51 protein-coding genes and 1 rRNA gene (1 of these 52 cut by a window edge) are annotated in these 57,280 nt (G+C 70.3%); 10 read left to right on the top strand and 42 right to left on the bottom strand.

Annotation, left to right across the window (positions count from 1 at the left end):
• The 12 genes from KZX17_RS07360 to KZX17_RS07305 all read right to left on the bottom strand — a co-directional run.
• Window positions 1-493: the beginning of an FtsK/SpoIIIE domain-containing protein gene (locus KZX17_RS07360; protein ID WP_248171738.1), read on the bottom strand. 4,103 nt of this gene lie to the left of the window's left edge; only the first 493 of its 4,596 coding nucleotides appear in the window; the start codon lies at window positions 491-493; the stop codon falls past the left edge of the window.
• A gap of 61 nt (window positions 494-554) precedes the next feature.
• Window positions 555-1,898 carry an RDD family protein gene (locus tag KZX17_RS07355; RefSeq protein ID WP_248171737.1) on the bottom strand — a complete coding sequence of 448 codons (1,344 nt, stop codon included), beginning with the start codon at window positions 1,896-1,898 and terminating at the stop codon, window positions 555-557.
• Window positions 1,895-2,767, bottom strand: coding sequence for a hypothetical protein (locus tag KZX17_RS07350; protein WP_248171736.1), 873 nt, complete (start codon window positions 2,765-2,767; stop codon window positions 1,895-1,897). Before KZX17_RS07350 ends, KZX17_RS07355 begins: the two co-directional genes overlap by 4 nt.
• Before the next feature lie 25 nt (window positions 2,768-2,792).
• Window positions 2,793-3,350, bottom strand: a complete 558-nt coding sequence (locus KZX17_RS07345; RefSeq protein WP_248171735.1) for a hypothetical protein — start codon at window positions 3,348-3,350, stop codon at window positions 2,793-2,795.
• Window positions 3,347-4,078, bottom strand: a complete 732-nt coding sequence (locus KZX17_RS07340; protein ID WP_248171734.1) for a hypothetical protein — start codon at window positions 4,076-4,078, stop codon at window positions 3,347-3,349. The genes KZX17_RS07345 and KZX17_RS07340 overlap by 4 nt, the downstream gene beginning before the upstream one ends.
• A 184-nt stretch (window positions 4,079-4,262) precedes the next feature.
• Window positions 4,263-5,354 (bottom strand): hypothetical protein, encoded by a 1,092-nt coding sequence (locus KZX17_RS07335; RefSeq protein ID WP_248171733.1) that lies wholly within the window; start codon window positions 5,352-5,354, stop codon window positions 4,263-4,265.
• On the bottom strand, window positions 5,351-6,019 hold the full coding sequence (locus tag KZX17_RS07330; RefSeq protein WP_248171732.1) for a hypothetical protein: 669 nt from the start codon (window positions 6,017-6,019) through the stop codon (window positions 5,351-5,353). The genes KZX17_RS07335 and KZX17_RS07330 overlap by 4 nt, the downstream gene beginning before the upstream one ends.
• A 2-nt stretch (window positions 6,020-6,021) precedes the next feature.
• The gene (locus KZX17_RS07325; RefSeq protein ID WP_248175611.1) at window positions 6,022-6,720 is read right to left on the bottom strand and encodes a hypothetical protein; all 699 of its coding nucleotides are present in this window, start codon (window positions 6,718-6,720) and stop codon (window positions 6,022-6,024) included.
• Between the two features lie 123 nt (window positions 6,721-6,843).
• Window positions 6,844-8,451 (bottom strand): bifunctional phosphoribosylaminoimidazolecarboxamide formyltransferase/IMP cyclohydrolase, encoded by a 1,608-nt coding sequence (purH, locus tag KZX17_RS07320; protein WP_248171730.1) that lies wholly within the window; start codon window positions 8,449-8,451, stop codon window positions 6,844-6,846.
• 33 nt (window positions 8,452-8,484) lie between these two features.
• Complete coding sequence (purN, locus tag KZX17_RS07315) at window positions 8,485-9,072, bottom strand: phosphoribosylglycinamide formyltransferase (protein WP_248171729.1); 588 nt, start codon at window positions 9,070-9,072, stop codon at window positions 8,485-8,487.
• 4 nt (window positions 9,073-9,076) lie between these two features.
• Window positions 9,077-10,417: a DUF6350 family protein gene (locus tag KZX17_RS07310; RefSeq protein WP_248171728.1), complete on the bottom strand. Its 1,341-nt coding sequence runs from the start codon at window positions 10,415-10,417 to the stop codon at window positions 9,077-9,079.
• A gap of 66 nt (window positions 10,418-10,483) precedes the next feature.
• Window positions 10,484-10,825, bottom strand: coding sequence for a DUF2200 domain-containing protein (locus tag KZX17_RS07305; RefSeq protein WP_248171727.1), 342 nt, complete (start codon window positions 10,823-10,825; stop codon window positions 10,484-10,486).
• A gap of 60 nt (window positions 10,826-10,885) precedes the next feature.
• Here KZX17_RS07305 and KZX17_RS07300 point away from each other — a divergent pair, with 60 nt between their 5' ends.
• A complete protein-coding gene (locus tag KZX17_RS07300; protein ID WP_248171726.1) occupies window positions 10,886-12,313 on the top strand; it encodes an NCS2 family permease in 1,428 nt (475 codons plus the stop codon).
• Between the two features lie 219 nt (window positions 12,314-12,532).
• Here the strand turns inward: KZX17_RS07300 and sucD are convergent, their stop codons facing one another.
• The 5 genes from sucD to KZX17_RS07275 form a co-directional block, all read right to left on the bottom strand.
• A complete protein-coding gene (sucD, locus tag KZX17_RS07295; protein ID WP_248171725.1) occupies window positions 12,533-13,435 on the bottom strand; it encodes a succinate--CoA ligase subunit alpha in 903 nt (300 codons plus the stop codon).
• Between the two features lie 37 nt (window positions 13,436-13,472).
• Complete coding sequence (gene sucC / locus KZX17_RS07290) at window positions 13,473-14,639, bottom strand: ADP-forming succinate--CoA ligase subunit beta (RefSeq protein WP_248171724.1); 1,167 nt, start codon at window positions 14,637-14,639, stop codon at window positions 13,473-13,475.
• A 135-nt stretch (window positions 14,640-14,774) separates the two neighbouring features.
• Window positions 14,775-15,524, bottom strand: coding sequence for a phosphotransferase (locus KZX17_RS07285; RefSeq protein WP_248171723.1), 750 nt, complete (start codon window positions 15,522-15,524; stop codon window positions 14,775-14,777).
• A gap of 3 nt (window positions 15,525-15,527) precedes the next feature.
• Entirely contained in the window at window positions 15,528-16,130 is a 603-nt protein-coding gene (locus KZX17_RS07280) for a DNA-binding response regulator (RefSeq protein ID WP_248171722.1), read from the bottom strand.
• On the bottom strand, window positions 16,127-17,323 hold the full coding sequence (locus KZX17_RS07275) for a histidine kinase (protein ID WP_248171721.1): 1,197 nt from the start codon (window positions 17,321-17,323) through the stop codon (window positions 16,127-16,129). Before KZX17_RS07275 ends, KZX17_RS07280 begins: the two co-directional genes overlap by 4 nt.
• Before the next feature lie 151 nt (window positions 17,324-17,474).
• Here KZX17_RS07275 and KZX17_RS07270 point away from each other — a divergent pair, with 151 nt between their 5' ends.
• Entirely contained in the window at window positions 17,475-17,975 is a 501-nt protein-coding gene (locus tag KZX17_RS07270; protein WP_248171720.1) for a small multidrug efflux protein, read from the top strand.
• A gap of 3 nt (window positions 17,976-17,978) precedes the next feature.
• Here the strand turns inward: KZX17_RS07270 and KZX17_RS07265 are convergent, their stop codons facing one another.
• Window positions 17,979-19,493 carry an FAD-dependent oxidoreductase gene (locus tag KZX17_RS07265; RefSeq protein ID WP_248171719.1) on the bottom strand — a complete coding sequence of 505 codons (1,515 nt, stop codon included), beginning with the start codon at window positions 19,491-19,493 and terminating at the stop codon, window positions 17,979-17,981.
• Window positions 19,494-19,567: 74 nt separating this feature from the next.
• Between KZX17_RS07265 and KZX17_RS07260 the strand changes: the two genes are divergently transcribed.
• The gene (locus tag KZX17_RS07260) at window positions 19,568-20,230 is read left to right on the top strand and encodes a TetR/AcrR family transcriptional regulator (protein ID WP_248171718.1); all 663 of its coding nucleotides are present in this window, start codon (window positions 19,568-19,570) and stop codon (window positions 20,228-20,230) included.
• 71 nt (window positions 20,231-20,301) lie between these two features.
• Window positions 20,302-21,528, top strand: coding sequence for an acyl-CoA dehydrogenase family protein (locus KZX17_RS07255; RefSeq protein ID WP_248171717.1), 1,227 nt, complete (start codon window positions 20,302-20,304; stop codon window positions 21,526-21,528).
• Between the two features lie 5 nt (window positions 21,529-21,533).
• Here the strand turns inward: KZX17_RS07255 and KZX17_RS07250 are convergent, their stop codons facing one another.
• Window positions 21,534-22,115 carry a polymer-forming cytoskeletal protein gene (locus KZX17_RS07250; RefSeq protein ID WP_248171716.1) on the bottom strand — a complete coding sequence of 194 codons (582 nt, stop codon included), beginning with the start codon at window positions 22,113-22,115 and terminating at the stop codon, window positions 21,534-21,536.
• Between the two features lie 136 nt (window positions 22,116-22,251).
• Between KZX17_RS07250 and KZX17_RS07245 the strand changes: the two genes are divergently transcribed.
• Together KZX17_RS07245 and KZX17_RS07240 are read left to right on the top strand one after the other, a co-directional pair.
• Window positions 22,252-23,292: an ATP-dependent DNA ligase gene (locus tag KZX17_RS07245; protein WP_248171715.1), complete on the top strand. Its 1,041-nt coding sequence runs from the start codon at window positions 22,252-22,254 to the stop codon at window positions 23,290-23,292.
• Window positions 23,293-23,338: 46 nt separating this feature from the next.
• Complete coding sequence (locus tag KZX17_RS07240) at window positions 23,339-24,535, top strand: AI-2E family transporter (protein ID WP_248171714.1); 1,197 nt, start codon at window positions 23,339-23,341, stop codon at window positions 24,533-24,535.
• Window positions 24,536-24,537: 2 nt separating this feature from the next.
• Here the strand turns inward: KZX17_RS07240 and ligD are convergent, their stop codons facing one another.
• The 9 genes from ligD to KZX17_RS07195 form a co-directional block, all read right to left on the bottom strand.
• Window positions 24,538-25,551 carry a non-homologous end-joining DNA ligase gene (gene ligD, locus KZX17_RS07235; protein ID WP_248171713.1) on the bottom strand — a complete coding sequence of 338 codons (1,014 nt, stop codon included), beginning with the start codon at window positions 25,549-25,551 and terminating at the stop codon, window positions 24,538-24,540.
• A gap of 43 nt (window positions 25,552-25,594) precedes the next feature.
• On the bottom strand, window positions 25,595-26,692 hold the full coding sequence (locus tag KZX17_RS07230; protein WP_248171712.1) for an SseB family protein: 1,098 nt from the start codon (window positions 26,690-26,692) through the stop codon (window positions 25,595-25,597).
• A gap of 72 nt (window positions 26,693-26,764) precedes the next feature.
• Window positions 26,765-28,453, bottom strand: a complete 1,689-nt coding sequence (locus KZX17_RS07225; protein WP_248171711.1) for a hypothetical protein — start codon at window positions 28,451-28,453, stop codon at window positions 26,765-26,767.
• Between the two features lie 101 nt (window positions 28,454-28,554).
• Window positions 28,555-31,005, bottom strand: coding sequence for an ATP-dependent helicase (locus KZX17_RS07220; RefSeq protein ID WP_248171710.1), 2,451 nt, complete (start codon window positions 31,003-31,005; stop codon window positions 28,555-28,557).
• A 51-nt stretch (window positions 31,006-31,056) separates the two neighbouring features.
• A complete protein-coding gene (locus KZX17_RS07215; RefSeq protein WP_248171709.1) occupies window positions 31,057-31,476 on the bottom strand; it encodes an ATP-binding protein in 420 nt (139 codons plus the stop codon).
• Entirely contained in the window at window positions 31,466-31,798 is a 333-nt protein-coding gene (locus tag KZX17_RS07210; RefSeq protein WP_248171708.1) for an STAS domain-containing protein, read from the bottom strand. The genes KZX17_RS07215 and KZX17_RS07210 overlap by 11 nt, the downstream gene beginning before the upstream one ends.
• On the bottom strand, window positions 31,783-33,795 hold the full coding sequence (locus KZX17_RS07205; protein ID WP_248171707.1) for a glycosyltransferase family 2 protein: 2,013 nt from the start codon (window positions 33,793-33,795) through the stop codon (window positions 31,783-31,785). The genes KZX17_RS07210 and KZX17_RS07205 overlap by 16 nt, the downstream gene beginning before the upstream one ends.
• Window positions 33,792-34,967 (bottom strand): GAF domain-containing SpoIIE family protein phosphatase, encoded by a 1,176-nt coding sequence (locus tag KZX17_RS07200; protein ID WP_248171706.1) that lies wholly within the window; start codon window positions 34,965-34,967, stop codon window positions 33,792-33,794. Before KZX17_RS07200 ends, KZX17_RS07205 begins: the two co-directional genes overlap by 4 nt.
• Window positions 34,968-35,010: 43 nt before the next feature.
• Window positions 35,011-36,114: an aromatic acid exporter family protein gene (locus tag KZX17_RS07195; RefSeq protein ID WP_248171705.1), complete on the bottom strand. Its 1,104-nt coding sequence runs from the start codon at window positions 36,112-36,114 to the stop codon at window positions 35,011-35,013.
• 225 nt (window positions 36,115-36,339) lie between these two features.
• Between KZX17_RS07195 and KZX17_RS07190 the strand changes: the two genes are divergently transcribed.
• On the top strand, window positions 36,340-37,833 hold the full coding sequence (locus tag KZX17_RS07190) for a serine/threonine-protein kinase (protein ID WP_248171704.1): 1,494 nt from the start codon (window positions 36,340-36,342) through the stop codon (window positions 37,831-37,833).
• A gap of 175 nt (window positions 37,834-38,008) precedes the next feature.
• Here the strand turns inward: KZX17_RS07190 and KZX17_RS07185 are convergent, their stop codons facing one another.
• Window positions 38,009-38,638, bottom strand: a complete 630-nt coding sequence (locus KZX17_RS07185; RefSeq protein ID WP_248171703.1) for a DUF1684 domain-containing protein — start codon at window positions 38,636-38,638, stop codon at window positions 38,009-38,011.
• Window positions 38,639-38,647: 9 nt separating this feature from the next.
• The gene (locus KZX17_RS07180) at window positions 38,648-38,950 is read right to left on the bottom strand and encodes a biopolymer transporter Tol (protein WP_248171702.1); all 303 of its coding nucleotides are present in this window, start codon (window positions 38,948-38,950) and stop codon (window positions 38,648-38,650) included.
• 84 nt (window positions 38,951-39,034) lie between these two features.
• On the opposite strand from KZX17_RS07180, the gene KZX17_RS07175 reads away from it, so the two are divergent.
• The gene (locus KZX17_RS07175; RefSeq protein ID WP_248171701.1) at window positions 39,035-39,460 is read left to right on the top strand and encodes a hypothetical protein; all 426 of its coding nucleotides are present in this window, start codon (window positions 39,035-39,037) and stop codon (window positions 39,458-39,460) included.
• Window positions 39,461-39,533: 73 nt separating this feature from the next.
• On the opposite strand, the gene KZX17_RS07170 is transcribed toward KZX17_RS07175, so the two are convergent.
• The 5 genes from KZX17_RS07170 to KZX17_RS07150 form a co-directional block, all read right to left on the bottom strand.
• Complete coding sequence (locus tag KZX17_RS07170) at window positions 39,534-42,644, bottom strand: S8 family serine peptidase (RefSeq protein ID WP_248171700.1); 3,111 nt, start codon at window positions 42,642-42,644, stop codon at window positions 39,534-39,536.
• A 165-nt stretch (window positions 42,645-42,809) separates the two neighbouring features.
• Entirely contained in the window at window positions 42,810-43,889 is a 1,080-nt protein-coding gene (locus KZX17_RS07165) for an ABC transporter permease (protein ID WP_248171699.1), read from the bottom strand.
• Entirely contained in the window at window positions 43,886-44,818 is a 933-nt protein-coding gene (locus tag KZX17_RS07160; RefSeq protein ID WP_248171698.1) for an ABC transporter ATP-binding protein, read from the bottom strand. Before KZX17_RS07160 ends, KZX17_RS07165 begins: the two co-directional genes overlap by 4 nt.
• A 39-nt stretch (window positions 44,819-44,857) precedes the next feature.
• Window positions 44,858-46,099 carry an MFS transporter gene (locus KZX17_RS07155; protein ID WP_248171697.1) on the bottom strand — a complete coding sequence of 414 codons (1,242 nt, stop codon included), beginning with the start codon at window positions 46,097-46,099 and terminating at the stop codon, window positions 44,858-44,860.
• A gap of 89 nt (window positions 46,100-46,188) precedes the next feature.
• On the bottom strand, window positions 46,189-47,196 hold the full coding sequence (locus KZX17_RS07150) for a glycerophosphodiester phosphodiesterase family protein (protein WP_248171696.1): 1,008 nt from the start codon (window positions 47,194-47,196) through the stop codon (window positions 46,189-46,191).
• Window positions 47,197-47,359: 163 nt separating this feature from the next.
• Here KZX17_RS07150 and KZX17_RS07145 point away from each other — a divergent pair, with 163 nt between their 5' ends.
• The gene (locus KZX17_RS07145) at window positions 47,360-48,268 is read left to right on the top strand and encodes a Bax inhibitor-1/YccA family protein (RefSeq protein ID WP_248174720.1); all 909 of its coding nucleotides are present in this window, start codon (window positions 47,360-47,362) and stop codon (window positions 48,266-48,268) included.
• A gap of 139 nt (window positions 48,269-48,407) precedes the next feature.
• Here KZX17_RS07145 and KZX17_RS07140 read toward each other — a convergent pair whose 3' ends face one another.
• The 6 genes from KZX17_RS07140 to KZX17_RS07115 all read right to left on the bottom strand — a co-directional run bounded on the left by KZX17_RS07140 (window position 48,408) and on the right by KZX17_RS07115 (window position 55,958).
• The gene (locus KZX17_RS07140; protein ID WP_248175604.1) at window positions 48,408-50,000 is read right to left on the bottom strand and encodes a PAS domain-containing sensor histidine kinase; all 1,593 of its coding nucleotides are present in this window, start codon (window positions 49,998-50,000) and stop codon (window positions 48,408-48,410) included.
• Between the two features lie 122 nt (window positions 50,001-50,122).
• Window positions 50,123-51,703 (bottom strand): glutamine-hydrolyzing GMP synthase, encoded by a 1,581-nt coding sequence (guaA, locus tag KZX17_RS07135; protein ID WP_248171694.1) that lies wholly within the window; start codon window positions 51,701-51,703, stop codon window positions 50,123-50,125.
• Window positions 51,700-52,218 (bottom strand): DUF3817 domain-containing protein, encoded by a 519-nt coding sequence (locus KZX17_RS07130; protein ID WP_248171693.1) that lies wholly within the window; start codon window positions 52,216-52,218, stop codon window positions 51,700-51,702. Before KZX17_RS07130 ends, guaA begins: the two co-directional genes overlap by 4 nt.
• Before the next feature lie 10 nt (window positions 52,219-52,228).
• Complete coding sequence (locus KZX17_RS07125) at window positions 52,229-53,101, bottom strand: SURF1 family protein (RefSeq protein WP_248171692.1); 873 nt, start codon at window positions 53,099-53,101, stop codon at window positions 52,229-52,231.
• Window positions 53,101-54,222 (bottom strand): GuaB3 family IMP dehydrogenase-related protein, encoded by a 1,122-nt coding sequence (locus KZX17_RS07120; RefSeq protein WP_248174718.1) that lies wholly within the window; start codon window positions 54,220-54,222, stop codon window positions 53,101-53,103. Before KZX17_RS07120 ends, KZX17_RS07125 begins: the two co-directional genes overlap by 1 nt.
• Window positions 54,223-54,269: 47 nt before the next feature.
• Window positions 54,270-55,958 carry an ABC-F family ATP-binding cassette domain-containing protein gene (locus KZX17_RS07115; protein WP_248171691.1) on the bottom strand — a complete coding sequence of 563 codons (1,689 nt, stop codon included), beginning with the start codon at window positions 55,956-55,958 and terminating at the stop codon, window positions 54,270-54,272.
• A 70-nt stretch (window positions 55,959-56,028) separates the two neighbouring features.
• On the opposite strand from KZX17_RS07115, the gene KZX17_RS07110 reads away from it, so the two are divergent.
• Entirely contained in the window at window positions 56,029-57,117 is a 1,089-nt protein-coding gene (locus KZX17_RS07110; protein ID WP_248171690.1) for an FAD-dependent oxidoreductase, read from the top strand.
• A gap of 76 nt (window positions 57,118-57,193) precedes the next feature.
• On the opposite strand, the gene rrf is transcribed toward KZX17_RS07110, so the two are convergent.
• Window positions 57,194-57,280 (bottom strand): 5S ribosomal RNA (gene rrf, locus KZX17_RS07105); the annotation flags it as partial.

Genomic DNA, 57,280 nt, shown 5'->3' with positions numbered 1-57,280 from the left:
GCACCCCGTTGGCGGAGTTGAGGTCGACGATCTCGGCGTGCGCGCCGACTTCGAGACGCGCATGGCGCTTGGAGACCATCGGGTCGGCGAGGACGACGTCGTTGCCCGCGTCCCGCCCGATCGACACGTGCCCAGCCGCGAGGGCGAACTCCTGCCCGGCGAGCGGCCCCGCGGTCGCGCGGAGGATGCCGACCGCCTCCCCCCTGCCCGCGGCGACGAAGGCGGCGCCGTGGTTGACGATCGAGGCGGTGAACCCCGATCCGATCGGGGCTTCGCCGATCGGCAGGTCGTGCGGAAGCTCGACCCCGCGCGCTGCCGTCGGGGGCGCCACCGACAGGGTCAGGACGTCGTCGTCGCCGAAGACCAGGGACCGGGTCGGGTCGGATGCCGCGATGTACCGCGCGACGTCACCGACCGTCGCCGTCGAATCGGCCGTGACGACGATGTCCACGGGGTCGTGATCGTGACGGTGCAGGGTCAGTTTCAGGCGCATGGCGCGTCTCCGATGGTGCCGGTGGTGCCGGGATTCGAGGGGGCGTGCGAGAGAGGGGTGTTCACAGCAGGACGACCTCCGCGAGCCGGTCGCCGAGACGGACGGTGTCGCCGACGGCGGCCGAGATGGGCGATCCGGCAGACGCGGCCTGCTCGACGCCGGCGCGGACGACGGCGGTGCCGTTGGTCGAGTGCCGGTCGACGACCTCGACGCCGCCTCCCGCCGGCAGCACCAGCGCATGCGTCTTCGACAGCGACCTGCTCTCGTCCCGGAGCCGGATCGGGTGCGCACCCGGAACCCCGGCGGAGTCTGGATCGCGACCGACCACGATGGGGCGGTCGACCTCGATCACGTCGCCGGTGTCGAAGCGGAGCGCCAGGCGCGGCGTGGTCGGCGCCGCCGGCGCAGCAGCCGGCGCGGGCTCGCGGGGAGCCGCCGTGGGCGCGGGCGTCGGCGCAGGACGCGAGTCGTCGGCCAGGCCAGGGCCGGGGCGTGAGCGATCGACCGGGCTCTGCGGGGAACCGGGGACCGCGCCTGTCGCCAGCGTCCCGCGCTGGGGAGGCGGTGTCCGCCGGGACTCCTCCATGCCTGGCGCCGCGTCGATGACCCCATCGGGCACGGGCGCCGGTGCCGGTTCCCCTGACGCGATGGGCGCCTCGGGCGAACGGCCGACTCCGAGCACACCCGCGCTGATCCGGTTGCCGGGACGGTAGTCGGGCACCTCGCCCGGACGCGTCGCCGTGGCGAGGGACGGCCGTTCGGGGCGCTCGGGCACAGGGTCCGCCTTCACGGTCTTGCGTGCGACCCGCATCCGCTTCTCGTCGTATGGGTTCAAGCCACGCCGCGCGTCGACCAGCCACATCCGCGCCGCTCGGTCGTGCAGCCCGCGTCCGCGCTCCTGCGGATCGAACGTGGGCGAGGCGAGCATGACGGCCGTCCCGAGCGCCGGGACGATGCCCGCCGCGCCGACCAGCACCAGCCGCAGCAGGACGGGCCATGCTCCCGGACGCTCGAGGGTGCGGACGTTCACGCTCCGCAGTCCCGTCACCGCCTTGCCGACGGTGAACCCCCGCCGCGCGTGCAGCACCCACTGCACGATTGCGAACACGAGGCTCAGCGCAACCGAGACGGCGGCCATGACGACCGCGAAGACGAAGTCGGGGTGGTTGAGGAAGCCGTAGGGCGAGATCGAGCCCGTCGCGAGTTTGAGGAGGAGCGGTACCGCGCCCAGCCAGAGCGGCAGCTGCAGCAGCACCCAGATCACGGAGTCGATGACGAACGACAGCGAACGACGCCCGAAGGGGGCGCGGATGAGTCCGAGCGCCGCTGCGTAGGCCGGATCCGGCCGCCCCGCGGCATCCACCCCGTCGGGCCGGTTCTCCGGCTGGTCGACCTCCCAGATCATCGTGACGACGCGCGAGGCTGGTCGCCGGGCACGAAGTACCGCGCGGGCGACAGCCCGGTGCGGACGATCGCGTCGCCGGCGGCGTCAAGGAACTCCGCCATCGTCGCGACGCTGAGCGACCCCGACGGGTCGGCGATGATGACGTTGTCCACGACCGGCAACAGCGTCGCCGTGCCCTTCGGCCATGCCGCGAACGTCGTGGTCACACCGCTCTCGAGCACCTGGATCTTCGCCTCGGCCACGTGCACGTCCGGGCGCTGGAGGGCGGCGGTCTGCACCTCGTACGCACGCACTGAGAACAGCCGCAGCACCCGCTCGAAGCGCATCTGGAGATCGGGGAGCCGCTCCCGCCACGGGAACGGCGCCCAGCCCTCGTCCGTCAGGACGACCGGGTGAGCGCTGACGAGCGGCCCCGCGGCGTCGAACAGCTCCTCGGCGAGATCCAGCGCCCGCGCAGCGGCGGCGCCGTCCTCGGCTCCGATGACGACGACGCGATCGCGCGCATACGGGAACAGGACCGGGGCACCCGACAGCTGCGCGCCCGCGAGCCGCGACGGGTCGAGCAGCGCTGCCGCGGCATGCGCCTCGTCGGTGATCACGATCGCACCGGCCTCAGCGTTCGGGAGCTCGCCCACCGCGCCGATCGCTGAGCGCACGGCATCCCGGAATGCAGCATCCGCACCCTCGACCTCACCCTGGGTCACGGGGGCGTCACGCTCCCGGTGGAGCAACCCCACGAACAGCTCGCCGCCGACGTACTCCACGCGAGGGTGGGCGGCGCCGGGAGCGGTCTGCGACAGCACACCGAGCTCGCTCGCACCGTAGATCCGGAGGATCGCATCGGTGGCGACTCCATCGACAGCACTCATTGGTCCAGCCCTCTCATCAGCGTCCTCACAGACTAAATCCTCGGTCGTGGTCGCTCAGGGCGACCACATCCCGCAACGACCACCCCAGGTCGGGCGCGTCGTTCCGCTCGCCGGGCGCGCGGTGGAACAGCCACCCCTCGGGCACGACATGCAGTGCGAGCGTCGCCGGCGCATCCGGCGTCCGCCCGCCGGCGCGGACGAGCGCGACGCCGGCCTGCCCGACGTAGATCCAGTACCGCACCCGCGACGCCCCGACCCGCCGGAGCGCCGATGTGTACGAGCCGATCGCGTCGTCGCGCTCGGCGTCGAGATCGAGCAGCGACCAGGTGCCGGCGCGGTGCAGGCACGCGGCACTGACGGCATGCCAGAGGTCGTCGACGTCGGCCGGCACGTCTCCACTCGACCACTGCGCGAGCGGGACGATGCGAGCCTCTCCCCGGACCAGGACGGGCACGCCCCCCGCCAGGGAGCTGTCGTGCGTCGCGTCGAGCAGCCCGTCGGGCACCCCCTGAGCACGCACCAGGGTGCGGCGCGCGAGCTCCGGCACGATCCATTCGGGACTGGTCGTCTCCGCGGCGGTCACGAGGTCCCGCCACCCAGGTCGAACGGCCTCGATGACCCGGGCCACCGGCTCTGATCCAGCATGCCGTCGCCATTGTTCCAGCCGGTGGCGTCGTGCGGGATGTCGATGACCGCTTCGGGGATGCCGCTGGGCAGGTACCCGCCCGGGATCCACCGCTCGACGTCGGTCCCGCCTTCATTGCCCGATGGGAGACGGAGCCCGGCCAGGTCGTCCGGCGCGAAGTCCCTCAGCTGCACGTCGGCACCCTCGAAGAAGTCGCCGGGGAGACCGAGTGCATCAGCCAGATCCTTCGGACCGTCGACGTTCGCCATGAGCGTGTTGAGCTGGTCGGTCGGGAACACGTACGCCGTGTTCGTCGTGTTCCCGGGCACCTGGTTGTTCCCCGGTCCCCAGTCCTCGAGGCTGCGGGTCACGTAGATCCTCGTCGCGCCGTTCTCGAACTGGGCGAGGTGGGTTCGCATGTAGTCGTCGGTCAGGTAGTCCCCGGGGTCCGGGCGGTTGCCCTTCCCCGCATCGACCACCGCGTCGGGCTGCCACCGGCTGTTCGTGCGCCAGCCGTTCTGCAGCGACGACGGGACCCCGGTCGCGTCGAGGTCGCTGACGCGCGACGTGTTGTCGCTCTGCTTCCGTCCGTGCTTGCGGAACATCTCAGCGAGCTGCCGGACGTGAACGGGCACACCGTCCAGCGAATTCTTCAACGGCCGAATGACCTCGCCACCGATACCCATGTACTCCCCCTCCGGAAAAAATGCTAACGACGGCCCCGAACGGGGCAAACCTCTTGCGCGCGGACCTCGCGCCCGCCTAGGGGAAGGCCCCTCGGCGCTCGTGTCGTTCGGCTCCCAGGGGAGCGGGTCAGGATCGTCACGAAGGCCATGCGTTCTGCGGTGCGCAGGGACACTCGGCATCCGGTCAGTCGTCGATGTCCGCCCGGGTCCAGTCGAGCGCCGGCACCTCTGTCCCGTCGAGTGCGCGCCGCTCGGATACCCACGCCCCGGGCACGATGTGCACCGCGACCGCGAGGTTCCCGACGTCGGCGTCACCGCTGCGCACGAGCGCGACGCCGGCGCCCTCGACGACCCACCACGACACCGAGGTCGCCCCCGACGCCTGCAACGCCGCCGCGTAGGCGGCGACGCTGTCGTGGCCGGCACGACCGAGTTCGAAGGCGATCTCCTGCCCGTGGCGGTGCTCGAGCGCACCCTTGACCTCATCCGCCGTCGCCGCCGCCCGCTTGCGCTCCTCGCCGGCGTCGACGCCCGTTCGCGCGCCACCCTGGATCGAAATGGGCAGGATGGTGACCTCGCCGCGCTCGATGCGAGGAATGGTCGACCCCGCACCTGCAGCGAGCGCGTCGACCGCGTCCGCGATGTCGCGGGCACCGGCCGTGCTGCGCCAGCGGGAGTCGGCGAGCACCGGGTCGCCCTGCGAGCCGAGCTCGAACGCGTAGGCGTCGGCGGCGTTGATGGCGTCGAGTCCGAATCGCTGCACATCTGCCGGAGCGGATGCCTCGACGAGCGCTGCCCACGCGCCGAACGCCGGGGCGTCGATCCGGTCGCCGCCCTGGGGGACCGCCACCTCGGCGAACCGGTCCTCGTCGATCGGGGACGAGCGACGCACCTGCAGGATGCCGTCGGTGAAGTGCCGCTGCCGCACCGTGATGATCCCGGCGTACGGCACCCGCCGTCCCGGGTCGCCTTCCGGATAGAACATGTCGAGCGTGCTCCGGCGAACCAGCGTGCCGCCGTCCGACTCCCACTGCACCTCGCTGAGTGGGGTTTTCGCCGCAGTGAAATGCGTCAACGTGAACCGACGCTCACCGTCGAAAGGGAACCGGCTCGACGCGATCGAGAGGCGCCACAGCACAGCACCGTCCGGCACCACCGTGACAAGCGTGCCCGCTTCGAAGCGGGACGCCGCTTCTTCGCGCGGAAAGTACGGGTCGTCGCCGAGCGCCTCGAGCCTGTTGACCTCGAAGCGTTTCGGATACCGCACATCCGTCATGGGGCGAACTCGGTGAACGATCCCCATGTGCCGCCGACCGACGGATCGGTCTTCGTCGCGTCCGGGTGGACATCGAAGACGACCTCGGGGATGCCTTCCGGAAGGTACCCGCTCGGGATCCATTTGTCGTTGGCGCCGCCCTCGTTCCCCGATGGGAGGCGGAACCCTCCACTCGAGAGTTCGTCCGGTGTGAAATCAGCACGAACGATCGGGCCACCTGTGAAGAAGTTCTCGCCGAGCCCGAGCAACTCGCCGAGTCGGCCAGGATCGCCGTTCGCTTCGGCGATGATGTCGTCAACCTCGGATGTCGGGAACACGAACGTGGTGCCGCGGTTGCCCGGCCCGTACTCGTCGAGGTTGGCCTGCGTGTAGAACCGAGTCGCGCCGCCTTCGAACCGCTGAAGGTGCTGGGCGATGTAATCGTCGGTGAGGTATGCCGATGGATCCGGACGGTTCCCGTTCCCCGCATCGACGAGCGAGTTCGGCGTCCAGTCGGCGTCGGTCCGCCACCCGCCGTCGATGCGGTCGAGCGCATCGATGTGGTTTCCCGTCAGCTCCTGCCGTCTGCTGTGCTTCAAGAACATGTCAGCGATCTGTCGAACGTGGATCGGCATGTCCTCGACGGAACGCATGAGAGGGCGGACGACGTCGCTCCCGATCTTCATCGTCAATCGCCTCCGATGTTGAGGGTCGAGAGATCCGCGATGAGCCGCTCCGTCAGCGTTTCGACATCGGCTGCATGCTGCTCCATCTCACCCTGCGCGGCTTCCAGCGCCTGCAGATCGGCGTAGAACTCGTCGGGGTCGCCGGCGACGGCCTCGACGATCGGCGAGTCGAGGGCGGCCATGACCACGCCCGGCAGCTCGTTCGCAAGGGGCTCGATGACCATCGGGAGCACCTGGTTCAGGACCTGCTCGACGGCGATGTCCACCGCCGCGTTCAGGAGCTTCTTCTTGATGATCAGCATCGGCCCGGCACCGGCGGCGGTGATCGGATTCGTGAGCATCGCGACGAGGGCGATCATCGTGGTCGTCACGTCCGCGATGACCTTGATCTTCAACGCGGTGACGCCGCCCGCAGCGATGTCGACGCCGGCCGGGACCGGACCGAGGATGTCGAGCAGCTTCTGCAGGTTCTGCGCACGGTTGGTGTTCCACGCCCCGACGTAGGCGGGGCCGGCTTGGCCGCGCATGGCGGCCGCGAGATCGCCGTTGACCTTGCGGTCCATCGCTTGCAGCTTGCCCTCGAGCTCGTCACTGAACGTCGCGATCATCTGACCACCTCGACGCAGTTCGTCCTCGTCGATGTCGGGCCATTCGAAGCCCAACTTCTCCATCACCCAGATCAGCTCATTCGGCAGCATCATTCCCACGGTGAGCACCTCCCCGCAATGAAGATAGACGAACCCGCAGGGCCGCTCGATGGGGAGAACTCTCCATGCCCCGGCACGCTATGATCCGCCGCCGCATCCTCTCGGAGCGACCGCGGCTCAGTGGAAGAAGTGACGCTCGCCGGTGAAGTACATCGTCACCCCGGCTGCCTGCGCGGCGTCGATGACCTCCTGGTCCCGCACCGAACCACCCGGCTGGATGATCGTGGTGATCCCGGCATCCAGCAGCACCTGCGGTCCGTCCGCGAATGGGAAGAACGCGTCCGATGCCGCGACCGAACCGGCAGCGCGGTCACCCGCCCGCTCGACGGCGAGACGGCACGAGTCGACACGGTTGACCTGCCCCATCCCGATGCCGACCGTCGCGGAGTTCTTCGCGAGCACGATGGCGTTGGACTTCACCGCGCGGCAGCTCTTCCAGGCGAACGAGAGGTTCTCGAGCTGGTCATCCGCGGGGCGCTCCCCCGACACCAGCTGCCACGAGTCGACGAGCGACTCGATCTCGGCGGGGAACCGGTCGGCGTCCTGCAGCAGGAGGCCGCCCGACACGAGCCGGACGTCCATCGGCTCCTGGCGCCAGTCGGCGGGCAGCTGCAGCACACGGAGGTTCTTCTTCAGCTTGAAGACCTCGAGGGCGGCGGGCTCGAAGTCGGGCGCGACGATCACCTCGGTGAAGATGTCGCGGAGGTTCTCCGCCATCTTCAAGGTGACGGTGCGGTTCGCCGCGATGACGCCGCCGAAGGCCGACACCGGGTCGCACTCGTGCGCGCGCAGGTGCGCGGAGGCGATCGGGTCGAGCGCCTGCGGAGCGCCGATCGCGATGCCGCACGGGTTCGCGTGCTTGATGATCGCGACCGCGGGCTTGACGAGGTCGAAGGCGGCGCGAAGGGCGGCATCCGCGTCGACGTAGTTGTTGTACGACATCTCCTTGCCCTGGAGCTGCGTCGCCTGCGCGATGCCGTGTCCACCCACGCGCGTGTAGATCGCCGCGCGCTGGTGCGAGTTCTCGCCGTAGCGGAGCGTGGCGAGGCGCTCGGCCTTGACGGTCAGGTGCTGGGGCAGGTCGCCCTCGCTCTCGAGGGTCTCCTCGGCGAACCAGGTGGCGACGGCGCGGTCGTATGCCGCGGTGTGCGCGAACGCGCGAGCGGCGAGTTCGCGTCGCTGGACGAGCGTCGTGCCGCCCTGTCCGAGCGCACCGATGATGGCCGGGTAGGACTCGGGCGAGACGGCGATCGCGACGTTGGCGTAGTTCTTCGCGGAGGCGCGCACCATCGCCGGCCCGCCGATGTCGATCTGCTCGACGACCGCGTCACCCTGGGCACCCGACGCGACCGTCTCGACGAACGGGTAGAGGTTCACGACGACGAGCTCGAAGGGGAGGATGCCGAGCTCGCCCAGCTGGGTCTCGTGGTCCTCCAGCCGCAGGTCGGCGAGCAGTCCCGCGTGCACGCTCGGGTGCAGGGTCTTCACACGGCCGCCGAGGGACTCGGGGAAGCCGGTGATCTCGGACACGTCCTTCACGTCGATGTCGTGCTCGCGCAGCAGCGCGGCGGATCCTCCGGTCGAGACGATCTCGACGTCGGCCGCTGCGAGGGCGCGCGCGAGGTCGAGCAGACCCGTCTTGTCGCTCACGGAGATCAGCGCGCGGCGGACGGGGACGACGTCGCGAGCGCGGTAGAGGGAGGGGTCGATCTGCGGTCCGGCCATGGGAGGCTCCTCGGGTGCGGGGGCGGGGGTCGGTCAGGCGGTCGGTGCGAGGTCGAGCTCGCCGGTCGCGATGCGACGCACGACGTCGATCAGCAGGCGTCGCTCGACGGGCTTGATGCGCTCGTGCAGGGTGTGCTCGGTGTCGCCGATCTCGACCGGGATGCGTTCCTGGGCGAGGATCGGGCCGGTGTCGACGCCGTCGTCGACGACGATGACGCTTGCGCCCGTCTGGGTCGCGCCGGCGCGCAGCGCGTCGCGGACGCCATGGGCGCCCGGGAACTCGGGCAGGTAGGCGGGATGCGTGTTGATGAGCCGCGGAGCCCACGCGGCGACGACGGATGCCGGGAGCAGCCGCATCATGCCGCTGAGCACCACGAGGTCGGGCTGCCAGACGTCGAGGTGCGCCAGGAGCTCATCCCCCCAGGCCTCGCGGCTCTCGAACTCCTCGAACGGGACCATGAAGGTCGGGATGCCGTAATGCTCGGCGTGCGCGAATCCGTCGGCCTGACGGTCGGCGCCGACGGCGATGACCCGCGCCGGGAAGGAGGGGTCGCTCGTGGCGTCGAGCAGGGCGCGAAGATTGGAACCCGTGCCCGAGATGAGGACGGCGACCGTGAGCACCGGGTCAGTCTAGCGGGGTCGTGGGATTGTCATCGGGCAGCGGGCGGGGCGGGGCAGGCGCCCGAGTCGGGGCGAGCGGCGGTGCCGCCGCGGGTGCGGGCACGTCCGCGGCATCCGATTCGTGCCGTGTCTGCTGGTCGTCCCGCTCCCCGCTGCTCCCGCGCGGCGACAGCAGGGTGATGGCGGCGCCGGCGCCGATCTCGACGGCGACGGCGAGCGCCACCCAACCCGGCTCCGGGCCGACGTGCGAGAGGCGCCCGGGCCCGAGCGATCCCTGTGCCGCCCACGCCAGGACAGCCGCGCCGAGCGCGGTTCCGGCGGCGACGACGATGAGCGCGACGATCCGGGGACGCAGCGGCTCGACAGCGCCCTGCGTGGGGAGGAGGCCGCGGACGACGAGGCCCGCGAGGGCGCCCAGGCCGACGACGAGGAGGACGAGCAGCAGCATCCAGGTCGACGTCGAATCGGGCACGACGCCGAATGCGGGGATGCCGGGGACCACCCCGAGGCTGGTCCCCGCCGGCGCGACGCCGGTGCCGGTGCCGACGGCGAACCCCGGCCCGGCGGCGAAGCCGGCGAACCAGACCACGAGGGTCGGCAGCCAGAGCAGCGTGCCGAGGGAGAGCACGATGACCCCCACCGCGTCGGCGTGCGCGGCCTGGGTGAGGGCGACCACCTCGCCGCCGCGCACGACGAAGAGCGCGGCGAGGACGACGGCACCGACGCCCACGAATCCGGCGAGGCAGATCGCGATGCCCCGCGCCGCGGCATCCAACGCATCCTGCGCACTGTCTGGGAGTCGCTCTGACAGGGCATCGACGATGCCGCCGTCGCCGTCGTTCCAGGCTCGGACGACCGCCGCGATGGTCGCCGGGATGAGGAAGACGAGCGCGGGCCCGACGACGGCCGGCACCAGGTCGACGACGGCGACGTCCGTGCGTCCCGTGAGGGCGATGACGGCGGCGAGGACGGCGACGACGGCCGAGCCCGACAGGACCCCGGTGGCCCACGCACCTGCGCGCGCCGCCCGTCCTCCCGAACGCCACGCGAACACCGCCGTGAAGAGGGCGAGCGCGGTCGGCGCGAGCGAGACGGTGAAGGTCGACGCGTCCTCGGACAGACCCGCGAGCGCGATGAGCTCCGGCGGCAGCACCACGGCGACCGGGGCGAAATGACCCGCCTGCCAGACGGTGGCCGCGGCGGGCCAGAGCGCCGACCACTCAGCCGCTCCCCCGATGCCCAGCACCCACAGCAGCGTGACCGGCGCGAGGACGACGGCGAGACCGACGGCGACGACGATGAGCGCGTCGAAGGCGGCGAGGAGGGAGACGAGGAGGCGATTCATGCCGAACCGACCCTACCTGCGAGGCGTCGCATCGCCGGGCTCCCGCACCGGGTGGGGCGGGAGCGGTCAGCCGCGCAGCACCTTCTCCAGCGCTTTGCCTTTCGCCAGCTCGTCGACGAGCTTGTCGAGCAGACGGATGCGGCGCATCAGCGGGTCCTCGATCAGCTCGACGCGAACGCCGCAGACCACTCCGGTGACCAGGTCGGCGGCCGGATGCAGGTCGGCCTCGGCGAAGAAGTCCGCGAACGTCGCCTCCGTCTCGAGCTGTCTGGTGAGAGCGTCGTCGTCGAAGCCCGTCAACCAGCGGATGACGGCGTCGAGTTCGCCCTTCGAACGCCCCTTGCGCTCCACCTTGGCGAGGTAGAGCGGGTACACCGAGGCGAACGGCGTCGCGAAGATGCGGTGCATACCGCGAGGGTACGCCGATCGCCCGCCGTGCGCGGGTGATCGACCGACTACCCTCGGAGGGTGAACAGCACGCCCCCTCGCACGTCCCGGACCGCCGCAGCCCCGGCATCCACCTCGTTCCTCGACCGCTACTTCGACATCACCGGCCGCGGCTCCACCGTCGGCACGGAGATCCGCGGCGGTCTCGTGACCTTCGTGACGATGGCCTACATCGTCATCCTCAACCCGCTGATCCTGTCGACACCCGACGTCGACGGAGTGGTGCTCGAGTCCAGCGCGGTCGCGACCTCGACCGCCCTCACCGCCGGCGTCATGACGATCCTCTTCGGCCTCGTCACCCGGCTCCCCTTCGCCTTCGCGGCCGGTCTCGGCATCAATGCCTTCGTCGCGTTCTCGGTCGTCGGTCAGGTCACCTGGGGCGAGGCGATGGCCCTCGTCGTCATCAACGGTCTGATCATCGTGCTCCTGGCCGTCACAGGCCTCCGGAAGATGATCTTCGACGCCGTCCCGGTGCAGCTGAAGCTGGCGATCACCGTCGGCATCGGGCTGTTCATCGCGTTCATCGGATTCGTGAACGCCGGCTTCGTCACGACCACCGGCAATGCCTCTCCCCCGCTGGACCTCGGCGTCGGCGGCTCGATCACGACGATCAGCACGGTGATGTTCGTGGTCACGCTGTTCCTCTCCGGCATCCTCATGGCCCTCAAGGTGAAGGGCGGACTGCTGCTCGGCCTCGTCGGCGGCACGGTCATCACCTACGTCGTCAACGCGATCTGGCCGACGGCGATGGGGCTGGACGTCAGCGGACTCAGCGTCGTCGCGGCGCCCGACTTCGGGCTCGTCGGGGCGATCGACTTCGGATTCGACTGGGCGAAGGTCGGCGTCGTGTCGGTCGTCATGATCGTCTTCACCCTCGTCTTCTCGAACTTCTTCGACGCGATGGGCACGATGACGGGCCTCGCGAAGGAGTCTGGTCTCGCCAACGAGAAGGGCGACTTCCCGCGCATCAAGTCGGCGCTGATCGTCGAGGGCGTCGGCGCCATCGCCGGTGGCGCGACCTCGTCGTCGTCCGCAACGGTGTTCGTCGAGTCGGGTTCGGGCATCGGCGAGGGTGCGCGCACGGGCCTCGCGAACGTCGTGACCGGTCTGCTCTTCCTCGTCGCGATGTTCTTCACCCCGCTCGCCTCGATCGTTCCCGGGTTCGTCGCTGCGGCGGCGCTCGTGCTCGTCGGTGCGCTCATGCTGTCGCAGATCAAGAACATCGACCTGACGGACTTCAGTGTGCTGCTGCCGGTCTTCCTGACCGCGACGGTCATGCCGCTGACCTACTCGATCGCCAACGGCATCGGTGCGGGCTTCATCAGCTGGGTCGTCGTGAACGCCTTCGCCGGCCGCGCGAAGCACGTCCACTGGCTGCTCTGGATCGTCGCCGCCGGCTTCGTCCTCTACTTCGCCCGCGGCCCGATCGAGGCACTCGTCGGCGCCTGACCCGCGCGCGGGACGATCGAGGTCCCGATCGGGCCGGGTCTGCCTCGCGCATTCCCGGCCCGATCGGGACCTCGGTCGTTGCGGCGGGGTTCCGGGGACGCGAGCGGTCGCGACGCAACGAGCCGGACGGCATCTCGCGTCCCCGGAGCGCGGTGCCGACGCGTGCGGGAACGACGAAGGGGCGGATGCCGCGGCATCCGCCCCTTCGTTCTGTCTGACTTAGAGCGCCTCGATGATGGTGCGCATCAGGTCGGCGGTCTCGGACGGGGTCTTCCCGACCTTGACGCCGGCGGCCTCGAGGGCCTCCTTCTTGGCCTGCGCGGTGCCCGCCGAGCCCGAGACGATGGCGCCGGCGTGGCCCATGGTCTTGCCCTCGGGGGCGGTGAAGCCGGCGACGTAGCCGACGACCGGCTTCGTCACGTGCGCCTTGATGTAGTCGGCCGCGCGCTCCTCGGCGTCGCCGCCGATCTCGCCGATCATGACGATCGCCTTGGTCTCGGGGTCGGCCTCGAACGCCTCGAGGGCGTCGATGTGCGTCGTGCCGATGACCGGGTCGCCGCCGATGCCGATGGCGGTCGAGAAGCCGAGGTCACGGAGCTCGAACATCATCTGATAGGTCAGGGTGCCCGACTTCGAGACGAGACCGATCGGGCCCTTGCCGGTGATGTTCGCCGGCGTGATGCCGACGAGCGCCTCGCCGGGCGTGATGATGCCGGGGCAGTTCGGCCCGATGATGCGGGTCTTGTTGCCCTTGCTCTTCGCGTAGGCCCACGCCTCGGCGGTGTCGCCGACGGGGACACCCTCGGTGATGACGACGAGCAGCGGGATCTCGGCGTCGATGGCCTCGATCATGGCGTCCTTCGTGAAGGCGGGCGGCACGAACGCGATGGAGACGTCGGCGCCGGTCTTCTCGATGGCCTCGGCGACCGAGCCGAAGACGGGGAGTTCGACCTCGCCCTCGTGCGGCTTCTCGTGGGTGACGGTCGTGCCGGCCTTGCGGGCGTTGACGCCGCCGACGACGTTCGTCCCGGCCTTCAGCATGAGGGCGGTGTGCTTGGTGCCCTCACCGCCGGTGATGCCCTGGACGATGACCTTGGAGTCCTTGTTGAGGTAGATAGACATGTCGTTGGTCCCTGTGTCTCAGTAGTCTCGGCGCGGCTCAGGCGTTCGCCAGCTCGGCGGCCTTGTCGGCGCCCTCGTCCATACCGGCGGCGAGCGTGACGAGCGGGTGGTTCGCCTCGGCGAGAATCGCGCGCCCCTCGTCGACCTGGTTGCCGTCGAGACGGACGACGAGCGGCTTGGTGGCCGCGTCGCCGAGGATCTCGAGGGCCTTCACGATGCCCTCGGCCACCGCGACGCACGACGTGATGCCGCCGAACACGTTGACGAAGACGCTCTTGACCTGCTCGTCGCCGAGGATCACGTCGAGACCCGACGCCATGACCTGCGCGTTCGCACCGCCGCCGATGTCGAGGAAGTTCGCGGGTGTGACGCCGCCGTGATTCTCGCCGGCGTAGGCGACGACGTCGAGGGTCGACATGACCAGGCCCGCGCCGTTGCCGATGATGCCGACCTGACCGTCGAGCTTGACGTAGTTGAGGCCGGATGCCTTCGCCTTGGCCTCGAGCGGGTCCGCGGCGCTCTTGTCCTCGAGCTCTTCGTGCTCGGGGTGGCGCACCTCGCTGGCGTTCTCGTCGAGCGAGACCTTGCCGTCGAGGGCGACGATGTCACCGGCACCCGTGCGGACGAGCGGGTTCACCTCGACGAGGGTCGCGCCCTCGCCCTTGTAGACGTCGTAGAGCTTGACGAACACGTCCGAGACCTTCTCGACGAGGTCCTCGGGGAAGTTCGCGGCCTTCGCGATCTCGACGGCCTTGGCCTTGTCGATGCCCTGCAGCGGGTCGACCTCGATGCGCGCGAGCGCCTCGGGACGCTCGACGGCGAGCTCCTCGATCTCCATGCCGCCTTCGACCGAGCACAGGCTCAGGTACGAGCGGTTCGAGCGGTCGAGCAGCACGGAGAAGTAGAACTCCTCCGCGATGTCGGCGCCCTGGGCGACCATGACGCGCTGGACCACGTGGCCCTTGATGTCGAGGCCGAGAATGGCCTCGGCTGCCGCGTAGGCCTCGTCGGGGGTCTTGGCGACCTTGACGCCGCCGGCCTTGCCGCGACCTCCGGTCTTGACCTGAGCCTTCACGACGACGACACCGCCGATCTTCTCAGCGGCCGCCTTCGCCTCCTCAGGGGTGTCGGCGATGATGCCGGCGAGCACCGGCACCTCGTACTTCTCGAACAGGTCTCGTGCCTGGTACTCGTAAAGGTCCACTGCAATCCTTCGCTGGGCGACGGTGGGGGTGACGGGCGTCGAACAATCTCGATGTCGAGAGATCGCCCGGGCGAAAAGCCTACTACCCGAGCCTGGACGCGCCGTTCCCGCTCCCCTCGAACGGCGGGGTCGCGATCACCCCCCGAGCGCGGACGCCCAGACCTCGCGGTGGTGCCGGACGTAGGCCGCCACCGCGCGCCAGTGATCGCCGTGCCCCGAGGCGAACATCGACGCCCACGGTTCCACGCCCGACTCGGATGACCGCCGGAGCAGCTCGAGCATCGCTGCGGCGCGGTCCGCCATCGCCGTCGGCAGCCCGCGACGCAGGTCCGCGTCCGCCGCGTACCCGTCGACGAACGCGGCGAGATCCTCGGCGGCGTCCGAGGGTGTCTCGGACGGGTCGTTGAGCGCGAAGGCCTGGGCTGCGTAGGCGAGATCCCAGAGACGGGTGCTCGGGGCGGCCGCATCCCAGTCGATGAAGATCCAACGCTCCCCCAGCACGAGGTTCCACGGCGCGAGATCGTTGTGGCAGACCAGCTCGGCGGCGGGCGCGGCGATCGTGCGCTCCCACCGGTCATCCTCCGAGACGAGGTGCCGGGCACTCGCGTCGTGGATCGCCCGCACCATCGCGCCGATGCGGCGCAGATCAGCGCTCGCCAACCGACCGCGCTCGATCGCGAGCTGCCCCGGCACGAACTCGATCACCTGCCGGCCCGCCGCATCGCGACCGCGCGGTTCGGGCAGGTCGACGCCGGCGGAACGAAGCGTGCGCATGTACGCCGTGACGCTCGGCGTCGCCGCGGTCCAGGGCTTGCGCACCGTGTCGCCGACGCGGGCGACACCGCCACTGGCGTTGCCGCCCTGCAGCGGCATCTCATCGTCCATCGGTCAGATCCAGCCGCGCTCGCGCGCCATGATGGCCGCCTGCTGCCGGGTCGAGAGCCCGAGCTTGCCGAGCACCGACGAGACGTGGTTGCGCACCGTGCCCGCCGAGAGGTGGAGGGATGCCGCGATCTCGGCGATCGTCTCGCCCCGGGATCCCGCGCGCAGCACGTCGAGCTCTCGGTCGGTGAGCGGGCTCCGCTCGTCGCTGAGCGCGTCGGCAGCGACCTCGGGATCGACGTACCGGCGACCGGCCGCGACCTCCCGGATGACCGCGGCGACGTCGTCGGCCCGCCGGGACTTGGGCACGAAGCCGTCGACGCCGGCGCTCAACGCGCGGCGCAGGACCCCCGGGCGCGCATGCCGGGTGACGACGACGCAGCGCGCCGGGATGCGCTGCCGGATGCGTGCGGCCGCCTCTACGCCGTCGATCCCCGGCATCTCGAGGTCGAGCAGGCAGACGTCGGGGCGCAGGTCGAGCGCACGCTCGACGGCGCTCTCGCCGTCGCTGCACTGCGCGACGACCTCGAGATCGTCCTCGAGGTCGAGCAGCGCGGCGAGCGCCGTGCGGATCATGTCCTCGTCGTCGGCGATGAGCACCCGGATCATGTCATCCCTCTCTCCGCCGGCACGGTCACGACCAGTTCGAAGCGGTCCTCGTCCCGGCTCGACGAAACGTCTCCGCCGACGACGCCGACGCGGTGCGCGATGCCCTCGAGCCCGGCGCCGGCCCCGATCGCCGACCCTGTGCCCGGATCGTTCGCGGCGGTCAGGCGCCACCCGCCGCCCGCGCGGTCGAGGCCGAGTCTCGCCCACCGGCCGCCGCCGTGCTTGAGGACGTTCGTGGTGCACTCGCGGATGACAGGACCGAGCAGATCGGCGGGTGCGGATGCCGCGTCGGCCGCGACGTCGAGGGTCACCTCGAGGCCGGCCGCGCGGAGCAGATCCGCGGCGTTGGCGAGCTCATCGGGCAGCGGCACGCCGCGGAACCGTCCGGCGAGCGCGCGGGTGCCGTCGCGCGCCTCGTCGACAGAAGCACGTGCGAGCCGGATCTGGGCGACCGCGGCATCCGGATCCCTTGCGAGCATGCGCTCGGCGAGCTCGAGCTGCAGCGCGATCACCTGCAGGTGGTGGCCCTGGAGGTCGTGCAGCTCACCGGCAAGGCGCAGCCGCTCCTGCACGGCGGCCAATCGAGCCTCGGTGCGGCGGGCCCGGTCGAGTTCGAGCACGACGTCCCAGGACCAGAGCGAGAGCGCCTGCGTCAAAGGCAGGAGCACGGCGAAGAACGCCAGCACGAACGCGTCGCTGCCCGGCGCTGCGCTCGCGAGGTCCAGGAACCACAGGAGGACGAGGGACACCTCGAGCAGGACGACGCCGCGCCAGCGGATGCCGGGCCCCCACCGCACGAGGCAGAGCGTCGATCCGATGAGCGAGGCGGCGAACAGGATCGAGCCGCACACGACGCCGAGGAGGATCGAGGCGAGCACACCGAGGACGACGGGGAGGGAGAGGAACCGGCGCCGCCCGGAGGGACGGTCACGCTCGTCGAGGTCGCCGTCGCGCCGGTACCGCACGAGGAGCAGCACCGTCGCCGCGACCAGGGCCGCCGACAGCGAGATGAAGCCGACGAGGGTGACGGGGTCCCGCCACCCGCCGCGGGCGTAGAGCACGACGACGCCCCACATGAACAGCGTGATGAGCAGGAAGGACACCATCGAGGTCGCGATGTACCACCCGGTCGCGGTCACGCCGCGGGCGAGCGAGACCGCCGTGCGGGTCGGGGTCGGGTCGGGGCTCGTCACACGGCCACAGTACGACCATGACGAATGTCACCCCCTCGGTCGCGAAAGCTCCCGCGTACGGGTGACTGCGCGACACTGCCGTGGGCGGCGGGCGACGGGTGAGATGGGATCACGGCGATACGAGATCCGGTCGCCGGACCGAGAGGACATCATGTCGAACCCCGTCTCCGACCTCGTCGCCGGCTTCCAGGACCTCGTGGCCCAGATGCCCGACATCCTGCAGCCGCTGATCGTGGCGCTCGCGGGAGCCGTGCCCTTCATCGAGGGTGAGGGTGCCGCCGCGATCGGCATCATCGGCGGCATCCACCCGATCGTCGCCGCCATCGCCGGCGCCGCGGGCAACTTCATCTGCGTCGCCGTCGTCGTCCTCGTCACGGCCCGCGTCCGCACCGCCGTCACCACGCGGCCGGGCGCCGCCGACAAGCCCGCATCGGCGCGCAGCGAGAAGTTCCAGAAGGCCTACCACCGCTACGGAACGCCCGGGGTGAGCCTGCTCGGCCCGCTCATCCTCCCCACCCAGTTCACCGCCGCAGCGCTCAAGGGCACGGGCGTGCCGACGCGCATCGTCCTCTTCTGGCAGGGCACCGCGATCGTGCTGTGGACGACGCTCGTCACCCTCATCATCACGGGCGTCATCGCGGCGGCGACCTGAGCGTCAGTCGACCCGTCGAAGGCCTCGCGTCGCGGGGCCTTCGATGCGTTCGCCGTCAGGCGTGAACCGCGACGCGTGCAGTGGACAGTCCCACGTGCACTCGAGGTCGTTCCACTCGAGCACGCCGCCCAGGTGCGGACACACGGCACTGACTGCCCGGGTCTCGCCTCCGGTCGTCGAGACGCCGACGGGATGCCCCGCGCGCTGCGCGACGACACCCTCGCCCTCCGCCGGTCGCGGGACCGGGACCGACTCGGTCTCCGCCGCCGCCCACCCCTTCGCCGCCGCGAGACCGACCTTCGCGTTCTCGCTGACGCCGCGAGCGACGTCGGCGGGCATGGTGAGACGGGTGCCGAGCATGGTCATCCAGCGGGGGCGCTCGCGAAGGCCCTCGCCGCGCAGTTCACTGACGATCCGGAGCGCCGCGGCGGGCGCGTTCGTCAGCCCCCACTTCGCGTACCCGGTCGCGAAGCGCACCCGGCCGAGGGAGCGCGGCATCGCGCCGATGAACGGGACGCGGTTGTGCGAGGTGTAGTCCTGCGCCGACCAGCGGTGGGTCTCCTCCCCCACCGGGAGGGTCTGCTGGGCCCACCGTGACAGGTCGTCGAGCATCGCCCGCTCGGACTCGGCGCGTCCGACCGGATGCCCCGCGCCGCCGACGACGAGCTGTGCGACGTCAGCCGGGCCGTCGTCGAGCGCGATCGTCCGCACCGAGCGGGTGGGTCCGTCGGCGGAGAGGTACATGCCGTCCGGCAGCGGCGCGGTGAGCGTGAACGACACGCAGGCCGACCGCATCCCGCTCACCTTCGCGAAGTACAGGCCGCGGTCAAGGATCGGGATGCCGGTGGCGAGCACCACCTTCGCCCCGAAGATCGGACCGAGGTCCGTCTCGACGCGTGGTGTCGGGAGGACGTCGACGCCGCGCACTGTCACCCCGAGGTGCAACGTGCCGCCCGCGCCGACGAACCCTTCGGCGAGCGCGCCGAGCATGCGCATCGGGTCGACGGCGCGCTGGTCGTCGAGCGCGACGGCGGCCGTCATCGGCACACCGGCGCTGCGCAGTTCGTCGTCGTCCGCGAGTCGGACCGGGAGGCCTGCTTCCCGGGCCGCGTCGTACTCCCGGACGACGGAGCGCCGCCCCTCCTCGCCCTGTGCATAGGTGTAGGCCGTGCGCGAGGTGAGCGGCACGCCGAGGCGCTCGGCGGTGCTGCGCATCCAGTCGGATCCCGCCCGGTTCGCCTCGACGTACGCGCGCACGAGTGCGGCGGGGTGCCCGGAGCGCAGCGTCGAGAGCGTCGTCCCCTGCAGGAGCGACACCTTCCCCGTGTTCGACCCCGAGGCGAGCTCGCCGATCCCGCCCCGCTCGACGAGCGCGACGTCGACCCCCGAGCGCGCGAGCTCGTAGGCCGTCGCGAGGCCGGTGATCCCCGCGCCGACGACCACCACGTCGTGGTGCGCGCTCGGGACGAACGGGGCGTCGACGGCGGGCACGGGATGGTGCTTCCACAGGGATGACATGGGCCGAGTCAACGTCGCGCGACGCATCCCGCACACCGCCTTGACACGGGATGCTTCGGACTAGGCTTCCGTGCATGGTCGAGGACGAGCGCCCCACAGGCAGCACGGTCGTGGCCGCCGCCCTCGCCCTGTTCGCACGACACGGCTACGAGCAGACCTCGGTCGAGCAGATCGCCCAGTCGGCCGGCGTCTCGCGGTCGACGTTCTTCCGGCAGTTCGGCGGGAAGGACGACGTCGTGTTCGCGGACCACGAGGTGCTGCTGGACCGCCTGCGCACCTACCTCGCAGAGCCGCACGAGAATCCCTGGGCCGCCGTCTGCGGCGCGTCGGTCGAGGTGTACCGGCATTTCGCCGCCGATCCGGTGGTGGCGAGGCAGCGCTATGCGGTGGTGCGCGAGGTGCCCTCGCTCCGCGATCGCGAGATCGTCACCGTCTTCCGGTACGAGCGACTCTTCGACGAATACCTCCGCCGTTCGCTCCCGGGGCTCGACCCGATCGATGCCGTCGCCTTCGCCGCCGCCGTGACCGCCGTGCACAACCACGTGCTGCGCCGACTTCTCCGCGGCAAGAAGCGGGTCCCTGCATCCGTGCTCGAGACGGCCTACGACGAGCTCCTCGTCCGGTTCGGCGTGCATCCCGACGGCGCCCCTCCGGCGGAGGACGATCTGGTGGTGGCCACGTTCCCCCGCCGCATGCCGGCGGCCGAGATCGCTCGACGGCTCGGGTCGCTGCGCTGACGCTCGAAGGCGTGAGACTGCGTTTCGCCTCGGCTGGGATCTAGTCCCACCACAGGCGTACCCTTGAGCGCATGAGCGCTTCTCTCCCCGGCGACGGTGCCGGCCACTACGACGTCCTGCGCCGGCTCGAGACCGACTACTACGCCGTGTTCGCCGACATCCCGGCCGAGGACCGCGAGGTCTGGGAGCGGGCGAAGGGATTCGTCGACGAGGTCGGCGACCGCATGCGGGAGGCCTGGGATGCCGCCGCGTACCCGATGGACATCGCCCGACGATTCGGGGAGCTCGATCTGCTGAACGACGGCGTCGAGCACCCGCGACTCACGCGGTTCTCCCCGCTGGCGGCCGGCCTCGTGAACATGGAGATCTCGCGCGGCGACGGCTCGCTCGGCACCGTCCTCGCGGTGCAGGGCGGGCTCGCCCTGCGCACTCTCGCGCTGTTCGGGAGCGCGGCCCAGCAGGACAGGTGGCTGCTCGCCGTCGCGCGGAACGAGGTGCCGGCGGCCTTCGCACTCACCGAGCCCGACCACGGGTCGGATTCCGTCTCGCTCGAGACCGTCGCGCGCCGGGAGGGCGACGAGTGGGTCATCCGGGGTGCGAAGAAATGGATCGGCAACGGCGCAGCCGGTGGCATCACGTTCGTCTGGGCGCGCGTCGACGCCGAGGGCGACGAGCACCACGGCGCCGTCCGCTGCTTCCTCGTCGAGCAGGAACGGCCCGGCTACACCGGCACGGTGATCACGGGCAAGGCGTCGCTGCGCGGCATCCATCAGGCCCACATCGCGTTCGACGACGTGCGGGTGCCCGCCGATGCCGTCCTCCCCGGTTCCCGGACGTTCAAGGATGCCTCGACCGTCCTGTACGCGACGCGGTCGGGCGTCGCGTGGTCGGCGCTCGGACACGCCACCGCCTGCTACGAGGCCGCACTCCAATACGCGCAGCAGCGGGTGCAGTTCGGGAAGCCCCTCGCGAGGTTCCAGATGGTGCAGGAGCGTCTCGCGCACATGCTCGAGGACCTCACCGCGATGCAGCTCTACTGCCGCCGCCTCGCCGACCTCGAGACCGCCGGCGGGTTGCGGCCCACCCAGGCTTCGCTCGCGAAGTTCCACAACACCCGCGCCGCACGGCGCGTCGCCGCCACAGCGAGGGATCTGCTGGGCGGCAACGGCATCCTCATCGAGTACGGCGTCATGCAGCACATGGCCGACATCGAGGCGATCCACACCTACGAGGGCACGGAGTCGGTGCAGGCGCTGCTGCTCGGCCGCGACATCACGGGTGTGAGTGCGTTCGCCTGATCTTCTCAGCGCCGGAAGACGCTTCCGCTGCCGCTCTCGGAGACGTCACCATCGATGTCCGCCCCTCGATAGATGACGACGTTGCCGGCATCGCGCTCGATGACGTTGTCGTCGATCTCGGCGCGGGGGCCGATGACGATCCCGTCCGCCCCGGACTCCGACACGGTGCCGTCCACCGTGCCGCCGATCCGGACCTGACCGGCGCCCTTCTCGGTGAGGCTCCCGTCCACCTCACCCCGGTCATCCACCCGGATCGTCCCGTCGCCCTCTTCGGTCGCGTTGCCGTCGACGTCGCCGACGATGCGGACGTCGCCCGGACCGGTCTCGCGGAAGTTGCCGTCGACGTCACCCGAGGCTCCGATCCGGACCGACCCGGCCCCGATCTGGACCACGTTCCCCGTCACCGTTCCGTTGACGACGAGGTTGCCGCCTCGGACCGTCAGGTCGCCGTCGATCGTCCGTCCTGCGGGCAGCGTGTAGTCACCGGTGCGGACGACGTCATCGTCCGCGTGCGCGGCGAGAGGCGCCGCGGTCAGGAGGAGGCCTGCCGCTGCGCCGAGCGCCACCAGGCGGGTCTTCGTGTTCATGAGGTGTCCTTTCGTCCGAACCGGAGTGGTCCTCCGATGCACTCACTCCACCGCTCTCGAGTGAGGGCGCGATGAGCCCGGCGTGAGAAGCCTCTTACCCGTTCCGCGGTGCGACGGAGCACACCAGGATGGAGGCATGTACGAGATCCCCGCGCCGATGCTCGCGAAATCCGTCCCCGCCGTGCCGGATCCCGAGAAAACCCCGGGCGGGCTGCTCTACGAGCCGAAGTGGGACGGGTTCCGCGCGCTGATCTCGTGGGACGGCGACCAGGTCGAGATCGGCTCGCGCGGGTCGAAGCCGCTGACCCGTTACTTCCCCGAGCTCGTGGAAGCGATCTCGCGGCTGGTCCCCGAACCGTGCCTGCTCGACGGCGAGATCGTCGTCGCCGATGGCGAGCCGGGATCGCAGCGGCTGCAGTGGGAGCAGCTCTCGCAGCGGATCCACCCCGCCGCCTCCCGCGTCGCGATGCTCAGCGAGACGACCCCGGCGATGTTCGTCGCCTTCGACCTTCTGGCCCGCGGAGAGCGTGACCTGCAGGCGGCGCCCTTCGCCGAGCGCCGCGCGGAGCTCGAGGACCTGCTGGGCGGCGTGCCGCATCCCCTCCACCTCACCCGCACCACGACGGACCCCGGCCTCGCGGCGCGCTGGCTCGCCGAATTCGAAGGCGCCGGCCTCGACGGCGTCGTCGCGAAGCCGCTCGCGCAGCCCTACGCCCCCGGCAAGCGCACGATGTTCAAGATCAAGCACGCGCGGACGGCGGACGTCGTCGCGGTGGGCTACCGCGTCCACAAGAGCGGGCAGGGCGTGGGGTCGCTCCTCGTCGGTCTGTACGACGACGACGGGCACCTGCATCAGGTGGGCGGTGTCGCAGCGTGGAGCAACGCCCGACGCCTCGAGCTCATCGACGAGCTCGCCCCGCTGGTGGTTCGGGACGACGACGGAGCAGCGGTGACGGGCGAGTCCGACCGGTCTCGATTCACCGCCTCGAAGGAGACGTCGTTCGTCCGGCTGCGTCCCGAGCGCGTCCTCGAAGTCGCGTACGACCAGCTCGAGGGAGCCCGGTTCCGGCACACCGTGCAGTTCCAGCGCTGGCGGCCGGACCGCGACGCCGCGTCATGCCGCTTCGACCAGCTCGAGCAGGTCACGGCGTACGACCTGGCCGATGTCCTGGACTGAGTCAAGGGCCCCGCAGCAGCGACAGCGGGTCGTCTAGGGTCGCACCATGGGCCTGTTCTCCTCCTCCTCCCGCACGGTGCGCAGCGACGAGAGCAGGCCGTTGCTGGTGGCCTCAGCGGGGAAGCCCGCCAGCATGTGGTCAGACGGCTTCGGCACCCTCGCGACGCGTTCGCTGCAGGTGATCATCGTCGTCGGCATCGCGGCCGCGCTCATCCTCGGGATGCTGCAGCTGACGGTCGTCGTCATCCCGGTGCTGCTCGCGCTCATCCTGGCGTCGGCGGCCGCCCCGGCGATGGCGTGGATGCGGCGGCACGGCATCTCGTCGCTGTGGGCGACCCTCATCACCCTGCTCGGCGTCGTGGTGGTCCTGGGCGGCATCGGCTGGCTCGTCGTCTGGGCCGTCCGGAACCAGTGGGACGAGCTGTCGCAGAGCGCGCAGCAGGGCTTCGACAGCGTCTTGACGTGGGTGCAGACGCTGCCGTTCGAGATCGACCAGGACCAGATCGACGAGTGGATCGGCACGCTCACCGACTTCGTCACGAGCGCGCAATTCGGCTCTGGAGCGCTCGCCGGCGTCAGCGCGGTCGCGAACTTCCTGACCGGCCTCGTGCTCATGGTCGTGACGCTCTTCTTCTTCCTGAAGGACGGCCCGAAGCTCTGGGAGTTCCTCGTCCGGCCCTTCCGCGGCTCGGACTACGACCGTGCGGTCCGCGTCGGGCACAAGGCCGTGCAGACGTTCGGCGCCTACCTGCGCGGCACCGCAGCCGTCGCCGCGGTCGATGCGATCGGCATCACGATCGGTCTCCTCATCCTCCAGATCCCGCTGGCGCTTCCCCTGGGCGCTCTGGTCTTCGTGCTGGCGTTCATCCCGATCGTCGGAGCGACCGTGGCGGGCATCCTCGCGGCACTCGTCGCGCTGGTCACGAACGATCTCGGCGCCGCGATCTGGGTCGTCGTGATCGTGGTCGCGGTGAATCAGCTCGAGGGCAACTTCCTGCAGCCGTTCCTCATGGGCCGCTCGATGAAGCTGCACGCCTTCGCCGTGCTCATCGCTCTGACCATCGGCACCGTCCTCGGTGGCATCGTCGGGGCGATCCTGGCCGTGCCGCTGACGGCCGCGGCGTGGGGCATCATCCAGGTGTGGGACGGCCCGAACACGCCTGCCCGCTGGGCTCGGCGCAAACAAGCGCTCGACGAGCAGGTCGACACGGTCACGGCCGGGCAGCCGCGCCGCGCCGACTGACGTCAGACCTTCTTCGCCCGAGAGGGCTGCACCCGCGGAGGCTCGCCCGGCATCTTGGGGAACTCCGGCGGGAAGGCCAGTTCGCCGAGACCGTCGTCGAGGTCGCGCTGCCACCAGTCGAGCAGCGTGTCGATGCGACCGGGGGCGTCCTGCAGCCCCTCCCACGGGTCACCGATCTGCGCGAGGCGCTCGGGAACGGTCCGGACGGTGAATGATGCCGGGTCCACCCCCGCCTCGAGCTCGTCCCACGTGATCGGCGTCGCCACCGTGGCGGACGGCAGTGCGCGGGGACTGTAGGCGCCCGCCATCGTGCGGTCCCGGTTCGCCTGGTTGTAGTCGATGAAGATGCGCTCGCCCCGCTCTTCCTTCCACCAGTTCGTGGTGACCTTGTCCGGCAGCCGTCGCTCCAGTTCGCGGCCCGCTGCAATGACGGCGTGACGGACGTCGAGGAACTCGTGCGTCGGTTCGATCGGACAGAAGACGTGGATGCCGCGATTGCCGCTCGTCTTCAGCCAGGCTTCCAGACCTGCTTCCCGCAGGACCTCGCGGAGGGCCGGAGCGACAGCCGCGGCATCCGCGAAGTCGGTCCCCGGCTGCGGGTCGAGGTCGATGCGGAGCTCGACAGGGTTGTCGGTGTCTGCGGCGAGGGATGCCCACGGGTGGAAGACGACCGTGTTCATCTGGACCGCCCAGACGGCAGCCGCGATCTCGCCGATCACGACCTGAGGATGCCTGCGGCCGCTGTTGTACGTGCACATGACCTGGTCGACGTAGTCGGGCGTCCCCTTCGGCGGGTTCTTCGAGAAGAAGCTCTCGCCGCCGACGGCGTCGGGGAAGCGCTCGAGCGAGACGGGACGGTGTCCGTTCGCTCGGAGGAAGGGGTCGCCGACGGCGATGACGTACTCGGCAAGCTCGTGCTTCGTGACCCCCGCCTCGGGGTAGACGAGACGGTTCGGGTTCGACAGCGAGATCTCGCGTCCGCCGGGGATCTGCAGGGTGATGCGCTCGGACGCCATAGCCCCACCCTATGGTCGCCCGGGCGGAGGCGACAGGGGCCGGTCAGGCGTCGTCGGCGACGTCCTCGGCGCCCGCGGAACCGTCGGCGCCCGCCGCCTCGGCCTGGCGGGCCGCATCGATGAGCGGCTCGAGCTGCGTCCGCTCGATGCGGATCCACGGACCGGCGGGGTCGACGAGGATGCCGCTCAGGTCGGGCTCACTCAGCAGCGCCGCGCCCAGCTGCGCCGCCGTGACCGGGATGGGCTGGTCCTCGCGGCGGACGGTCAGCACCTCGAGCGGATGCGAGAAGACCTGCAGGTACCGGGTGCCCTCGGCGGACCGTGCCTCGGCGATCCCCATACCCTCGCCGTCGGTGCGCGTGCCCGCCGCGATCCAGGAACGGCCCTTGACGATCGCCTCGACGACGTAGCGCGCCGTCGCGTCCGTGCGCGCGTCGCTGAGGAGATTCTTGATGGTGAAGTCGGGGTCCGCCTGGCTCAGGCTCTGCGTGATGAGGCCGACCGGCAGCACGATGCGGCGACCCGGTCCGGCGTGATCGAGCATGACGCCGTCGTATCCCGCATCGATGGCGTTCTGCAGCACGCGGTTCGCCGGCTGCCCGAGCACAGAGGTCTGCGAGTCGGTCTCCTCAGCGACGCCCGCTTCGACGGCGGCCGTTCCGGTGTAGGCGAGGAGGAACTTCTTGTCGTTCAGGATCGAGATGGCCAGCCGGAGCGGCTCTCCCGCCGTCATCTGCGCGCGGGCATCCCCGAGGATCCGCAGGTACAGGTTGCCCTGCAGCGCCTGACGCATCACGCCGAGCACTGCGGCGTTGTCGGGGGTCTCGGGCAACGCGGCGAGTTCGCGCATGAGGAGCGTGTTGTCGGGCACGCCGGCGCGCCCCTCGGTGCGCTCGGGCGCCGTCTCCGCTGCCTGCGGCAGCGGGGCCGCCGGGGTGGGAGCGGGAGCGGGTCGACGCGCCGGCTGCCCGTAGGTCGAGACGGAGATGGGGACGTGCGGAACGTCCTCGGCATCCGCTTCTTCGGCCGCGACGGCGGCGTTCACATCCTGCTGCACGTCCGCGACGGCGGGTTCGGCATCGACCGCCGTCTCGACTGCGTCGTCGGAGGTCTTCTTCGGGCGGCGGGAGAACAGGGCCATTGCTTCAGCGTAGACGTGAAGGGGGTGGTGGATGCCGGTCGGCGCGGCGTCGCCCGCCGACCGGCATCCACGTCACCGCTTCGGCGCTCGATACCCGGCGCGCTCAGCCGCAGCCACCGTCGCGAAGCACTCTTCCGGCTTGGTACGGCTGTAGTAGGTACTTCCGGGCACATGGTAGATCCAGTCTTCTGCACCCTGATTGCCCTTGATCGGGTGGCTGTCCGGGCAGGACCACCCCTGCGGCTCTGCCGACGGCGCCTTCGTGGGCGGCTTCGGTGCCGCCTTCACCGAAGCCGTGGACTTCGACATCGTGGCGATGGTCGGATGGCCGGCCTTCTTGCCCGTGACCTTGACCGCGATCTTCTTGCCCTTCACGCCCTTCGTAAGCGTCAGCGTCGCCTTCGTGGCGCCGGCCACGGCCTTTCCGTTCGCGTACCACTGATAGGAGAACCGACTGCCGACGGTCCAGCGGCCGGGCTTCGCGGTCAGCTTCTTCCCGACCTGTGCGGTGCCGGCGATGGTGGGCGTCGCTGCAAGCGCGACCTTGAGGGTCGCCTTCGATGTCCTGGACGCGGTCGCATACGCCGCCTTCTTGCCGGTCACCTTCACTGTGATCGCTTTGCCGACCAGCGAGGCGGGGAGGGTGTACGACGCCTTCGTCGCCCCTGAGATCGCTTTGCCGGATGCGTACCACTGATAGGAGAATCGGCTGCCGGCGGTCCAACGACCGGGCTTCGCGGTCAGCTTCTTGCCGGCCTGCGCGGTCCCGGAGATCGCGGGCGTGGCCGAGAGCGCGACCTTGAGGGTCGCCTTCGAGGTCTTCGACGCGGTCAGGAAGCCGGCCTTCTTCCCCGTCACCTTCACCGTGATGGTCTTGCCGACGACCGAGGCGGGCAGTGTGTAGGAAGACTTCGTGGCTCCCGAGATCTTCTTCCCCGACGCGTACCACTCGTAAGAGAGGGTCGCGCCCTTCGTCCAGGTTCCGGGCTTGGCGGTCAGCGTCCCTGTGGCGGTGACCGGCCCGCTGATGGAGGGCGTCGCCGACTGCAGCGCGGCGGCCTTGACGGTCGCCGTCTCTGTACTTCGCTTGAATTGGAGCGCTTCATCAGACCGGTACCCGGTGGCATCGAGAGCGCCGAGGACGTCGACAGAAATGCGCTTGCCCAGAGCGTCAGGCCCCAGATCGACCCACGCGTCAGAGCCGTACTGATACAGCCCCTCACCCGCGTACCAGGCGTAGGCGAGCTCGGTGCCCGTGGGCCACACCCCCGGAGAGACGGTGAGTCGCTGGCCGACCACTGCGGCGCCGGAGACGACCGGGTCGCTCGCAGCTCCGCCCACCGAGTCGACGTCCGCGTCGATGCCGGAGACGATGCCGTCGCCGACGATCACATCGGTGCCGTCGTCGAGGGTCAGCGCGTCGTTCCACCACTCGGTCCAGCTCGTGATGCTCTCGCCGTCGTCGTATCCGAGCTCGTTGAAACCGACGCGGTATGCGCCAGCCGGCAGATTCTCGATGACGTAGGTGCCGTCGGGGTAGATCGGCGACGAGTACGTGTCGAACGACTCAGGCCCGGTCTGGAGCCATGCCGTGACGACGCCGCCGGTGTCGATCTGATCCCCCGCCACCGTCCCCGTGATGCTGCCCGTCGGTGCCGCCTCAGCGGCCACGGCCGCCTGCGGCAGTGCCCAGACCGTGCTTGCGAGCAGAGCCGCGCCGGCTGCGAGCGCAGCCGAACGACGGCGCAACGAAGCGCCCATGTGTATCCCCAGTCCCGCGACCCCCGTCGCGCGCTATCAGCCGATTCCCAGCGAACGACTGGGGTCATTCTGACATATGCGCGACCGAAACCTCCGACGCGTCACAGTTTCGTGATCGGCGCCACCTTGATCAGCAGTTTCTTCGGCCCCGCGGTGTCGAAGCGGACGTGCGCGACGCGCTTCGCTCCCTCGCCGGTGACCATGTCCACCTTGCCCTCGCCGAAGTCATCGTGGCGGATGCGGTCGCCCGCCGTGAGCTCCATGTCGCCGTTGTCGCGGATCTTCGCGGGGATGCGGTTGGCGAACTTCGCGAGCGCATCCGACTTCTCCCGAGGGGGCAACGGCACGAGGTCGTCGCCGTAGCGGCTCGAACCGCCGAAGCGCGACCCGCCGCCGGCACGGCCGTTGATCGCGCGTGATTGCATGCCGCCCCGGGAGTTCACGTCTCCCGGCGACTGCCGCCAGTCGATGAGGTGGTGCGGGATCTCCTGCAGGAACCGGCTCGGCATCGCCGCGGACACCTCGCCGAACTGCGCACGCGTCATGGCGAGCGACAGGTGCAGCCGCTTGCGGGCACGGGTGAGTGCGACGTAGAACAGACGCCGCTCCTCCTGCGGCCCCCCGGGCTCGCCCGCCGAGATGCGGTGCGGGATCAGGTCCTCCTCGACACCCGTGACGAAGACGGCGTCGTATTCGAGCCCCTTCGCCGTGTGCATGGTCATGAGCGAGACCGATCCGCTGGCGTCGTCGAGGTCGTCGGCATCCGACACCAGCGTCACCTCTGTGAGGAAGTCGAGCAGCGTGCCGTCGGGGTTGTTGCGGGCGAACTCGCGCGTGACGGCGACGAGTTCGTCGAGGTTCTCCACCCGCGCCTCGTCCTGCGGGTCCTTCGACAGGCGCAGCGCATCGAAGTATCCGGATTTGTTGAGCAGCACGTTCAGGCCGTCGGTCACCGACGTCGATGGGGCGATCTCCCCCGAGCTCGGCAACATGATCTCCGACGCCTCCGCCAGGACGGCATCGAGCTCCGCGATCGCCTTCTGCACCTTCGCGCCGACCCCGAGTGCGGAGGCGTTCGCCAGCGCATCGCGGAACGAGATCCCCTCGGATGCGGCGTACCTCGCGATCGCGGTCTCCGTCACGTCGCCGATCCCGCGTCGCGGCTTGTTCAGGATGCGGCGCACCGCCATCTCGTCGGCCGGGTTCGCCACCGAGACGAGATAGGCGAGGGCGTCCTTGATCTCGGCGCGCTCGTAGAACTTCGTGCCGCCCATGATCTTGTACGGCACGGCCGAGCGGATGAAGATCTCCTCGAGCGCACGCGACTGCGAGTTGGTCCGGTAGAAGACCGCCATCTGCGAGTAGTCGAGGCCCTTCCGGTGCAGCGCCTCGATCTCGTCGGCGACGAACTGCGCCTCATCGTGCTGCGAGTAGCCCGTGAAGCCGATGATCGGGTCGCCGTCGCCGACGTCGGTCCAGAGCTTCTTGTCCTTGCGGTCGAAGTTGTGACCGATGACCGCGTTGGCCGCGGACAGGATGTTCTGCGTCGACCGGTAGTTCTGCTCGAGCAGCACGACCTTCGCCCCCGGGAAGTCGCGCTCGAACTCGCTGATGTTGCGTATGTCGGCGCCGCGGAACGCGTAGATCGACTGGTCCGAGTCACCGACGACGGTGAGCGACGCCCCGTCGACCTCGGGCGCCTCATCGGGCTCGAAGATCATCATGCCGCCGCTCGAGAAGGCGTCCCCCGCCTTGCCGACGACCGGTCGGGTGAGCTCGTGGATGAGGGCGTACTGCGCGTGGTTGGTGTCCTGGTACTCGTCGACGAGGATGTGGCGGAAGCGCTTGCGGTAGACGTCGGCGACGTGCGGGAACGCGCGGAACAGATAGACGGTCTGGGCGATGAGGTCGTCGAAGTCGAAGGCGTTCGCCTTCTGCAGCGACCGCTGATAGTCCGCGAAGATGTCGACGAAGACGCGTTCGGCCGGATCGCTCATGTTCGCCTGACGGGCGTACGACTCGGCATCTGCGAGCTCGTTCTTGAGCTTCGAGATCCGCCCCTGCACCGCCGCGGGCGTGAAGCCGAACGAATCACCCTCGTGCTGCTTCACCAGTCGCTTGACCAGGGCGCGGGAGTCGCCCGAATCGTAGATCGTGAAGCTCTTCGTGAAGCCGAACTGATCGGCCTCGCGCCGCAGGATGCGCACGCAGGCGGAGTGGAACGTCGAGATCCACATGCCTTGCGCGCTGTCACCGATGAGATGACGCACGCGCTCGCGCATCTCGCCGGCGGCCTTGTTCGTGAAGGTGATCGCGAGGATCTGACTCGGGTACGCCTCGCGGGTGCGCAGCAGGGATGCGATGCGGCGGGTGAGCACGCTGGTCTTGCCGGAACCCGCGCCCGCGACGATCAGGAGGGCTTGTCCCCGGTAGGAGACGGCCTCGCGCTGCGGCGGATTCAGGCCGTCGAGGAGATCCTCGTCAGGTCGGGAGCCGCCCGAGGAACGGGGCGCTCCGGCGCCGACGATGACGGGCTTGATCGGGTCGCTCATGTCCGCTCAAGTCTACGTTCGACCACCGACACGCGAGCCCGGCGCGATCCGTCAGCTCGTTGCGCGTCGATCTCGGCGCAGTACCCAGGTGTTGCCGTCGTCTGCCTCGTGGCGCAGTTCATCGAGCGCGGCCAGTGCGAGCGCGAGCCCCCGGCCCGATTCAGCATCGCTCCCGGGCATCTCGACCTCACCCAGACGAATCAGTGCGGGCTCGGCGTCGTCGGACATGACCGCCACGAGCCTTCCCGCGTCGACGGCGAGACGGATGGAGACGGTGGGCCGGACGTCACCGGCGGCATGTTCGACGACGTTGGTCGCCACCTCGCTGACGGCGAGCGCGAAGAGCAGCCGGTCCTCGTCGGACACGTCCGGCACGTCGACCCAGAGACCCTCCAACGCATCGTGCACGGCGTCGATGAGCGCGAGGTCCGCTCGGCCCACGACCTCCCGGAACGCCGACTCAGCGCTCATCGAACGCGGCTTCCGCGTTCGGGTACGCGCGGAGGACGCGGTCGAGGTTGGTGAGTCTGAGGACGCGCGCGACACCCTCGGGGACCGCTGCGATCCGAAGGTCGCCGTCGGCGAGTCGCGCCGCCTTGAGCCCTCCGATCAACGCACCGATTCCGGACGAGTCGATGAAGTCGGTGCGCGAGAGATCCACGACGACCCGCGCGCCCGAGGCGGCGATCGCATCGTCGACGGCGCCGCGGAACCGCGCGACGCCCGGCGCGGTGAGGCGGCCGGTGACGGTCACGACTGCGTGCCCGTCTCCGGGATTCACGGTGATGTCCACGGGGGCTCCTTCTCTTCGGAGGCTGACGATTGCTCACGGGATGCCGGAATCGCAGGCGATTCCCCGGGCGGCTGATACCCCTGATACCGGGCTGCCTGGATGAGGACGCTGAGCACGACGAGGTCGTAGGCGACCCAGACGGTGTTGACGAGCGTTCCGGTGCCGTCTGCCGTCCCGACGACGACGCGTCCGATTCCCACGACGACCGCGATGGCGAGCAGCACCATCGCCGTGAGTTGCGGCCAGATCTCGCGCCACGGCGGCCCGCCGGCGGCCCGGCCGTCCTTTCGGGTGACGACGAAATTCAGAGATCTCCCGAGCACGACGTTCGCGAACGCCGTGACGCAGGCGGCGATCCACACCGGGAACAGCGCAAGGGAGTACTGCTGACCTCGCCACGTCCGGATCCCCTTCGCGACCACGATGAACAGGATCTGGTTGACGATGAAGTAGGGCAGGAACCGGGCGAAGAAGTCGACCGACCAGGCGGTGACGGGCAAGACGCCGAGCAGCAGGTAGATCACGGGTGCAGCGAGGTAGATGACGGCGGCGAACCCGCTGAGGTAGCTCCACATCGTCCCGAAGTACATCAGCCGCTGCCCCGCGGTGAGCCCCTTCTTCGCGAGCGGATTGTCTCGCAGCAGCACCTGCATCGTTCCTTGTGCCCACCGCAGTCGCTGCTTCAACATGGTGCGCAGATCCTCCGGGGCGAGGCCGCGGGCGAGGATCTCGTGGTGATAGACGCTCTTCCAGCCGAGGGCGTGCAGCTGCATCGCCGTCGCCATGTCCTCTGTGACCGAGATCGTGGCGAGCGGCTGCAGCGGCTGGGCCTCACCGGGACGATCCACGCGTACGGCGTCCATCAGCGCATCGACCGCGCCGATGGTCGCGAGCGGGGACAGCTCCCGCACGGAGAGCGACTCCAGGGCCTCCTCGTCCACCACGTACGCATCCATCTCGGCGTCGCGCTGCACCGCGAGGTTCGCGAGTTCCGCGACGTCCGCCCGAATGTTGACGAGGTCGGCCTCGACGAGGCGCCGCGACGCGGACTGCACCTCGGCATGCACGGCTGCGGTCAGCTCGGCGATCGGAGCCCCCAGCGCGAGGTCGGCCCGAGCCTGCTGCACGGATGCCGCGAGTCGACCGATCTCCTCGGACACACCCGGTGTCAGCCCTCGGTCTGCAGCGGCGCGCCGCAGCATCCGATGGGCGGTCTTCAGCGCTGACCCCACGGATCCCTCGAGATCACGCACGTAGCCGATGATGCCGAGCTGCATGAGCGCGTCGCGGCGGAGGACGGCATTCGACCCGCAGAAGAAGGCGGCGTTCCACCCGTCTTTCCCCTGCTGGATCGGACCGTAGAACAGGGGCGCCTGGCTCCCGAGCGGGTCCGCCTCGTCGACGTTGACGAACCATTGCGGGGTCTGGACGAGCGCCACTGCGGAGTCGTCGGCGAAGTACCCGAGCGTGTGCTCGAGGATGAGCGGGTCCGGCACCTGGTCGGCGTCGAGGATCAGGAGGAACTCGCCCTCCGTCTGCATGAGTGCGTTGTTGAGGTTGCCCGCCTTCGCGTGACGCGGCTTGTCCGCCCAGTCCGCCGAGCGCGTGAGGTACCCGACACCGGCATCGCGGGCAGCGTGCTCGAGTTCTGCCCGCGCCCCGTCGTCGAGGATCCACGTCTCGTGGGGGTAGGTGATGCGCTTCGCCGCGAGCGCGGTGGCCATGACCATTTCGATGGGTTCGTTGTACGTGGTGATGAAGACGTCGACGGTGCCTTGCGGCGCGGCTGTGGGGCGCGGGCGCTCCCGTGCGCGCCACATGGTCACGGCGAACAGGACCGTGTCCACGAGACTGTAGGTCTCGGCGATCACGAGCGGCACCGCGATCCACCAGGCCTCCCAGTTGACGGAGGCCAGCCATCGCCACGCGACGTAGTTCAGGCCGAGCAGCACCGACAGGACCGCGAGGATCCTGATGACGAGGAACCGCGTCGTCACGCATCCCTCCTGACGACCATCAGCGTCACATCGTCGGGGGCCTTCCGCGCCTTGGCGAGCGCGATCCCCTCGGCGACGGCTCCCGAAGGACCACCGTGCCTGAGGGCGCGGAGCACCTGACCGAACGGATCGTCGTCGTCGAGGATGTCGAGCACGCCGTCACTGCAGCACAGCAGCGCGTCACCCGGCCCCAACCGGACGCGCGTCGACTCCCGCGACTCGTCGATGCCCATCCCCAGCGGCAGACCCGTCGACCGGATCGGCTCCCACGTGTCGTCCGAGCGCACGATGAACGCGAGGGAGTGGCCCGCATCCACGAGCTCGACCTCACCCGAGGCGGCGTCCACTTCGGCGATGACCGCCGTGACGAACATATGGATGTCGGCGAGATCCTCCGACACCTGCCGATCGAGGTCTCCGACCGCCTCCACCAGCGGGCGCTCGCGAGCGGTCCGAAGCGACGCGCGGACGCCCGCAGCGATGAGCCCGGCACCGATGCCTTTGCCCATCACATCAGCCAGCGTGAACCGCAGCCGACCGTCGTGGATGTACCAGTCGTAGAGGTCCCCCATCACCTGCCCGGCGGGCAGCGCATCGGCGGCGAGCGTGAAACCGGGCACCGCAGGGGTGTGACGCGGGAGCAGCGCTCTCTGCACCTCGCCCGCCCGGTCGAGCTCATGCCCGCGGGCGATCTCCGTCTGCACCCAGAGCGCCATCTCCTGCAACAGCTCACGCTGCGCGCCGGTGAGTCTGCGTGGCTTGGTGTCGAGGATGCAGAGCGTTCCGATCTGCTCCCCACCCGGCGCCTCGAGCGGTTGTCCTGCGTAGAATCTCAGGTGCGGGTCACCTGTGACGAACGGGTTGGTGCTGAAGTCCTCATCGGATGCCGCGTCTTCGACGATCAGCATGGAGCCCTTCGCGACGGCGGCCCCGCAGAACGATCCCGCTCGCGGCGCTTCGCGCTCGCCTTCGAATCCCTGTTCCGACAGCCGCCACTGTCGATCGTCATCGAGCAGGGTCACACTGACCATCGGGACGCCGAAGACCTCCCGGGCGAGGCGGGTCACCCGATCGACGCGCTCGTCCGCGGGCTGGTCGAGCAGATCGAGACGCTCGAGGGCTTCTTGTCGCTCGCGTTCCCGAGCCGCCGCATCCGTCACGTCGATCGTCACACCTCCACCTTGTTACGCGCCGGCTGTGAATCGCAACCCGGCGTCACTCCAGCGCGTCGTAGACGCGACGCGAGATGTCGGTCACCCGCCCCAGCGTCGCGGCCAACCACACACCCGGCTGGTCGTGCGTGTCGTCGACATCGTCGGTGGACGGCAGCGAGGCGGCGTAGGCGTCGATCGCTTTCCATGCCGCATCGATCCTGTCCTGCACGGCGTCGTCGCCCGGCGGAGTCGCGATGAGCTCTGCGACCCGCCGCATCGCCTGTGCGAGGAGCGACACGTCGCCATGGCGGGAGTCGAGCCGCTCGTGCTGCGAGAGGACGTCCAGCAGGTCGCGCGTCAGGTACGTCATCCGCTCGAGACCCCACCACCGTTGCGCGTTCTCGTCGTGGACGCCCCCGACGCCGCGCGCGCGCAGATTCGCCCGCTCCGATCTGGACGCCTCGTCGACGTCGGCCGCCACGGCGATCGAGGTCTCCGCGAGCGCGTCACCGTCCGTCCGCAGGCTCGTCGCGTCCGGTTCCCCCTTCTCCACGGAGTCGGCGGCGCGATCCATCGCCGTCGTCAGCGCGGCGCGGAGTTCCGAGAGCCGGTCGCGAGCTGACTGCAGGTACAGCGGCGGGACCAGCACGTAATTCGCGACGACTCCGACGAGGACGCCGAATGCCATCGTGGCCAGGTACGAGGTGGAGAAGCCGTCCGCATCGTTCTTGCTCAGCAGCAGGACGAACAGTCCGGCGAGCGCCACCCAGTCCCTCCCCGCTCCGAGGGCACGGATGCCGCCGACCGCCACACCCACGAGGACCACGGCTCCGACGGCGACGACGCCCGGGGCGCCGGCGGCGACGATCGCAAGCCCGCCGAACCCCAAGGCGATGCCGCCGGCGAGTCCGATGAGCGATTGGATGCCGGCGCGCGCCGAGTCGGCCACGGTCGGGTACATGCTGACCAGCACGCCGAGCGGCGCGTAGTAGGAGTACTCCGCGTCGGCGAAGGGCACGAGCGGCGCGAAGAACCAGGCGATTCCCGCCGCGACCGCTGTCTTCAGCGCGAGGAGCAGTCGACGGGTCGTGAAGACGTCGCCGCCTGCTCGTCGCACTCCCAGAGCCAGTTGCGCGGCCGTCCGCCGCGGAGTGGTGCGTGGCATGACGTCACGGTAACCACCAACCCCGGATGCGGGCCGCCCCCTTGCACGCGCCTGGCGCACGACTTAGCCGCCGCGTGACCCGCTCGGCTTGCACCTGATGCCGCTTGCGTCAAGCCGCCAGGCGGTATTCGCAGGGCGCATTATCGTCGGCATTGTCGCGATACCCGCGCGGCATCCCGGCGCCGCAGACCCCGGTCCGCGCCGCCTGTGAGGGCAGGAGTGGCAGTGACCGAAGCGTCCGACGGCGAAGCGACCTCCGCATTGCTCGACGGTCGCTATCGGCTGGGGGAATGCATCGGGCAGGGCGGTATGGCTCGCGTGTTCCGGGCCGAGGACACGATCCTCGGGCGAACGGTCGCCGTGAAGATCATGCGCACAGAGGCGGAGCATCCCTCGATCCCGCCCCGGGCCCACACGGAGATGTCGCTGCTCGCGGGCGTGAACCACCCATCGCTCGTCACGCTGTTCGACGCGAAGGTCGTCCCCGGGCAGCCGGAGTACCTGGTGATGGAGTTCGTCGAGGGCCCGTCGCTCGCGGCTGCGCTGCAGGACGGTCCGTTGGATGCCGCTGAGGTCGCCGCCATCGGGGCGGAGCTCGCCGCAGGGCTCGACGTCGTCCATCGCGCCGGCATCGTCCACCGCGACGTGAAACCGTCGAACGTCCTGCTCGCGCCGAGCCCCCGCCCCGGTCGACGCTACTGGGCGAAGCTCGCCGACTTCGGTGTCGCCTACCTCGCGGACAGCACGCGCCACACGAGCCCGGGGACGGTCATCGGGACCGCCGCCTACCTGGCGCCCGAGCAGGTCCGCGGCGCCCCCGCCGGCCCCCCGGCGGACGTGTACGCGCTGGGGCTCCTCCTGCTCGAGACCGTGACGGGCGCGCGCGCCTTCCCCGAGGCGTCGGGGATCGGCCGTGTCATGGCGCGACTCGTCGACGACCCCGAGATCCCCGCCTGGCTCGGCCCGGAGTGGTCTGGGCTGATCCGCTCGATGATCGCCCGCGACCCGGCCGAGCGCCCGACGGCGCGCGAGGTCGAGGATCGACTCCTCCTCCTGCCGACGGACATCGTGCGCCCGATGGGTGCGGACCGGTCAGCCATGGTCGATGTCGCGACCCAGCCGATCGTCGCCGCGCCATCCACGGGACCTGCCGCCGCGGAGAGGACGACGATGCCCGACATCGCCACCGAAGTCCACCAGGTGCCGCGCACGCGCGACCGTGCGCGCCGGAGGCGGAGCCGGCGGACTCGCGTGTGGATGATGAGCGGCGCGGCGGCGGCGGTGGTGGCCGTCTTGGTCATCGGCGGGTACCTCTGGGCGGGTGGCCTGACCGGAGGCTTCCCGTCGCGCGACCTGACCCCGGTCACCGGGCCGACCTCGCCGGCTCCCGCCGAGACACTCGTCGACGACTCCGCGGACACCGCGGTGATCACGGTCGACGATGACGCGCCCGGCGAGCCGGAACCCGCGCCGGTGCCGGCGTCCGACACCACCGACGTGGAGCAGCGCCCGGCGTCGACCTCAGACGACGCGGACGCGAAGGCGGCGGCGAAGGCCGCGAAAGACGCCGCCAAGGCACAGGAGAAGTCCGCGAAAGACGCGGCCAAGGCCGAGCAGCAGGCATCCCAGAAACCGGGGTCGTCGCGTGGCACCGAGAACCGGTCGGAGAACGGTTCGAAGAACTCGGCCGGGAACAAGGGCAACGGGAACGGCGGCTGATCCGTCATGTCGCGACACACCGGGTCACCTCGTGACGCGACGAGTGCGGTTGTCGGACCGACGGGTTAGCGTGAGGTCATCGCGACGGTCCGGGTGGTTCCGGGCACCGGGTCATACCGGATGTGCAGCGGGTTCGACTCCCGCCGTCGCGTCGGAAGCGGCTCGGCCGCAGCGGTCACACCCCGGGGTACCGCTCCCCCACCGGAACGTCGACCGTGACGACGTTCCCCGGTTGCGCCAGCGGGCAGGCCCACGCGGGGTCGTACGCGCAGGAGGGGTTGTACGCGAAGTTGAAGTCCAGCACGATCGTGCCGCGGGCGGCATCCGACCCGAGATCGGCGCCCTTGATCGTGTCGATCAGGTAGCGGCCGCCGCCGTAGGTGCCGTCGGCGCGGCCCGCGAGTGCGTCGCGCACCGGGATGAACAGTCCGCCGCCGTAGGTGGTGAGGCGCCACACGTCGAGCGTCCCGACGTCCGGCACATCGACGAGACCGATGCGTGCGAAGGGGACGACCCCGTCGGTGCCGGTCGGGAACTCGAAGCCACCCGGCTCGGCGTCGAGCAGCGGCAGCTCGAACCTCCACCCGGGGTCGTACTCCGCGACGGGGAGTCCGTCGAACCCCTCGCGGGCACCCGGCAGGAGGGGGCTCGAGGGATGCCGGGCGAACAGGTCGTCGCGCTCGGCCCGCCACACCGCGTGGGCTTCGTGGGGATCGTCGGCCTGCCGCACGGCTGCATAGAGCGCGAAGACCCGGCGGCGCCAGTCGACGACCTCGACGGCGGTTCGTGCGTCCGTGGCGGTCATCCGCTCAGGCTACGCCGCGCCGGACTCGTCGAGGTCCGCGAGCGCGGAACGCGCCTGATCGATCCGCTCGGCTTCGGGACGCTCCCACCAGTACGGTCCACGCTCACCGAGACCGCGTTTGGCGATGCCGACTCGGCGACGAGCCTGGGCGAGGGCGTCGTCGTCACCGGCTCGTCGGGCCGCGCCGACGGCGGACCGTGCCCGCCCGAGGTGCGAGAGCAGCGGTTCGACCAGATCCGACGGCAACGCAGGGTCCGTGCGGCGCCAGCGGCGCCCGTCGACGACGAGCCATCTGTCGTCGTCATCGGTCATGACCCGAGTATGCCTCGCAGGCGGCTGCGCTCAGGCCTCGCAGTCGGCATCCGCCGCGCGTACCCTCGCGGACAGGAGGTCCTCATGCACGCGCACCGCCGAGCGTTCGCGGCATCCGTGCTCGCGAGCGCCCTCATCCTGGCCGCCTGCACCACCGAAGGAGCACCCATGCCGACCACCGGAGCGGAGTCCTCCACCCCGTCGTCCCGTCCGCCGTTCCGCACGACGGCGCCGGGTCCGATCGGTCCGACAGGTGCGCCCGTGGCGGTGCCCGAGGCGAAGTGGGCGGCGATCGTCGCGGATCTCCAGGCCCGCGACGTCTCCGGTGCGCCGCAGCTGATCTCGTCGGAGCGCGTCGAGTTCGCCGACGGGTCGCTCGGCTGCCCGGCGCCCGGCACGTCCTACACGCAGGCCACCGTCGACGGCTACCGCATCGTGGTCCGGGCCGGCGACCGCACCTACGACTATCGCTTCGGCAACGGCGATCGGCCGCGCCTCTGCGAGCGGTGACGGATGCCGAGAGGGCCGGTGCGCGCAGTGCGCACCGGCCCTCTCATCGCTTGGGGCTCCGTGAGCCCCGGGCTTACTTGACCTTCACGAGCAGGGCCTCGTCCGCGCCCGACTCGTTGTCGACCACCACGACCATCGCACCCAGCGGCTTCTGCGCCGCGAAAGCGGATGCGTCGGTGCGGACGGTCACGTCCGCGCTGCCCCCACGGGGGACGAGCTCGTACTGACCGTTGCTGATCGCGGGATCGGCCGGGTCGTACGTCGCCGAACCGGCGAACGCGTCGGACCCGTCAGTGGTGAGGCTGAACGACTGCACGGTGTAGTCGAACGCGCCGGTCACCCCGATGTCGGCCAGGTCCACCGGCAGCAGCAGCGTGCTGCTGTCGGTCGGGGCCTGCGCCAGGAACCCGCTGGGGATCAACGCGCCCGTCTTCGCGTTCTGGAGGAACACCTCGGTGATCCCGTCGACCGACCCGGTCCGCACGGCGCCGGAGTCGTAGGAGAACACCACCCAGTCGGGCGTGCCGTCGCGGTTCGTGTCGATCACGACGTCGAACTCGTTGCTGGCCGCGTTCGACCAGCGCTGGTGCGTGTTCACCGCGAACACGGCGAGCCGGTCTCCGGCGGTCGTCGTGAACGACTGCACGCCGGCGGCACGCAGGTCGTAGCCGGTGTCGCTGATCGACTTCGGGGCATCCTTCTTGTCCGACAGGCCCCACGTGTACACGTCGGCTGCCGCATCGATCGCGCCCTTGCGGTTGCGGAGCTCCAGCGTGCGGTCACCGTCGGTGACCTTGCCGCGCGAGCTCAGCGACCCCTTGGCTGTGACGTCGCTATTCGAGCGGGGCACGAGCAGGTACGGCACCCGCAGCGTGGCGTCCGCCGAGGTCAGGACGACGTTGCCCGAGATCTCCGAGAACGCGAACTGGTCCGCGCCGGCCAGCGAGCTCGGGACGGTGGATGCCGCGGCCGAGACCGACACCGAGAAGGTCGCGGTGCGTCCGGGGCGGACGGTGACCTTCTTCGAGCTGACGGACACCTTCGCGTCGAGGGACTGCTCCGAGGCCTGCGTCGTCACCGTGAACGTGACGCTCTTCGAGCCGTCGTTGCGGACCGTGACCTTCTTCTTGCCGCCGAGCGACTTCGTCGACTCCTGGAATCCGAAGCTGAGCGCCGACTCGCGGAGCCGGCCGCTCTCGGTCTCGAACGCGTCGCCCGTGGCGGTCACCGAGGTGCCCACGGCCTGCGCGGTGTCGACCAGTCCGAGCCCGCCACGGGTCGGGTCGAGCCCGGCCACCTTGTCGGGGTCCGCCGTCGACACGAGCGCCGCAGCGACCTGCTCGGCATCCCACTCGGGGTGCGCCTGCACCGAGAGCGCGGCGACACCCGCCACGTGCGGGGCCGCCATGGAGGTGCCGGACTTGATCGACGGCTCGCTGCCGGTGCCGACGGCGACCGACGAGATCGACACACCGGGGGCGGCGAGATCGGGGCTGATGGCGCTGTCGCCGCTGCGCGGTCCGGATGAGCTGAACGACGCGTAGCCGCGGAAGCCGGGGTTGGCGATCTCCGCGCCCACGAGGGTGGCCGTCGCGCCGGTCGTGAAGGCAGGGCCGTCCGACAGGCGGACGCCGAGGAACGGGATCGTCACCTCGAACGGTGTGCCGTCGTCGGGGTTCTCGAAGATCGGCCCCTCGTACGGGGGCAGGTCGTTCGTCGAGTTGACCATCACGACTGCGGCCGCGCCCGCCTGCTGACCGAAGATCGGCTTCGCCGCACGGGCGCACGTGCCGCGGTCGACGACCGCGAGCTGGTTGCCGCCGGCGACGACACCCGCACGGGTGTAATCCGACACGGCGCAGCCGAGCGCCTCGTTCACGGTGGTCGCGGGGTCGTCCGTCAGGCGCACGACCGTGAGCTCGCCGAGGCCGTCGACGGACGCGCCGTTGGCGTTGATCGCCTGCACCGTCTTCCCACCGACCGTGATGGTCGCACCGGGGAACGACTCGGCGCTGTCGACGGCCGAGACGGCCACGACACCGTCGCCACTGCCCGGAGACCCGGTCAGGTACGGGCTGGGTCCGGAGTTGCCGGCCGAGGCGACGACGACGACACCGGCGCCGACCGCGTTCGAGGCGGCGACGGCGCTGGGGTCGTCTCCCGTGCCGTACGACGAGCCGAGCGACATGTTGATGACGTCCATGCCGTTGTCGACCGCCCAGTCGATCGCCTGGATGGTCGCGTCGGTCGAGCCGTCGCATCCGAACAGACGGACGGCGTAGAGGTCGGCCTCGGGTGCGACACCGGGGCCGACCCTGAAGTCGACCGACGGCGTCGAGGAGTCGTACGGTCCGTCGAAGGTCGAGCCGTCGGGCAGGACGCCCGAGCCGCCGGTCGTCCCGGCGACGTGCGAACCGTGACCCTCGCAGTCAAGCGGGTTCGGGTCGGGCTTCGGGACGAGGGCGTCGCCTTCGCCGCCCGCGTCGTAGTCGTCGCCGACGAGGTCGATGCCGCCCTTGATGCGCGGCGCGTTCGGCCCGAACAGGGCCGGGTCCGCCGCCTGATCGGATGCTGCGGCCGCAGCCTCGTACGCCTCGACGGTGCCCGGTCCGCCGAAGCCGGCGTGGGTGTAGTCGATGCCGGTGTCGAGGATCGCGACCTTGACGTTCTCACCGGTGTATCCGGTGTCCTCCCACACGGCGGGGACACCGAGGAAGGGAACGGAGACCGAGTTGTCGAGCTCGTGCACGACCACCGGGTGCACGGCGACGACACCGGGCAGGGCCGAGAGGTCGTCGAGTCGGGCAGCAGGCACCGTCGCCTGGATGCCGTTGTACGCGGACTGCATCTGGGCGCGGATCTTGCCGCCCTCGGCGGTGATCTTGCCGCGGATCGCGTCCTGGGCCTTCTTCAGGTCCTTCTTGACGGTCGTGCGCTCGCTCTTGGAGAGCGTGCGCCCCTCTTCGGCCTGGACGACGGCCACGGGGTCGCCTTCCATCTCGATGACGACGCCGACCTGACGATCGGGGTCGAGTGCGGCCGCGTCGATCGAGCTCTGCAGCTCATCGGTCGACTGGCTGCGATCGAACCGAGCGGTCGGATCGTCGGCTGTCGCGGCGAACGCCGCTGTGGTGGGCAGTGAGAGCGCGAGGACGCCCGCTACCGCCAGAATCCGTCGGTGCAAGAGGGGACCGCCTTTCCTTCTGGGAGGAGCACTCGGCGTGGCTGTCGCGGTCCTCCGAGTGGGAGTCCGCAGCCGAGGCTGATAGGAGGCTATGCATCCCCTGACGTTCCCCCAAGAGATGACGGCGCAGATGAGAGGATCCTCACCCCGCGCCGCCACCCCTGATCAGGCGATCCGCGTACCCGCCGGCAGCTTCCGGGCGGGCGTGCGCGTGCGCATCCCGGCCCACCAGAGCAGGAGCCCCGCAACCAGCACCTGCCCGCCGAGCCCGACGAACCAGCTCGGGACGGTCTCGGCGATCACCGTCTCCGGCGAATCGCTGTTGTAGGCGTCCGGATCGCAGTCGCTGTAGGTGACATCGAGTTCGGGAGCGACCTGCGCCTGCCGGACCACGTACTTCGCGTATCCGAACAGATCGACCGGGGTGCCGTACCGGTCGAACTGCACGGGGGTCGCGTCCGCGAGGATGACGAAGGGGTTCGGCGCCAGCATCCACCACACGTAGTCGAACCGGGGGATGCGACTGGTGTACGCCTCCTGGTCGGCCTCGCAGGTCCAGAGCTCCGGATCGTTCGGGCACGAGCGCGACCCGTCGCTGCAGACGGGAGCGCCCGTCGCGTCGTACTCGGCGGCCAGGTACCGCTCCGTGCGCTCGGACGTGATGCTCGTCCCCACCAGACCGAAGGCGATGCCCGTTCCGAGCGTGAGCGCGGCGACGACGAGATAGGTGGTCGCGACGGAGAAAAGGGGGCGCGAGAGGATGCCGCTGAACGCGGTCCCGAGCGCGGCGACCACCCCCGCCTCGACGATGAGCACGAGCGCCGACACGACGACGGCGCCGGGGTTCACCCCGCCGCCCAGGGTGGCGACGACGAGGAAGGGCACGGCGACGAGGGCGAAGGTCAGTCCGGTGAGCCACGCGGCGAGGAACTTGCCGAGCAGGATCTCGGCGGTCGTTGCCTGCGTGACCTGCAGCGACGCCAGGGTGGCGGCGTCGCGGTCGCCGTTGATCGAGTTGCCGCTCAGGGTCGGCGAGATGAGGACGACCAGCAGGAGCGTGACGAAGACGACCACGGAGTAGACGCCCGGTCCGGAATCCTCCATGCCCGAGAACGCGAGGAAGGCGAGGGCGGTGGTGCCGACGAGCAGCAGCGCGAAGACGCCGAGGAGCACGTACCAGGAGACGGTCCGGATGCGCTGGGTGAGATCGAGGCGGGTGATGGTCCACAGCCGCGAGAGGTTCATCGCGCGCCCCCTTCGAGGTCGAGGAAGGTGTGTTCGAGGACCCCGCTGGCGGCGGAGAACTCTGCGACCGGCAGCCCCGCACCGACGAGCGCGGCGAGCGCCTCGGCCGCGGAGGCGTCCCCGGTGAAGCTGACGAGGAGATCGCGCCGGTCGACGGGGATCGCCGCCACATCGAGGCCGAGGGCCTGCGCCACCGGCAGCGCCGCGGCCCTCGCATCCCGATCCGCGAGGCGGATGCGCCAGGGGCGTGCGCGCTCGGCCGCCTGCGCGACGCGGTCGGGGTTGACGGTCTCCCCCATCATCATGAAGACCGCGTCGTCGGCGACCTCCTCGAGTTCCGAGAGGATGTGGCTCGACACGAGGATCGTTCGCCCCTCCGCCGCCAGCGAGCGCAGCAGCAGCCGGAGGTCGATCCGGGCTTGGGGGTCGAGACCGGACGCGGGCTCGTCGAGGAGCAGGACGCGTGGGTCGTGCACGAGCGCTCGCGCCAGTCCGAGGCGCTGCTTCTGCCCGCGTGACAGCACCCTGGCGGGTGCATCACCGAGCGATTCCAGCCCGACGGTGCCGAGCAGCTCCGCCGCCCGGGCCGACGCGGCGACGCGGTCCAGCCCCGACAGGCGGCCCGTGACGGCGATGGTCTCCCGCGCGGTCAGCGACGGCCACGCGCCGAGCGCGTCCGGCATCCATCCCAAGAGTGCGCGCGCACCCGCGGGGTCCGCCACGGGATCGACCCCGGCGATGCGGATCGAACCCGCGTCCGGAGCCAGCAGCGACGCGAGCATGAGGAGGAGGGTCGTCTTGCCGGCTCCGTTGGGACCGACCAGACCTGTGACGGCGCCCTCGGGCGCGTGGAAGGTGACGTCGCGGACGGCGTGGACGTTCCCGAACGAACGCCGCACCCCCTCAGCGAGGATGCCGGCGGTTGTCATATGGCTCACCCTAGAGGGCGGCTGTGAACGGACGCGGCTTCAGCGGCGGACCCGCAGGTTCGCCGCCCCGGCGACCAGGAGCAAGGCCGCCGCGACGACCGGCGTCCAGACGGCGAGGGATGCCCCTGCGGACTCGGCCACCAGCCCCACGACCATGCTGGCGAGGGCCTGACCCACGACGACCGCCGAGCCGAGGATCGACATGACGGTCGCCTCGCGTCCCCGCGGCGCGCGAGCCGCCGCCAGCGCATACAGCGTCGCGAGCGTCGGCCCGATACCGCAGCCTGCGAGGGCCAACGCCCAGCCCATCGAGATCGCGCCGGTCGCGCCGGCGGCGAGGACCGCCCCGACGAGGACGACGGCGGTGAAGCCGATCCACCGCCACGGAAGCGTGAACCGGCGCGGCAGCAGACCGACCGACAGGGCGAGCGCAGCCGACCCGATGCCCATGATCCCGTAGAGGATGCCGGTCTGCTCGGGGAAGCCGCCCTCATCCGCGAACGCGGTGAGCGAGGTCAGCATGGCGCCGAAGAAGAGCCCGGTGGCGAAGGTGCCGAATGCGGCGAGCAGGATGCCGGGCCGGGCCACTGCCCGGGCCGGCTGCCGATCGCCCGCAGCCACGGCGTGCGATGCGGTGCGGGCAGTGGGGTGCAGCGCGAACGCCGAGACGAAGACGAGGGTCAGGGCGGCTGCCGCCAGGACGGGCGCCGCGGGGTTCGCCGCGATCGCGACGACACCCACGAGCACGGGGCCGAAGACGAAGACCGTCTCATCCACCGCGGATTCGTAGCCCATCGTGGACTCCTGCAACCGCCCTCGGTCATCGGGAGCCAGTCGCAGCCGACCGACCGTGCCCACGAGGCGGGCACGGGACATCGGCGACACCTGCGGGGCCGTGGCACCCGCGAGCGCGGCCATGAGCAGGAGCAGCCCGTCGGGGGTGTCTCCGTAGGCGACGGCGACCAGCGCCACGAGGACGAGGCTCTGGACGAGGGCTGCGAGCAGCAGCACGGGACGCTGCCCCCATCGGTCCGCTGCGGCGCCGATGAGCGGACCGGTCGCGATCGTTCCGAGACCGACCATGGCGGAGGTCAATCCACCGACCCCCAGGGAGCCGCGCGCATCGACGACCATCGTCAGGACGCCGACGACGATCATCGCGTAGGGCAACCGCGCGATGAGTGCGACTGCGAAGTAGCCGAGGCCGACGCTGCCGGCGAGAGCGCGGATGGGCCGGCCGAGGGGGACGGCAGGACGGACATCGGTGACGGGACCGGACATGGGTACCTTCGCGGGAGAGAGGCGTCGTGCCGCCTTGACTCTCCAACGGATCAGGTAGTTACACGGGGTGCGTTCGCACCGCGTCCAGTCTAGCGGCGCGCACCTGGACGTCCGAAGTGCGCGACACCGAGGTCCGGATGATCGACGAAGACGCCGTCGACGCCGGTCGCGGCGATGGCGTCCCACTCCGCCTCCCAGTCGCCGAACGCGGCCTTCGATCGTCCCCGACGGTACGGCGCCGCGAGGAAGGCGTTCTCGGGGCGGCAGGTCCAGGCGTAGACGAGCAGGCCCCGCTGCTGCGCCTCGGCGACCACCGGCATCCGTCGTCGCCGATCGAGGACGATGGTCTTGTCCAGACTGATGCCGTCCACCTCGCCGGCGAGCCGGTCGAGGCCCTGGGGCTGCACCTGATCCGCGTAGTGCGGGGCGGAGCGCCCGCGGCTCGAAGCGAGGTCGAACGGACGACCGGATGCCTCGAGCAGGTACACGTACCGGCCGCGCACCCCCTCGTCCCGCACGCCGCCGAGCACGGTCTGCTCGAACGACTCGACGGTCAGGGGTAGTTCGCCGTCCGCCCAACGAGCATCCCGCAGCTCGGCCGCGATCAGCGCCGGCACGTCGAGACCGAGCGACGCGAAGAACGTGGCGTGCTTGATCTCGAGGACGACCCCGATCTCCCTCCCCTGCTGCAGACCGACGTCGCGGACGAGGTCGAGGAGCTCGCGCAGCCGGAGGATCGGCTGCTCGCCGTCAAAGCCTGCGCTGGCGGGGCGGAGCGCCGGCAGGCGCTCGCGGCAGCGCAGCGTGGCCAGCTCATCCCACGTGAAGTCCTCGGTGAACCATCCCGTGTGTTCCACCCCGTCGATGCGCTTCGTCGTCCGGCGCCCCGCGAACTCCGGATGGGAGGCGACATCGGTGGTCGAGCCGATCTCGTTCTCGTGGCGGACGACGGCGACGCGATCCTTCGTGAAGACCACGTCGGGTTCGACGGCGTCGACGCCGAACTCGAGGGCCAGGGCGTAGGACGACCGGGAGTGCTCCGGGCGGTACCCGGGCGCCCCTCGGTGCCCGATGACGAGCGGGGGATGCCGGGGCATGCCCTCAGGCTAGCTCCGAGCCTCGACCGGAAGGCGCTCCGGGCCCCCTCCCGCGCGTGCTCATAGACCTCTCACAGCGGGGTACAGCACCCGCGGAATCACGGTCCGATACGCTGGATCGACAGCACAGCGCTGTGAGTCGACTTTTGGAGTGAGACACACAATGGCAGCGTCCGGCAATTTCGCCTTCAACAATCCGGTGTTCCAGGAGGATCAGCGCCGCCCCGGCCTGACGCCCCCTGCCGCCCAGACGAACCACTCGGCCGCCTCGCACCAGGCCGCCGATGTCGCCGCGAGCGCGCAGCTCGAAGGCATGTACGCCGCACCCGCGGCATCCTCGAACGACACGGGGCGCATGACCGTCGAGGACACCGTCGTCAAGACGGCCGGCCTCTTCGGCATCCTCCTCGTCACGGCCCTCGTGGGATGGTTCTGGACCCTCGGCGGTTCGCTCATGCCGACCGAGGTCGACCCCGCGAACCTCACGATCATGCCGTGGATCATCGGCGCACTGGTCGGCTTCGTCCTCGCGCTCGTGATCACCTTCACCTCGCGGAAGAAGGTGCGGCCTGCACTCATCTGGGCGTATGCGGCAGCCGAGGGCCTCTTCGTCGGCGGCATCTCGGCGTACTTCGAGTTCATCTGGCCGGGCGTCGTCCTGCAGGCCACGATCGCAACGCTCGTCGTCGTCGGTGTCACCCTCGCCCTGTTCGCGAGCGGCAAGGTCCGCGTCAGCAAGAAGGCCAACAAGATCTTCATGATCGCGATGGTCAGCTACCTGGTCTTCGGCCTCGTCAACCTGGTCCTCATGTGGACGGGTGTCACCGAGGGGACCTTCGGTCTGTACAGCCAGGAGATCTTCGGCATCCCCCTGGGCCTGGTCATCGGCCTGCTGGTCGTCCTGATGGCGTCGTACTCGCTCGTGCAGGACTTCGACATGGTCCAGCAGGGTGCCCGCAACGGGGCTCCGCGCGAGTTCGGCTGGGTCGGTGCCTTCGGCATCATGGTGACCGTCGTCTGGCTCTACGTTGAGATCCTGCGCATCATCGCGATCCTGCGCGGCAGCGACTGACCTCGACCGCGCACACGAAGGCCGTCCGGATGACCGGGCGGCCTTCGTCGTTTCTCCCCGCCCGTTGACACAGCAGATGCCAGTCGGATTCCGCTCCCCCGTGCGCGTGCGACCGCCACCGTCCGGCGGCGGAGCGTGGTCAGGACGGCAGCCGCAGGGCCGCGGTCGTCCCGCGGGGGTGGTGGGCGGCCAGCGAGACGCTGGCGCCGTAGGCCTCTGCCAGGGACGCCGCGATGGACAGTCCGATACCGGGACCGGGCACGGCGAAGTCGCGCGCATAGGGCGCACGGTAGAACCGTTCGAATGCGTGGCTGCGCTCCTGGTCGGTCATCCCGACGCCCTGATCGGCGACCGTCACGATGACGTCCCGCCCGTCCTCGCGCGCGGAGACGACCACATCTCCCCCGCCCTCCGGGGTGAACTCCACCGCGTTGCGAAGGAGTTCTTCCAGGATGGACGAGAGGTCGCGGACGGCGATGCGGGCGGTGAGCTCGGGCATGTCCGCGACCTCGATACGCAGGCCGCGCTCCTTCGCGCGTGCCGAGACCTCGGCGACGGCGTGTTTGACGACGGGGCCGACGTGCGACGCCCCGGAGCGCGACTCGACGTCGCGCGACGACTGCCCGGCGGCGATCAGTCGTTCCACCAGCCGCAGCAGACGTTCAGCCGACCTCTCGACCGCCTCCCACCGCTCCTTCTCAGGCGAATCCTTCATGAGGGCGATGTCGGTGTGCCCGAGGATGACCGTGAGGGGCGTGCGGAACTCGTGCCCGACCGTGCTGAGGAAGCGGTCGCGGACCTCGACGGCGTTGACGAGCTCGGTGACGTCCTGACCGACGACCACGATGCCCACTTCATCGCCGTCGGCGACGACGGGCCGGACGATGACCTGCATCACCCTGCGCGGATCCGCACCGAACTCGACGACACGCGGTGCGGCGAAGTCGCCCGAGCGGACGCGCTCGACGAAGTCGGCCGATGTCGCCTGCGGGGGCATGAGCGGATCGGCGCGCCAGATGAGGCCGGCGAATCCGTCGCGATCGACGTCGTCGATCCCCGAACGGCCGCTGATCTCGGCGGCCACGGCGTTGACGAGGATCGGTCGCCCGTCCGGACCGAACACCGCGACCGCGTTGTCGGTGGCATCCAGGGTGGCTCGGAGCATGGCGCCGTCCCGGCCCGACATCCGCAGAGCGTCGGCGAGGCGCGTCGACACGTTGTCGACGCTCGAGCGCGCGCGGCCCAGATCGCGTGCGATGAAGACGATGGTGACCGCGAACAGTGCCATCAGGATCGGCAGCGTCAGCACGGCCATGACGTCACCGACGGTGGTGAGCCCACCGGTCCGCAGCGCGGTGAACAGCGGGCCGAGTGCGGTCAGCGCGACCCCGGCCACGACGGCCGGGAGGGGGAAGGCGAAGGCGAGCCAGCCCAACGGGAAGATCGGGAGGAATCCCGACGCGGGGAGCACGTCGATGCCCGCGTCTCGCAGCGGCACGCACGCCACGATCTGCGCCAGGGGGATGGCGGCGAGCCACGCCGTCCGGTTCGCCGGCTGCGCGAGCCACACGGCGGTCATCGCCGCCGTACTCAGCACGATCACGCCGAATCCGGTCAGCAGCAGCGGCGTGATCCGTTCGCTGTCGATGACGCCGAGGATGAGGACGATGAGCAGGCTCGCCGCAGCGAGGACTATCTGCGCGTACGGCTGCGTACGGGGTCGCTCGATCACCCAGTCACCCCCTCCTCAGTCGGCGGTGCGAAACGGGCAACGGCCCGCACCCACCCTCTCGGCGGCGGCGGCCTCGTGTCAAGGGTCGACCGCCGTCGACGCCGCGGGGATGACCCCGCGGCTCACTCCCATTCGATGGTCCCCGGGGGCTTCGACGTGACGTCGAGCACCACGCGGTTGACCTCGCGGACCTCGTTCGTGATCCGGTTGGAGATCTTCGAGAGCACGTCGTAGGGCAGCCGCGTCCAGTCGGCGGTCATCGCGTCCTCGCTCGAGACCGGACGGAGCACGATCGGGTGGCCGTAGGTGCGGCCGTCGCCCTGGACGCCCACCGAGCGGACATCGGCCAGCAGCACGACCGGGCACTGCCAGATCTCGCCGTCCAGGCCCGCCTTGGTCAGTTCCGCGCGGGCGATGGCGTCGGCGTCACGCAGGATCTCGAGACGGTCAGCGGTGACCTCACCCACGATGCGGATGCCGAGGCCGGGCCCCGGAAAGGGCTGGCGCCCGACGATCGCCTCCGGGAGGCCCAGCTCACGGCCGATGGCGCGGACCTCGTCCTTGAAGAGGGTCCGGAGCGGCTCGACGAGCTCGAACTGCAGGTCCTCGGGAAGGCCGCCGACATTGTGATGGCTCTTGATGTTCGCCGTCCCGGCACCGCCGCCCGACTCGACGACGTCGGGGTACAACGTGCCCTGGACGAGGAATCCGATGGGGTCGCCGTCCGCGGCCGCCTCGGCGATGAGGTCCGACTGCACCTTCTCAAAGGCGCGGATGAACTCACGGCCGATGATCTTGCGTTTCTGCTCGGGGTCGCTGACGCCGGCGAGGGCGTCCAGGAAGGTCTCGCGCGCGTCGACGGTGATCAGGCGCACACCCGTCGAGGCGACGTAGTCGTTCTCGACCTGCTCGCGCTCGCCCTTGCGCAGGAGCCCGTGATCGATGAACACCGCGGTGAGCTGGTCTCCGACCGCCTTGTGAACGAGCGCCGTCGAGACCGCCGAGTCGACGCCGCCCGAGAGGGCGGAGATCACGCGGCCGGTGCCGACCTGCGCCCGGATCCTCTCGACCTGCTCGGCGATCACATTGTCGCTGTTCCAGTCGGCGGGGAGCCCCGCCGCCTTGTGCAGGAAGTTCTCGATCACCTGCTGACCGTGGTCGGAGTGCTTGACCTCCGGATGCCATTGCACGCCGTACAGCCCGCGCGCGTCGTTGGCGAACGCCGCCACCGGGGTCGCTGCCGTGCGCGCCAGGACCTCGAAGCCCGCGGGAGCAGCGCTCACCTGGTCGCCGTGGCTCATCCACACGTTCTGGTCGACCGGCTGGCCGCCGAGGAGGACGTTGTCGGTGACGATCGTGGCATCCGTCGCACCGTATTCCCGGAGGCCGGTGTTCGCGACCTCGCCGCCCAGGGTCTTCGCCATCACCTGGAAGCCGTAGCAGATCCCGAGCGTCGGTACACCGAGGTCGAACACCCCGGAGTCGAGCTGGGGCGCCCCTTCCTCGTACACGGAGGACGGACCGCCCGAGAGGATGATCCCGACGGGGTTCTTCTCGGCGATCTCCGCCGCCGAGGCGGTGTGCGGGACGAGCTCGCTGTAGACGCCGGCCTCGCGCACGCGGCGGGCGATCAACTGTGCGTACTGGGCGCCGAAGTCGACGACCAGGACGGGGCGCTGCGAGGTTTCGGTCTGCTCGGTCACCGGGTCTCCGTGGGGGTCTCGAGGGGGACGGATGCGGCGGCTTCCCGCGCGGCCAGGTACTCCCTGACCTCGCGGGCGACCTTCGCCTCCATGAAGAAGGACAGGAGCGGCACGATGCCGCCGAGCGCCAGCACGATGAAGCGCGGGAAGCGCCAGCGCATCAGGCTCCAGACGCGGAAGCACGCGAAGAGGTACACGACGTAGAACCAGCCGTGCACGACGAGGATCGCGAGCGAGATGTTGATGCCGTCGCCCGTCGAGACGATGTCGCACTGATCCATCCCGGGAACGAAGAGCGAGAACCACTGGCAGTCCGGACCAGGGATGGCGGTCGCGAACCACAGCAGGCCGCCCGATCCGCCGGCGAAGAGCTCGACGTGGATCGGGGTGTACTTCAGGATCATCTCAGCGACCAGGAGGAGCAGGCCGACACCGGTGATGATCGATGCGATCTGGTAGAACCGCAGGGCGCCGCGGATCGCCGGGAACGAGGCGAGTTTGGGCTGGACGGGCATGGCTTCCAGTCTACGGGCGCGACGAGGCGTGCTCTGCGCGGGCGTCCTCGCCCTCGTCGTCGGATCCGGTGATCGCCTCGACCTCCTTCTCCCATGCGTCCCGGGCCAGCCGGTACCACATGTAGAAGGCGAAGCCGGCGAAGACCGCCCACTCGATGGCGTAGAAGATGTTCAGCCAGTTCACCGACGACAGCTCACCCGGTGCAGGCGAGTGGATCGCGCCGAGCCCGCCGAACGCCTCCGCGGACACGAGGTAGGGGCGGTACACCTCGAGGCCGTCGATGTCGCTCCACTGCGAGAGCAGCGCGACGGGCGACATCGCCGTCACCTCGAACGGGTCGCCGTCCCGCGGGGGTTCCTGTGCCCCCTCGTCGGAGATGAGCCGGCCGGTGAGCGCGACCTCCTGTGGCGGAGCGGCATCCAGAGCGGACGCAGCGGTCTCCGCCTCCGCCCGATCCGACGTGAAGCCGACCGCGACGGCGAGGGAGGTGGGCGTGTCCGCGCCTGCCGACGTCGGGTCCACCCGCAGCTGCCCCGCGACCCAGTACCCGGGCTCGCCCTCGTCGAACCGACTCGAGATCACGGTGAAGTCCCCGGCGACGAACGAGCCCGACACCTCCACCCGCTGACCGACGAGCGGCTCCGCGAGGTACTGTCCGGGGGCGACGACGTCGGCGATGGGGCGGAGTTCCTCCGTCATCCCGGCAGGCGGCGGGTCGGTGTCGATGGCATTGCCGAGCTGCCACTGGCCGAGCCACGCGAAGATCGCCGCGACGAGCAGGGCGAGACCCAGCATCCCGATCCAGAACGGGCGGAGCATCACCTCGCGCAGCGTCGGCGGGAAGACCTCTGGGAGGTCGCCGGTCACGCGGGCATCGGTCATCAGCGGGACGAGCTGTACGGCGCGACGACGACCTCGACGCGCTGGAACTCCTTGAGGTCGGAGTAGCCCGTGGTGGCCATCGACTTGCGCAGCGCGCCGATCAGATTCGCTGTGCCGTCGGCGACGGGCGCCGGGCCGTACAGGATCTCCTCGAGCGGGGAGACCTGGCCGACCTCCACCCGGGTACCGCGGGGCAGCTTCGCGTGGTGGGCCTCGGGGCCCCAGTGGAACCCGCGGCCGGGAGCATCGGTCGCCCGCGCGAGCGCGACACCGAGCATGACGGCGTCGGCACCCATCGCGAGGGCTTTCACGATGTCACCCGAGGTTCCGACACCGCCGTCGGCGATGACGTGCACGTATCGACCGCCCGACTCGTCGAGGTAGTCGCGACGTGCGCCGGCGACGTCGGCCACAGCGGTGGCCATCGGCGCATGCAGGCCGAGCGTGGCGCGGGTGGTGGACGCCGCTCCCCCACCGAAGCCGACGAGGACGCCGGCCGCTCCGGTGCGCATCAGGTGGAGCGCTGCGGTGTAGGTGGCGGCGCCGCCGACGATGACGGGCACATCGAGGTCGTAGATGAACTTCTTGAGGTTGAGCGGCTCGTCGACGCTCGAGACGTGTTCGGCCGAGACGGTCGTGCCGCGGATGACGAACAGATCGACGCCCGCCGCGACCACGGTCTCGTAGAGGTCCTGGGTCCGCTGCGGTGTGAGCGCACCGGCGACGGTGACCCCGGCCGCACGGATCTCCGCGAGTCGATCGCGGACGAGCTCGGGCTTGATCGGTGCGGAGTACAGCTCCTGCATGCGACGGGTCGCGCCGTCGGTCGGAAGCGCCGCGATCTCGGCCAGGAGCGGCTCGGGGTCGTCGTAGCGCGTCCAGAGACCCTCGAGATCGAGCACGCCGAGGCCGCCGAGCTGACCCAGCATGATCGCGGTGCGGGGGCTCATCACGGAATCCATCGGGGCGCCGAGCACCGGGATGCCGAAGCTGTAGGCATCGATCGACCAGGCGGTCGAGACGTCCTCGGGGTTGCGCGTGCGCCGAGAGGGCACCACCGCGATGTCGTCGAAGGCGTACGCGCGACGCGCGCGCTTGGCGCGGCCGAGCTCGATTTCCATGGTCACCGTCCCAGCCTACCGTCGGGGCCCGACCGCCGCCCGGCGCCTCAGCGGGCTCGCGCCACCCGTCGCTCGTCCCAGACCGGCTCATCGGACTCATATACGGCGCCGTCCGCACCGAACACCACGAATCTGTCGAACGACCGAGCGAACCAGCGGTCGTGCGTGACCGCGAGCACCGTGCCTGCGAACGCGTCGAGCGCCTTCTCGAGCGCTTCCGCCGACACGAGATCGAGGTTGTCGGTGGGTTCGTCGAGCAGCAGCAGGGTCGCACCCGAGAGCTCGAGCAGCAGGATCTCGAACCGCGCCTGCTGACCTCCCGACAGGCTCGCGACGTCCTGCTCGGCCTGGGACACGAGGCCGTAGCGATCGAGCGCGGAGCTCGCGGCATCCCGTCGCATCCCGTTCCGACGGTCGTCCCCGCGGTGCAGGATGTCGAGCAGGGACCGCCCCTCGGATCCGGGGCGCCGGTGGCTCTGCGCGAACCAGCCCGGAATGACCCGGGCGCCGAGCGTCGCACGTCCCGTGTGCGCGACGCGGTCGAGGGATGCGCCGGCTGTGGTGACGTGGCCGAGCAGGGCGTCGGGGTCCGTCCCGCCGCCCGCGAGCAGACGGAGGAAATGCGACTTTCCGGACCCGTTGGACCCGAGCACGGCGACCCGGTCGCCGAACCACACCTCGAGGTCGAACGGACGCATGAGCCCTGTCAGCTCGAGTCCGTTGGCGACGACGGCGCGCTTGCCCGTCCTGTCGCCGCGCAGGCGCAGGTCGAGCCGCTGCTCCAGGGGGCGCTCCTCGGGAGGCCCGGCCTCCTCGAACCGCCGCAGCCGCGTCTGCGCAGCCCGGTATCGCGACGCGAACTCATCGCTCGCGGCGGCCTTGACCTTCATGTCGGCGACGAACCGCCGGAGTTTCGCGTGCTCCTCGTCCCAACGACGGCGCAGCTCGTCGAGCCGCGACATCCGGTCCTCGCGAGCCCGATGGTAGGTGGCGAACCCGCCGCCGTGCACCCAGGCGGTGCTGCCCGCGGCGCCCGCCTCGACGCTCACGATGCGATCGGCCCCTCGTGCGAGCAGTTCGCGGTCGTGAGAGATCAGAAGCACCGTCTTCGAAGACTCCCGCAGCCGCTCCTCGAGCCAACGCTTGCCGGGAACATCGAGGGAGTTGTCGGGCTCGTCCAACAGGAGCGCATCGTCGCTTCCGCGCAGGAGGGCCTCGAGCGCCAAACGCTTCTGCTCGCCGCCTGACAGCGTGACGAGTTCGCGGTATCGAGCACGGACGAACGGGATGCCGAGTGCCGCCGTCGTGCATGTGTCCCACACGGTCTCGTATTCGTATCCGCCGGCATCGGCGTAGTCGGCGATCGCCGCCGCATACCGCATCTGCCCGTCGAGGTCGTCGAGCTCGATGAGGGCGTTCTCGGACTCCTCGAGCTCCCGCGCAGCGGCCGCGATCCGGCGCGGCGCGACGGCGATGAGCAGGTCGTGGACCGTCTGCCCGGCCGTGCCGTGGCCGATGAACTGGTCCATGACGCCGAGCGACCCATCGATCGAGACAGCGCCGCCGTGCGCGGGGAGCTCGCCGCGGAGGATGCGCAGCAGCGTCGTCTTCCCCGCGCCGTTCTGCCCGATGAGCGCAGTCGTTGAGCCGGCGGGCACTCGGAAGCTGATCCCGTCGAGCAGAGGGCGGCCGTCGGGCAGCGAAAAGGAGACGTTCTGCACGTCGATGTGGGCCACGGTGATCAGTCCTTCCGCTCCATGAGCGGAGCCGACCAGCCTATCCGATCAGACGTGCGATGCTGTGACGATGACCCGAGTGATCGTGATCGGCGCCGGCATCATGGGGTTGGCGACCGCGTGGGAGCTGACGCGTCGCGGCATCCGTCCCGTCGTCCTCGATCGGTTCGCGCGGGGGCATCACGAAGGCGCCTCGCACGGCGAGACGCGGAACTTCAACAATGCGTACACGCAGGACCACTACCTCGACCTCCTGCAGCTGGCAAGGACGGGCTGGGACGACCTCGGCGAGGTCGACGGCGAGCCGCTTCTCCGTCTGCACGGACTCGTCACGCACGGCACGGGCTTCGACCTGGGCGGGACCGGCAGCGGCCTGAGTACGATCGCGGCGGCGCTGCGCTCCCGTGGTATCGCGGCAGACCTGTTGAGCGGCGTCGAGGCCTCGCGGCGCTGGCGCGGGATGCGGTTCGAGTCCGACGTGCTGTTCTCCGCCGAGGCGGGCGTCGCCCGCGCTGCGGCGGCGCTCCGAGAACTCGAGCGTCGGGTGGCGCGCGCGGGCGGCGACGTTCGGTGGTCGACTCCGGTCCGCGGTCTGGAGGCGAGTGATGACGGCGCGCGCGTCACCCTCGCCTCGGGAGCGGTTCTCGACGCGGACAGGGTCGTCGTGACCGCCGGAGCGTGGACGGAACGGCTGGTGCCCGACATCCGCCTTCCCGTTCTGCGGGTGACGGAGGAGACGCCCGCGCACTTCTCGCCCGTCGATGATGCGACATGGCCGTCGTTCAACCATTTCGTCGGCGGCGGAGCGCCGATCTACGGCATGCCGACGCCGGGCGAAGGCGTCAAAGTCGGCCTGCACGCTGTCGGCGACGTCGTCGACCCCGACGAACGTCCGCGCCGGACGACCCATGCTCGCGAGCTCGCGGAGTACGTCCGAGAGTGGATGCCCGGCCTCGACCCTGACTCGGGGGTGCACATCTCCTGCACCTACACGTCGACACCCGACGCATCCTTCATCCTCGACCGGGTGGGCTCGGTCGTCGTCGGTGCGGGGTTCTCGGGACACGGGTTCAAGTTCGCCCCGGGCATCGGCGTCACACTCGCTGCGTTGGCCCTCGACGACTCGGCGCGAGCAGCCGCCCCATTCCGCATCGCGTGAGACCGCACTTCGATCGAAATGCGAGTTAACCACGAATACCCCGACCAGCATTGGTCGGGGCATTCGATCGAAAGAAGTCCGGCGGTGTCCTACTCTCCCACAGGGTCCCCCCTGCAGTACCATCGGCGCTGTGAGGCTTAGCTTCCGGGTTCGGAATGTGACC

The organism is Microbacterium sp. EYE_78, from assembly GCF_023149035.1.
GTDB lineage: Bacteria > Actinomycetota > Actinomycetes > Actinomycetales > Microbacteriaceae > Microbacterium.
This window is presented reverse-complemented; position numbering and strand designations above follow the sequence as displayed.

Bases quoted from the DNA above. Each gene is read 5' to 3' on its own strand.
- KZX17_RS07355 (WP_248171737.1), bottom strand. From the start codon at position 1,898: ATGATCTGGGAGGTCGACCAGCCGGAGAACCGGCCCGACGGGGTGGAT.
- KZX17_RS07350 (WP_248171736.1), bottom strand. From the start codon at position 2,767: ATGAGTGCTGTCGATGGAGTCGCCACCGATGCGATCCTCCGGATCTAC.
- KZX17_RS07340 (WP_248171734.1), bottom strand. From the start codon at position 4,078: ATGGGTATCGGTGGCGAGGTCATTCGGCCGTTGAAGAATTCGCTGGAC.
- KZX17_RS07335 (WP_248171733.1), bottom strand. From the start codon at position 5,354: ATGACGGATGTGCGGTATCCGAAACGCTTCGAGGTCAACAGGCTCGAG.
- KZX17_RS07330 (WP_248171732.1), bottom strand. From the start codon at position 6,019: ATGAAGATCGGGAGCGACGTCGTCCGCCCTCTCATGCGTTCCGTCGAG.
- KZX17_RS07325 (WP_248175611.1), bottom strand. From the start codon at position 6,720: ATGATGCTGCCGAATGAGCTGATCTGGGTGATGGAGAAGTTGGGCTTC.
- purH (WP_248171730.1), bottom strand. From the start codon at position 8,451: ATGGCCGGACCGCAGATCGACCCCTCCCTCTACCGCGCTCGCGACGTC.
- KZX17_RS07310 (WP_248171728.1), bottom strand. From the start codon at position 10,417: ATGAATCGCCTCCTCGTCTCCCTCCTCGCCGCCTTCGACGCGCTCATC.
- KZX17_RS07305 (WP_248171727.1), bottom strand. From the start codon at position 10,825: ATGCACCGCATCTTCGCGACGCCGTTCGCCTCGGTGTACCCGCTCTAC.
- sucD (WP_248171725.1), bottom strand. From the start codon at position 13,435: ATGTCTATCTACCTCAACAAGGACTCCAAGGTCATCGTCCAGGGCATC.
- KZX17_RS07285 (WP_248171723.1), bottom strand. From the start codon at position 15,524: ATGGACGATGAGATGCCGCTGCAGGGCGGCAACGCCAGTGGCGGTGTC.
- KZX17_RS07280 (WP_248171722.1), bottom strand. From the start codon at position 16,130: ATGATCCGGGTGCTCATCGCCGACGACGAGGACATGATCCGCACGGCG.
- KZX17_RS07270 (WP_248171720.1), top strand. From the start codon at position 17,475: ATGTCGAACCCCGTCTCCGACCTCGTCGCCGGCTTCCAGGACCTCGTG.
- KZX17_RS07265 (WP_248171719.1), bottom strand. From the start codon at position 19,493: ATGTCATCCCTGTGGAAGCACCATCCCGTGCCCGCCGTCGACGCCCCG.
- KZX17_RS07260 (WP_248171718.1), top strand. From the start codon at position 19,568: ATGGTCGAGGACGAGCGCCCCACAGGCAGCACGGTCGTGGCCGCCGCC.
- KZX17_RS07255 (WP_248171717.1), top strand. From the start codon at position 20,302: ATGAGCGCTTCTCTCCCCGGCGACGGTGCCGGCCACTACGACGTCCTG.
- KZX17_RS07250 (WP_248171716.1), bottom strand. From the start codon at position 22,115: ATGAACACGAAGACCCGCCTGGTGGCGCTCGGCGCAGCGGCAGGCCTC.
- KZX17_RS07245 (WP_248171715.1), top strand. From the start codon at position 22,252: ATGTACGAGATCCCCGCGCCGATGCTCGCGAAATCCGTCCCCGCCGTG.
- KZX17_RS07240 (WP_248171714.1), top strand. From the start codon at position 23,339: ATGGGCCTGTTCTCCTCCTCCTCCCGCACGGTGCGCAGCGACGAGAGC.
- ligD (WP_248171713.1), bottom strand. From the start codon at position 25,551: ATGGCGTCCGAGCGCATCACCCTGCAGATCCCCGGCGGACGCGAGATC.
- KZX17_RS07230 (WP_248171712.1), bottom strand. From the start codon at position 26,692: ATGGCCCTGTTCTCCCGCCGCCCGAAGAAGACCTCCGACGACGCAGTC.
- KZX17_RS07225 (WP_248171711.1), bottom strand. From the start codon at position 28,453: ATGGGCGCTTCGTTGCGCCGTCGTTCGGCTGCGCTCGCAGCCGGCGCG.
- KZX17_RS07220 (WP_248171710.1), bottom strand. From the start codon at position 31,005: ATGAGCGACCCGATCAAGCCCGTCATCGTCGGCGCCGGAGCGCCCCGT.
- KZX17_RS07215 (WP_248171709.1), bottom strand. From the start codon at position 31,476: ATGAGCGCTGAGTCGGCGTTCCGGGAGGTCGTGGGCCGAGCGGACCTC.
- KZX17_RS07195 (WP_248171705.1), bottom strand. From the start codon at position 36,114: ATGCCACGCACCACTCCGCGGCGGACGGCCGCGCAACTGGCTCTGGGA.
- KZX17_RS07185 (WP_248171703.1), bottom strand. From the start codon at position 38,638: ATGACCGCCACGGACGCACGAACCGCCGTCGAGGTCGTCGACTGGCGC.
- KZX17_RS07180 (WP_248171702.1), bottom strand. From the start codon at position 38,950: ATGACCGATGACGACGACAGATGGCTCGTCGTCGACGGGCGCCGCTGG.
- KZX17_RS07175 (WP_248171701.1), top strand. From the start codon at position 39,035: ATGCACGCGCACCGCCGAGCGTTCGCGGCATCCGTGCTCGCGAGCGCC.
- KZX17_RS07165 (WP_248171699.1), bottom strand. From the start codon at position 43,889: ATGAACCTCTCGCGGCTGTGGACCATCACCCGCCTCGATCTCACCCAG.
- KZX17_RS07160 (WP_248171698.1), bottom strand. From the start codon at position 44,818: ATGACAACCGCCGGCATCCTCGCTGAGGGGGTGCGGCGTTCGTTCGGG.
- KZX17_RS07155 (WP_248171697.1), bottom strand. From the start codon at position 46,099: ATGTCCGGTCCCGTCACCGATGTCCGTCCTGCCGTCCCCCTCGGCCGG.
- KZX17_RS07150 (WP_248171696.1), bottom strand. From the start codon at position 47,196: ATGCCCCGGCATCCCCCGCTCGTCATCGGGCACCGAGGGGCGCCCGGG.
- KZX17_RS07145 (WP_248174720.1), top strand. From the start codon at position 47,360: ATGGCAGCGTCCGGCAATTTCGCCTTCAACAATCCGGTGTTCCAGGAG.
- KZX17_RS07130 (WP_248171693.1), bottom strand. From the start codon at position 52,218: ATGCCCGTCCAGCCCAAACTCGCCTCGTTCCCGGCGATCCGCGGCGCC.
- KZX17_RS07125 (WP_248171692.1), bottom strand. From the start codon at position 53,101: ATGACCGATGCCCGCGTGACCGGCGACCTCCCAGAGGTCTTCCCGCCG.
- KZX17_RS07120 (WP_248174718.1), bottom strand. From the start codon at position 54,222: ATGGAAATCGAGCTCGGCCGCGCCAAGCGCGCGCGTCGCGCGTACGCC.
- KZX17_RS07110 (WP_248171690.1), top strand. From the start codon at position 56,029: ATGACCCGAGTGATCGTGATCGGCGCCGGCATCATGGGGTTGGCGACC.